This is a genomic window from Rhizobium esperanzae (genome assembly GCF_002204185.1).
Taxonomy (GTDB): Bacteria; Pseudomonadota; Alphaproteobacteria; order Rhizobiales; family Rhizobiaceae; genus Rhizobium; species Rhizobium esperanzae.
On the sequence record NZ_MXPU01000010.1, the window covers coordinates 111,156 to 168,826 of the forward strand.

General features: G+C 61.5%; 43 protein-coding genes and 1 tRNA gene (2 of these 44 cut by a window edge). 31 read left to right on the forward strand and 13 right to left on the reverse strand.

Annotation, left to right across the window (positions count from 1 at the left end):
* From fliR to folD, 8 genes are all read left to right on the forward strand, one after another.
* Positions 1-282, forward strand: partial view of a flagellar biosynthetic protein FliR gene (gene fliR / locus B5E41_RS16535; protein WP_088395239.1) — the end only. It extends 471 nt beyond the left edge of the window; the window shows 282 of its 753 coding nt (coding positions 472-753); its start codon lies beyond the left edge, outside the window; its stop codon occupies positions 280-282.
* 7 nt (positions 283-289) lie between these two features.
* Entirely contained in the window at positions 290-703 is a 414-nt protein-coding gene (locus B5E41_RS16540) for a hypothetical protein (RefSeq protein ID WP_064800702.1), read from the forward strand.
* Between the two features lie 31 nt (positions 704-734).
* Positions 735-1,298: a rod-binding protein gene (locus tag B5E41_RS16545; protein ID WP_088395240.1), complete on the forward strand. Its 564-nt coding sequence runs from the start codon at positions 735-737 to the stop codon at positions 1,296-1,298.
* A gap of 122 nt (positions 1,299-1,420) precedes the next feature.
* Positions 1,421-1,786, forward strand: coding sequence for a hypothetical protein (locus B5E41_RS16550; protein ID WP_003556590.1), 366 nt, complete (start codon positions 1,421-1,423; stop codon positions 1,784-1,786).
* The gene (locus B5E41_RS16555) at positions 1,786-2,325 is read left to right on the forward strand and encodes a hypothetical protein (RefSeq protein ID WP_088395241.1); all 540 of its coding nucleotides are present in this window, start codon (positions 1,786-1,788) and stop codon (positions 2,323-2,325) included. The genes B5E41_RS16550 and B5E41_RS16555 overlap by 1 nt, the downstream gene beginning before the upstream one ends.
* A gap of 291 nt (positions 2,326-2,616) precedes the next feature.
* Complete coding sequence (locus B5E41_RS16560) at positions 2,617-3,456, forward strand: WecB/TagA/CpsF family glycosyltransferase (RefSeq protein WP_085858097.1); 840 nt, start codon at positions 2,617-2,619, stop codon at positions 3,454-3,456.
* Positions 3,457-3,624: 168 nt separating this feature from the next.
* Complete coding sequence (locus tag B5E41_RS16565; protein WP_088395242.1) at positions 3,625-5,391, forward strand: GumC domain-containing protein; 1,767 nt, start codon at positions 3,625-3,627, stop codon at positions 5,389-5,391.
* A gap of 120 nt (positions 5,392-5,511) precedes the next feature.
* Positions 5,512-6,411, forward strand: coding sequence for a bifunctional methylenetetrahydrofolate dehydrogenase/methenyltetrahydrofolate cyclohydrolase FolD (gene folD / locus B5E41_RS16570; protein ID WP_064800707.1), 900 nt, complete (start codon positions 5,512-5,514; stop codon positions 6,409-6,411).
* On the opposite strand, the gene B5E41_RS16575 is transcribed toward folD, so the two are convergent.
* Positions 6,412-7,440 carry a LacI family DNA-binding transcriptional regulator gene (locus B5E41_RS16575; RefSeq protein ID WP_064800708.1) on the reverse strand — a complete coding sequence of 343 codons (1,029 nt, stop codon included), beginning with the start codon at positions 7,438-7,440 and terminating at the stop codon, positions 6,412-6,414.
* A 298-nt stretch (positions 7,441-7,738) separates the two neighbouring features.
* Here B5E41_RS16575 and B5E41_RS16580 point away from each other — a divergent pair, with 298 nt between their 5' ends.
* From B5E41_RS16580 to B5E41_RS16605, 6 genes are all read left to right on the forward strand, one after another.
* Positions 7,739-9,100: an ABC transporter substrate-binding protein gene (locus B5E41_RS16580; protein ID WP_064800709.1), complete on the forward strand. Its 1,362-nt coding sequence runs from the start codon at positions 7,739-7,741 to the stop codon at positions 9,098-9,100.
* Between the two features lie 175 nt (positions 9,101-9,275).
* On the forward strand, positions 9,276-10,289 hold the full coding sequence (locus B5E41_RS16585; protein ID WP_088395243.1) for a carbohydrate ABC transporter permease: 1,014 nt from the start codon (positions 9,276-9,278) through the stop codon (positions 10,287-10,289).
* A gap of 1 nt (position 10,290) precedes the next feature.
* Entirely contained in the window at positions 10,291-11,454 is a 1,164-nt protein-coding gene (locus B5E41_RS16590) for a carbohydrate ABC transporter permease (RefSeq protein WP_064800711.1), read from the forward strand.
* 33 nt (positions 11,455-11,487) lie between these two features.
* Positions 11,488-13,140: a beta-galactosidase BglA gene (gene bglA, locus B5E41_RS16595; protein WP_088395244.1), complete on the forward strand. Its 1,653-nt coding sequence runs from the start codon at positions 11,488-11,490 to the stop codon at positions 13,138-13,140.
* Positions 13,141-13,161: 21 nt separating this feature from the next.
* The gene (locus tag B5E41_RS16600) at positions 13,162-14,250 is read left to right on the forward strand and encodes an ABC transporter ATP-binding protein (RefSeq protein ID WP_088395245.1); all 1,089 of its coding nucleotides are present in this window, start codon (positions 13,162-13,164) and stop codon (positions 14,248-14,250) included.
* A 176-nt stretch (positions 14,251-14,426) separates the two neighbouring features.
* On the forward strand, positions 14,427-14,780 hold the full coding sequence (locus tag B5E41_RS16605; protein WP_009996042.1) for a hypothetical protein: 354 nt from the start codon (positions 14,427-14,429) through the stop codon (positions 14,778-14,780).
* Between the two features lie 84 nt (positions 14,781-14,864).
* On the opposite strand, the gene edd is transcribed toward B5E41_RS16605, so the two are convergent.
* The 5 genes from edd to B5E41_RS16630 all read right to left on the reverse strand — a co-directional run bounded on the left by edd (position 14,865) and on the right by B5E41_RS16630 (position 21,824).
* On the reverse strand, positions 14,865-16,685 hold the full coding sequence (gene edd, locus B5E41_RS16610; RefSeq protein WP_088395246.1) for a phosphogluconate dehydratase: 1,821 nt from the start codon (positions 16,683-16,685) through the stop codon (positions 14,865-14,867).
* Positions 16,686-16,764: 79 nt separating this feature from the next.
* Positions 16,765-17,463 carry a 6-phosphogluconolactonase gene (gene pgl / locus B5E41_RS16615; protein WP_088395247.1) on the reverse strand — a complete coding sequence of 233 codons (699 nt, stop codon included), beginning with the start codon at positions 17,461-17,463 and terminating at the stop codon, positions 16,765-16,767.
* A gap of 10 nt (positions 17,464-17,473) precedes the next feature.
* On the reverse strand, positions 17,474-18,949 hold the full coding sequence (gene zwf, locus B5E41_RS16620; RefSeq protein WP_064800716.1) for a glucose-6-phosphate dehydrogenase: 1,476 nt from the start codon (positions 18,947-18,949) through the stop codon (positions 17,474-17,476).
* A gap of 134 nt (positions 18,950-19,083) precedes the next feature.
* On the reverse strand, positions 19,084-20,379 hold the full coding sequence (locus B5E41_RS16625) for an NAD(P)/FAD-dependent oxidoreductase (protein ID WP_088395325.1): 1,296 nt from the start codon (positions 20,377-20,379) through the stop codon (positions 19,084-19,086).
* 8 nt (positions 20,380-20,387) lie between these two features.
* Complete coding sequence (locus B5E41_RS16630; protein WP_088395248.1) at positions 20,388-21,824, reverse strand: glutamine synthetase family protein; 1,437 nt, start codon at positions 21,822-21,824, stop codon at positions 20,388-20,390.
* A 125-nt stretch (positions 21,825-21,949) separates the two neighbouring features.
* On the opposite strand from B5E41_RS16630, the gene B5E41_RS16635 reads away from it, so the two are divergent.
* The 4 genes from B5E41_RS16635 (at position 21,950) to B5E41_RS16645 (ending at position 28,340) form a co-directional block, all read left to right on the forward strand.
* Positions 21,950-23,131 (forward strand): BaiN/RdsA family NAD(P)/FAD-dependent oxidoreductase, encoded by a 1,182-nt coding sequence (locus tag B5E41_RS16635; protein ID WP_176439415.1) that lies wholly within the window; start codon positions 21,950-21,952, stop codon positions 23,129-23,131.
* 145 nt (positions 23,132-23,276) lie between these two features.
* Complete coding sequence (locus B5E41_RS31740; RefSeq protein ID WP_176439416.1) at positions 23,277-23,420, forward strand: hypothetical protein; 144 nt, start codon at positions 23,277-23,279, stop codon at positions 23,418-23,420.
* A 310-nt stretch (positions 23,421-23,730) separates the two neighbouring features.
* A complete protein-coding gene (locus tag B5E41_RS16640; protein ID WP_088395250.1) occupies positions 23,731-26,262 on the forward strand; it encodes a methyl-accepting chemotaxis protein in 2,532 nt (843 codons plus the stop codon).
* A gap of 230 nt (positions 26,263-26,492) precedes the next feature.
* The gene (locus B5E41_RS16645; RefSeq protein WP_088395326.1) at positions 26,493-28,340 is read left to right on the forward strand and encodes a methyl-accepting chemotaxis protein; all 1,848 of its coding nucleotides are present in this window, start codon (positions 26,493-26,495) and stop codon (positions 28,338-28,340) included.
* Here the strand turns inward: B5E41_RS16645 and B5E41_RS16650 are convergent.
* Positions 28,313-28,567, reverse strand: coding sequence for a hypothetical protein (locus tag B5E41_RS16650; protein WP_176439418.1), 255 nt, complete (start codon positions 28,565-28,567; stop codon positions 28,313-28,315). The two genes, B5E41_RS16645 and B5E41_RS16650, sit on opposite strands and share 28 nt — an antisense overlap.
* An 87-nt stretch (positions 28,568-28,654) precedes the next feature.
* Between B5E41_RS16650 and B5E41_RS16655 the strand changes: the two genes are divergently transcribed.
* Positions 28,655-29,524: a LysR family transcriptional regulator gene (locus tag B5E41_RS16655; protein ID WP_088395252.1), complete on the forward strand. Its 870-nt coding sequence runs from the start codon at positions 28,655-28,657 to the stop codon at positions 29,522-29,524.
* Between the two features lie 87 nt (positions 29,525-29,611).
* Here B5E41_RS16655 and B5E41_RS16660 read toward each other — a convergent pair whose 3' ends face one another.
* Complete coding sequence (locus tag B5E41_RS16660; protein ID WP_088395253.1) at positions 29,612-29,848, reverse strand: SMc00767 family acetate metabolism repressor; 237 nt, start codon at positions 29,846-29,848, stop codon at positions 29,612-29,614.
* 20 nt (positions 29,849-29,868) lie between these two features.
* Complete coding sequence (gene aceA / locus B5E41_RS16665) at positions 29,869-31,158, reverse strand: isocitrate lyase (protein ID WP_088395254.1); 1,290 nt, start codon at positions 31,156-31,158, stop codon at positions 29,869-29,871.
* A gap of 192 nt (positions 31,159-31,350) precedes the next feature.
* Here aceA and B5E41_RS16670 point away from each other — a divergent pair, with 192 nt between their 5' ends.
* From B5E41_RS16670 to B5E41_RS16690, 5 genes are all read left to right on the forward strand, one after another.
* Entirely contained in the window at positions 31,351-32,760 is a 1,410-nt protein-coding gene (locus tag B5E41_RS16670; RefSeq protein WP_088395255.1) for a helix-turn-helix domain-containing protein, read from the forward strand.
* Between the two features lie 125 nt (positions 32,761-32,885).
* Complete coding sequence (locus tag B5E41_RS16675; protein WP_088395256.1) at positions 32,886-33,983, forward strand: polyamine ABC transporter substrate-binding protein; 1,098 nt, start codon at positions 32,886-32,888, stop codon at positions 33,981-33,983.
* Positions 33,984-34,175: 192 nt separating this feature from the next.
* A complete protein-coding gene (locus tag B5E41_RS16680; RefSeq protein WP_088395257.1) occupies positions 34,176-35,318 on the forward strand; it encodes an ABC transporter ATP-binding protein in 1,143 nt (380 codons plus the stop codon).
* Between the two features lie 4 nt (positions 35,319-35,322).
* On the forward strand, positions 35,323-36,234 hold the full coding sequence (locus B5E41_RS16685) for an ABC transporter permease subunit (protein ID WP_088395258.1): 912 nt from the start codon (positions 35,323-35,325) through the stop codon (positions 36,232-36,234).
* Between the two features lie 3 nt (positions 36,235-36,237).
* Positions 36,238-37,056, forward strand: a complete 819-nt coding sequence (locus tag B5E41_RS16690) for an ABC transporter permease (protein ID WP_088395259.1) — start codon at positions 36,238-36,240, stop codon at positions 37,054-37,056.
* 28 nt (positions 37,057-37,084) lie between these two features.
* Here B5E41_RS16690 and B5E41_RS16695 read toward each other — a convergent pair whose 3' ends face one another.
* The gene (locus B5E41_RS16695; RefSeq protein WP_088395260.1) at positions 37,085-38,977 is read right to left on the reverse strand and encodes an AsmA family protein; all 1,893 of its coding nucleotides are present in this window, start codon (positions 38,975-38,977) and stop codon (positions 37,085-37,087) included.
* A gap of 241 nt (positions 38,978-39,218) precedes the next feature.
* Between B5E41_RS16695 and B5E41_RS16700 the strand changes: the two genes are divergently transcribed.
* Positions 39,219-41,171 carry an acetoacetate--CoA ligase gene (locus B5E41_RS16700; protein ID WP_088395261.1) on the forward strand — a complete coding sequence of 651 codons (1,953 nt, stop codon included), beginning with the start codon at positions 39,219-39,221 and terminating at the stop codon, positions 41,169-41,171.
* Between the two features lie 256 nt (positions 41,172-41,427).
* On the opposite strand, the gene B5E41_RS16705 is transcribed toward B5E41_RS16700, so the two are convergent.
* Complete coding sequence (locus B5E41_RS16705; protein WP_088395262.1) at positions 41,428-45,213, reverse strand: ATP-binding protein; 3,786 nt, start codon at positions 45,211-45,213, stop codon at positions 41,428-41,430.
* Between the two features lie 213 nt (positions 45,214-45,426).
* Here B5E41_RS16705 and B5E41_RS16710 point away from each other — a divergent pair, with 213 nt between their 5' ends.
* From B5E41_RS16710 to B5E41_RS31745, 5 genes are all read left to right on the forward strand, one after another.
* Positions 45,427-45,876 (forward strand): phasin, encoded by a 450-nt coding sequence (locus B5E41_RS16710; protein WP_011424084.1) that lies wholly within the window; start codon positions 45,427-45,429, stop codon positions 45,874-45,876.
* A 130-nt stretch (positions 45,877-46,006) separates the two neighbouring features.
* Positions 46,007-46,083, forward strand: a tRNA-His gene (locus B5E41_RS16715).
* A gap of 745 nt (positions 46,084-46,828) precedes the next feature.
* Positions 46,829-54,694, forward strand: a complete 7,866-nt coding sequence (locus tag B5E41_RS16720) for a M10 family metallopeptidase (protein WP_088395263.1) — start codon at positions 46,829-46,831, stop codon at positions 54,692-54,694.
* 213 nt (positions 54,695-54,907) lie between these two features.
* A complete protein-coding gene (locus tag B5E41_RS16725) occupies positions 54,908-55,345 on the forward strand; it encodes a DUF4174 domain-containing protein (protein WP_088395264.1) in 438 nt (145 codons plus the stop codon).
* A gap of 37 nt (positions 55,346-55,382) precedes the next feature.
* Entirely contained in the window at positions 55,383-55,550 is a 168-nt protein-coding gene (locus B5E41_RS31745; protein ID WP_088395265.1) for a hypothetical protein, read from the forward strand.
* Here B5E41_RS31745 and B5E41_RS16735 read toward each other — a convergent pair.
* Both B5E41_RS16735 and B5E41_RS16740 read right to left on the reverse strand, forming a co-directional pair.
* On the reverse strand, positions 55,547-56,428 hold the full coding sequence (locus B5E41_RS16735; protein ID WP_088395266.1) for a LysR family transcriptional regulator: 882 nt from the start codon (positions 56,426-56,428) through the stop codon (positions 55,547-55,549). The genes B5E41_RS31745 and B5E41_RS16735 overlap by 4 nt on opposite strands.
* On the reverse strand, positions 56,428-56,739 hold the full coding sequence (locus tag B5E41_RS16740) for a putative quinol monooxygenase (protein WP_088395267.1): 312 nt from the start codon (positions 56,737-56,739) through the stop codon (positions 56,428-56,430). Before B5E41_RS16740 ends, B5E41_RS16735 begins: the two co-directional genes overlap by 1 nt.
* 164 nt (positions 56,740-56,903) lie before the next feature.
* Between B5E41_RS16740 and B5E41_RS16745 the strand changes: the two genes are divergently transcribed.
* Positions 56,904-57,671: the 5' portion of a CoA-acylating methylmalonate-semialdehyde dehydrogenase gene (locus B5E41_RS16745; protein WP_088395268.1), read on the forward strand. 729 nt of this gene lie beyond the right edge of the window; only the first 768 of its 1,497 coding nucleotides appear in the window; its start codon is at positions 56,904-56,906; its stop codon lies beyond the right edge, outside the window.

Sequence of the window (57,671 nt, forward strand, 5' to 3'; positions counted from 1 at the left end):
TTCGGCGGCGTGGTGCAGATGCGCGCGACGCTGATTTCCTTCACCGACACGCTCGAGCAGACGACCTACATCATGCTGCGGCTGTCGAGCCCCTTTCTGATCTACGGCATGATCTTTAACGTCTCGATCGGCTTCATCAACAAGCTGGCGCCGCAGATCCCGGTCTATTTCATTTCCACGCCCTATCTCCTGATGGGCGGGCTCTTCCTGCTTTACATCTCGATTGCGGCGCTGATCAGCCAGTTCGGCCAGGCCTTCAGTTCGATCTACATCGGGCGATGAGGCTGTCATGATCGAGAAGAGCCGTTCCCAGAAGCTCAAGCGCCTCCTATCGGTGCAGCGGCATATCGAAAGGATGGCGGAAAACGATCTCGCCGAAACCAGCCGTCAACGCATCGAGGTCAATGCAGCGATGGACGACGTCATCGTCGCACTCGGCTCGATGGATCCCGTCCACCACGCTTTCTCACAGAATTATGCCGATCGATTCGGCAGGCTCACTATCAAGGATCAGCAGCTGACCGGCATGCAGCAGATCCACGAGATGCGGCTGTCGCGCGAACGCGCCAAGGCCGATCGGCTGGAAGAGGGCATGAAAGAGGCCTTGGACGCCGAGCGCCGCGAGGCCGACGACAATGCCGTTTACGATGTGATCGATCAGCAATTCGCAACGCCAGCCTCCAGCAAGCTTCAAAAACCATAATCGTTGCGATCTTAATTCAGAGGATTGTAACGTGGCTATTTCGCCTCCCAGTGATCTGGTCCTGGACGTGGTCAAAGCTGCCGACCCCATGGAGGTTCAGGCAGCCCAGGAAAAATTGAAGGCAAATCGTGCGGCCTTTGCCGCGACGAGCCTCGCCGAGAACGGCAAGGGCTTCTCCAATACGGTCGACGTTCTCGATCATGTCGGCCAGAAGAGCGGCCTCTCCAACATCCAGAACCGCACCAAGACCGAGGAGGTTCCGGAAAGCTACCGGAAGTTCGAGGCCATGGTGCTGCAGAACTTCGTCAAGTCGATGCTGCCGAGCGAGAGCGAGGACGTCTACGGCAAGGGCGCGACCGGCGATATCTGGAAGGGCATGATGGCCGAGCAGCTCGGCAACACCATGGCCAAGGGCGACGGCATCGGCATCGCCAAGCAGATGTACAGCGAGCAGCTGCGCCGCCAGGAAGGCAAGATCGTCAATGCCGCGCCCGATGATCGCGACCGCAACACTGCGCTCAGCATGATCGATGACTTCCAGCGCAGGACTTTCGGCACGCCGACCGCCGACTCCAAGACCGATAGAACAGGATGATTTGGGCCTGTTGGCCTGAAATCTGAATCCTGTTCTCAATTATTAGTTAGAGCATGATGTCGCCCGAAAGCCGCGCACGCTTTTCGGCATCATGCTCTAAGCGACACATAACCGAGGGCACAATGGAAATAGTTTCGAACGAATACAGGATCAAATCCGTTCTCGGACGCCTCGAGATGATCATCGACAATGAGAACACCCGGATCGGCAACGATCCGCAGTTCGACCTCAAGGTCTCCAACGCCCATAAGAGCCGTTGCCTCTACGAGCTGTCGATGCTTTTCCGCGATACCGATCCGGCCGAGCTTGCCGCTGCCCATCTCGATCAGCTGCATGGCCTGAAAAAGAAGCTGGTTCTGAACGCCCGGCGTGTCGAGGCGCATCTCGAAGCGGTTCGTGCCGTGGCCGACCTCCTGAAGAATGCGGTTCAGGACGCCGACGCCGACGGCACCTATTCCCAGGAACAATTCGCCGCGCGTGGAAACTGATGGTCAAGCTCGTCCTCACCGGTATCTGGGTTTGCGCCATCACCTTGGCATCGGTCTATTTTTCGGTGTACGTGGCGACGGCGCCGGCACCCGCGGCAACGGATTCCAAGCAGAACGGGCTCGAACTGGTGAAGGGCGAAACGGTCACTGTGCCGGTCATCGGCGACGGTGCGATCACCGGTTATTTTCTCGGCCGCATTTCCTTCATGATGAACAAGGACATGCTGAAGGGCGTGACCTTGCCGCTGACCGAGATGACGACCGACGAACTTTTCAGCCTGCTCGTAGGCAACAAGATGGTCGATCTTGCCCACATCAAATCTTTCGACCCGAAAGCCTTTCGCGAGGAGATCAGGAAGGGCATGAACGAGCGCCTCGGCGGCGAGTATGTCGCCGACGTAATGCTGGAGCAGCTCGATTATCTCTCCAAGGAAGAGGTCAAGGAAAACTCTGCCGGTCAACCGAAGAAGCTCGGCGCACCGGTCAAGATCATCGAAGGCGCACCAGCCGAGGGAGCACCGGCCTCGGCCGCCCATTGAAACAACGGATTATCGATGCAGCAACGGCGCCTTCGGGCGCCGTTTGTCGTTGGGCCGCCTTTGGTTAATAAACTACTTATACGAGCATCAAAATCCAAAGAATTTTCCTAAGGGTTGTTTGAAACCGTCCTGTTATATCAGGTGGCACAGCTTGGCATGCGTCGTATCCGCGATCGGGCGACGTTGTTCCATGCGTGACGCGACCGGTTCTTTCGAGACCTCCGGGGTGCGGAATATGGGCTTGTTTTCCGGGATGTCGGGCACATGGCGCACCCTCGGCAGGAGGTAGGAATGAATTTGATTGCAAATTTCGCGGTGCTTGCGTCGCGGCGGACGATCTTCGATCTGCCGGTCTGCGACCTCGGCTGGGACGATGCCCTCGTTTTCATCAACGAGCTCGCCTCCATTCCCGTCGGTCAGACCGTGGTTTGCTTCGTCAACGCCCATAACATGCTGACGGCGCTGCGAGACGATGAATATTACCGGATCATGTCGCACAATCTGGTGCTGCCTGATGGCATCGGCCTCAACATCGCTTCAAAAATCGCCCATGGCGCGCCGTTTCCCGCCAACTTGAACGGCACGGATTTCGTCCCGGCCTTCCTCACGTTCATGGAGGCCCCACGCCGCATCGGCCTGATCGGCGGCAAGCGCTCGGTCATCGAGGCGGCTGCGGAAAATTTCCGCAAGCATACGCCGTGGCATGAATTTGTCGTTATTTCCGACGGCTTTTTCGACAAGGTCGACTCCACTGATGTCATCTTGGAGGTCGAGCGCCAGAAACTCGACATTCTGATCGTCGGCATGGGAACGCCGCTGCAGGAGAAATGGGTTCACGACAATATCCGTGCCGACCATGCGCGCCTGGTGCTGACGGTGGGCGCTCTCTTCGACTTCGTTTCCGGCGCCGTGCCGCGAGCGCCGAAGACCGTGCGGATGATGCGTCTGGAATGGGCCTATCGCCTGATACAGGAGCCCGCACGCCTCTGGCGGCGCTACATCGTCGGCATTCCGGTCTTCCTATTTCATGTCCTGCGCTACCGCTTCCGCCGGCGCGAAAGAATTCTCGGCCAGCCGGAAGAGCCCCGCAGCGTCGTGCAGCCGCCGGTCGACCGCAGGAAGGCGAGTTGAGCCTGCAGCGTCCGCGGTCGGCGCATAAGCAGCCTATCGAGGAACGGGCCGCAATTCTTGCCGGCGGCGGTTAACCATTTCTTTGCCATGAAAATTTAGAGTGGCTTAATCATCTGCATCGCGTGCGGATGAGCGAACTCGGCCATCATGTGCATGAGATGTGGCGCAATGTACAATAGCAGGGCCAGAAGCAGTTTTCTTGATCGGGTAGCCGCAAGGCCGCGCGCCGATGACGATCCCTATCGGCAGTCCCGATTGAACGGACCGCATATCGGCCCGTCCGAAGCCGACCTGCTGCGCGCCATCGGCCGTGTGCTGGAAGAGCAGCGCATGAAGGCGGTGCCCGAGGCGCCGCTCGTCGACCGCATCGAAACCATTCTCGGCAACCGCCTCCGGGCTGCCAATGATGTCGGTCACCGTCTTCCGCCGGAACCAGCACGTTATGAGGAGCCGGTGGCTTCCGACGGCGGCCCGGCGATTTCGGTCGAACCGCTCACCGCAATTCATCAGGAACCGCTCGAGACCCGACCGGCAGAGCCGGAACGCCGCGCGGGAAAGGCCGGCTTTGCGGCAACGGTCGCTGCCGCAACAATCCTGGGCTCCGGTCTGCCGATGCTGATGCCGGCTGCGCCCGCCCTCTACCGCGCCGAAACGACGCTTGCCGTGAAAACGGATGCCGCAAGCCGCGCCGCTTTCACGCAGGCTGCGGCCAAGGGACTGCTGTCGGCGCGCGTGGTAACGTCGACGGTCGCCACCCTGAAGCTCGATCACGATCCTGAATTCGTCGGGAGGGGGGCCAATGCGCTCGGCGTTGCATTCGATCTCCTCTCTGGCACCGGTGCCGCCGCCGATCCGGCCTCGCGCGCCGAGGCGGCGCTGAAACATGCAGTCGAGATCGTGCCCGATGCCGCCGCCGGCACGATTCTCGTCAGGGTGACGACCGCAGACAGCGGCAAATCCATGCGCATCGCCGCGCGGCTTGCCGAAACCGGTTCCACAGGTAGCGGCCAAGGCCGGAGCGTTGAGACTGACGCCACCCTGCGCAAGGCCTATGACGAGGCTCAGGCGGAGCTTGCCGCCTTCACGGCAAAGAGCGGCGAAGGCAACGTCAAGGTGGCAATCGAACTTCGCCGCCAGATCGACCGGCTCGATGCCGATCTGAAAGAGGCCGAGGAGAGCATCCTTGCCGCCAAGGCGAAGGCCGACCAGCTCAAGGCCGCAAAACTTGCCGATGTGCTCGATGGTTCGCTCTCCTCCGACATGATTTCGCCGGCGTTGCAGGACTGGCGCGACAAATATGCCCTCGCTAGGACGGCGCTTGCCCAGCTTTCCGCCGAACTCGGGCCCCGCCATCCGCGCCTGCTGCAGCAGCAGGCCGAAACCGACGGCCTCAAGGAGAATATGGGCAAGGAGCTTGCCCAGCTCGCTCAGGCTGCCAATGCCGCCGCCAAGGCCGCGGTCGATGCGCGCAAGGGCCTGAACGATCGCCGCAACACTCTGATCGCCCAAAGCCGGGATACCGGCGTCGATCTGTCGCGGCTGACCGAGCTGCGCGAGAAGGCGAATGCTGCGCGCTCGCGGCTGGAAGAGGCGGCGTCCGCATCGGGGGCAGCCGACGACGGCCATATGACCATGCTCAAGCCGCCGCTGGCGTCGGCGATATCGGCAACGGACGGCCTGACCGGCCGCGCGCTTGCCGGCGCCGCCACAGGCCTGGCAATCGGTCTTGCCCTGGCTTTCCTGCTGTCTTTGCGCAAATCCGTCGCGTCTCCGGCAACGGAATTGCCGGCGTCTCCGCCCGTTGCTTCTCCGCCGCCATCGCCCGTGCCGGCCCCGGCGGCGGTCGACGAGATCGAGCTGCTGCGCTCCGAAATCTCGGGCCTGCGCGATCGGCTTCGTGTTCACGTGATGGAAACGCGGCAACCGCGGCGCTGAACGAACATTTCCTTGCAAATTTGATATTGCCTTGCCGCTTTCCGACAGGATAGGGCGTTAGCGGGCATTTGACGCTCGTCAACTATCCATAGATTGACGCGAAACAGGGCGGAGAGACGCGTGGCGACAGTAATCGACGGGAAGAACGTAGCTGCATCGGTAATTCAGACGGTCAAGAGTGCGACGGCAGCGCTGGAAAAGGCGAGCGGCGTCACGACCGGCCTTGCGGTCATCATCGTCGGCGACGATCCGGCAAGCCACGCCTATGTCGGCTCAAAGAGCCGGATGGCCAAGGAATGCGGTTTCAAATCCGTGCAGCACACGCTGCCGGCCGAGACGACGCAGGAGGAACTGGCAGGCCTCGTCGCCACCCTCAACGCCGATCCGTCGATCCACGGAATCCTGGTGCAATTGCCCTTGCCGAAGCCGCTCGACAGCGAACCGATCATCCAGTCGATCCTGCCGGAAAAGGATGTCGACGGCCTCAGCGTCGTCAATGCCGGCAAGCTCGCCACCGGCGACCTGAAGACCGGTCTGGTCTCCTGCACGCCGGCCGGCGCCATGGTCTTCGTCCGCCGCACCCATGGCGAGGATCTCTCCGGCCTCAACGCCGTCGTCATCGGCCGTTCCAACCTGTTCGGCAAGCCGATGGCGCAATTGCTGCTCAATGCCAATGCGACGGTGACGATGGCTCACTCCAGAACCAAGAACCTCGCCGAGGTCTGCCGCAATGCCGATATTCTGGTCGCCGCCGTCGGCCGGCCGGAGATGGTCAAGGCCGATTGGGTGAAGCCAGGGGCGACGGTCATCGACGTCGGCATCAATCGTGTGCCGGCTCCTGAGAAGGGCGAGGGCAAGACCCGGCTGGTCGGCGACGTCGCCTTCCGCGAAGTCTCCGAGATCGCCAGCACCATTACCCCCGTTCCCGGCGGCGTCGGTCCGATGACCATCGCCATGCTGATGGCCAACACCGTCATCGCCGCTCATCGCGCTGCAGGGCAAACGCCGCCGCAGTTCTGATTATGATTGCTGCGGGGCAGGCCCGGTCGAGGCCCTAACGATCAGTTCGGTTTTCCAAAGCTCCTGTTCGGGGAAGGGGCCGGCCTGCTTCACCGTGCCGATCAGCCGCTGGGCGATGCGCACACCCGCCGCCCGCAGCGAGGAGCGTGTCGTCGTCAGCGGCACCGAGAAGTTTTCCGGCTTCAAGAGCGGCAGCACGTCGTCATGGGCGATCAGCGAAATATCCTCCCCGAGCCGCAATCCAGCCTGGTTAACCGCGCGGATCGCCCCGAGCGCCATCACCGTGCTGGAGCAGAGGATCGCCGTCGGCCGTTCCGGCAGTTGCAGGAACCGTTCCATCGCCAGCAGGCCCTGTTCGTCTGTCATCAGCGCGTGGCTCATGCAGTCCTCCTCGAGCGTGAGGCCGCGTTCGGCAAGGGCTGAGATGACGCCGTTCCTTCTGCGGATGGCGAAATCGAGATGCATCGGCCCGTTCATCAAGGCAAAACGCGTATGGCCGAGCTGCAGCAAGAGCCGCGTCGCGTCGTAGAAGGCCCCTTCATTGTCGATGTCAAGATAGGGATAATCCGGCTCCGCGCCGAAGGAGCGGCCGTGCACGACATAGGGCATGGAGAGCGATTTCAGCATGGCGAGCCGCGGGTCGTGACCGCGCATATAGGCGATGAACAGCGCGTCGACATTGCCGCTGATCGCCAGCCGCCGGAGCGCCGCCACCTCGTCATCCGGATCGGAAGGCATGATGACGAAATGGAAATCGTGGCGCACGGCCTCCTCGCCGAGTCCGGCCAGAAATTCGCCGAAATGCACATCGGATTGATGGCCAGGCGCCGTCGGCATGACGAGGCCGATCGAGCCTGCCTTGCCGGTCGCAAGCCGCTGGGCAGCCTTGTTCGGCCGGTACCCGGTTTCTTTGACGGCCTGAAGCACGCGCTCCCGGGTCGCTTCGTTGACCTCGGGATAGCCGTTGAGTGCCCGGCTTACCGTCGTCTGCGAAAGCCCAAGCAATTCCGATAGCTGTTTGAGATTCACCTGCTATGCTTCCTCCCGGCCCGCCCGTCAGCCGCTCTAAAAGGCCTCCTGCCTCCAAATGGCGTCCAAAGCGCTTTTAATTATGTATCATCTCGCGCGCTTGACTCAAGAAAAATCGCTCCATATTTCCCCGGTAGGCGCCGTCGCGCCGCGATATTCCCCCAGCTCACAGGGGATATTCGTGAAATGACTTGACTCCGTTCCACTGAAAGTGAAATGAGTTGGGTGTCAAAGCGCTTTGAAATTTCTGTTTGCGAGGAATTCGGCGCGGTTGGGATTGTGATGGGAGGTTGATCACATGAAAAAGTCATTTTTGATGGGCGTTGCCGTTGCGGCGCTGTTTGCCGGTGCTGCGTCCGCGGCCGACCTGAAATTTGCCCCGGGACAGGATTCCAAGTTCAACTGGAAGAGCTATGACGAATTCAAGGCCGCGCACGCGGATCTGAAGGGTCAGCCGCTGACGATCTTCGGGCCGTGGCGCGGCGAGGACGAGGCGTTCTTCAGGAGCGTTCTCGCCTATTTCACCGAAGCGACCGGCATCGACGCGAAATACTCCTCTTCGGAAAACTACGAACAGCAGATTGTCATCGACACGCAGGCGGGCTCGCCGCCGAACATCGCCGTTCTGCCGCAGCCGGGCCTTCTGGCCGATCTCGCCGGCAAGGGCTTCCTGACGCCGCTCGGCGACGACAATTCCAAGTGGATCAAGGACAATTACGGCGCCGGCGACAGCTGGGTCGGTTACGGCACCTACAAGGGCAAGGATGGCAAGGAAGCCTTCTACGCCTTCCCTTATAAGGCCGACGTCAAGTCGCTCGTCTGGTACGTGCCGGAGAATTTCGAGGAAGCCGGCTACAAGATCCCGACGACCATGGAAGAGTTGCATGCCCTGACCGATCAGATCGTCAAGGACGGCGGCGTTCCCTGGTGCATTGGTCTCGGTTCCGGCGGCGCCACCGGCTGGCCGGCGACCGACTGGGTCGAAGACATCATGCTGCGTACCCAGCCGCCGGAAGCCTACGACAAGTGGACGACCAACGAGCTGAAGTTCACCGATCCGGCCGTCGTTGCCGCGATCGACGAGTTCGGCAAGTTCGCCAAGAACGAGAAATATGTCGATGGCGGCGTCGCGGCCGTGGCTTCGACCGATTTCCGCGACAGCCCGAAGGGCCTCTTCGCCGTTCCGCCGAAGTGCTACATGCACCATCAGGCCTCGTTCATCCCGTCCTTCTTCCCCGAAGGCACGAAGCTCGGCCAGGATGCCGACTTCTTCTATATGCCGACCTACGCCTCGCATGCCGACCTCGGCAAGCCGGTTCTCGGCGCCGGCACGCTCGTCTCGATCACCAAGGATTCGAAGGCGGCCCGTGCCTTCATCGACTTCCTGAAGACCCCGATCGCGCATGAGGTCTGGATGGCGCAGTCGAGCTTCCTGACGCCGTACAAGGGCGTCAGCACCGACGCCTATGCCAATCCGCAGATGAAGAAGGAAGGCGAGATCCTGACCTCCGCCACCACCTTCCGCTTTGACGGTTCCGACCTGATGCCGGGCAAAATCGGCGCCGGCGCCTTCTGGACGGGCATGGTCGATTTCGTCGGCGGCAAGTCCGCAGAAGAAGCTGCCGGCGAAATCCAGAGCGCCTGGGACGGCATCAAGTAAGCGTTCAGATATGCCGCCGGTTTGCCGGCGGCATGGCCTGCATGACTGGCCGGGTTCGCAAAGAGCCCGGCCATCGCGGGTATATTGTGACTAAGCATATTGCCGGTGACCGGCCTTGACCCGTCAGAATGAAAACCGGCCGGAATAAGATCAGGGGAAGCAGGGGAGGGACGTAATGCTGTTGCAGATAGTGTCCGCTTTGGGCGTCGTGGTCGCCGCCGTTGTCGCGTGCTCGGCCTATTTCTATTTTTCGAACAAGATCCTGGACTTCGCTCTGCCGGTCAAGGATGGCGACATCCGCGCCGCCTCGCGCAATCTCAACCGGCGCGCGGTCATCCGGCCATGGCTTTTTCTCGGCCCGGCGCTCTTCCTGCTTTTCGTCTATCTCGTCTATCCCGTCGTCGCGACCTTCATCCTCTCCTTCTACGACCGCACCGGCCAGCAATTCGTCGGGGTGGCCAATTACAAATGGGCGATCGGTGACCGCGAATTCCGCCAGTCGATCTTCAACAACATCCTCTGGCTCGCCGTCGTACCGGCCGCCTGCACCTTCTTCGGCCTGGTCATCGCCGTGATGACCGATCGCATCTGGTGGGGCAATATTGCCAAGAGCATCGTCTTCATGCCGATGGCGATCTCTTTCGTCGGCGCCTCGGTCATCTGGAAATTCATCTATGAATATCGCGGCGGTAACGACGTCCAGATCGGCCTGTTGAACGCAATCGACCAGTTGTTCGGCGGCACGCCCGAAGTCTGGATTTCGGTACCCTTCTGGAACAACTTCTTCTTGATGATCATCCTGATCTGGATCCAGACCGGTTTTGCCATGGTTATCCTGTCGGCGGCGCTACGCGGCATCCCCGAGGAGACGATCGAGGCCGCCGTCATCGACGGCGCCAATGGCTGGCAGATCTTCTGGCGCATCATGGTGCCGCAGGTCTGGGGCACCATCGCCGTTGTCTGGACGACGATCACCATCCTCGTCCTCAAGGTCTTCGACATCGTGCTGACCATGACCAACGGCCAGTGGCAGACGATGGTGCTGGCGAACCTGATGTTCAACTGGCTGTTCCGCGGCGGCGGCGATTCCGGCCGAAGCGCCGTCATCGCCATCATCATCATGCTCGCCGTCACGCCGATCATGATCTGGAACGTGCGCCGCGCCAACCGCGAACTGAAGGGCCATTGAGATGACCGCTGTCGGAAGCTACTTCAAGATCGGCCCCGCCCGCCTCTTCGTTCACCTTGCCGTTCTGCTGATCGTCATCATCTGGCTGATCCCGACGCTCGGCATCTTCGTCAGCGCCCTGCGCGACAAGGACCAGATCGTCGTCTCCGGCTGGTGGACGGCCTTTGCCGGCTCGACCCAGACCATCGCCGTCCGCCTGGGCACGCCGGATCAGCAACAGCAGGAAGGCGCCACTTACGTCATTTCAGGCAATGTACTGGAAGGGCAGACCGGCCGCTCGGTAAAAGCCTTCGGCAACCGCGTGCAGCAGCCGGCCGCTTTTGAAGCCGGCGAGACCGCCGATCTCGGCGACGGCGAGAGCCTGCAGATCAACAGCGACGGCAGCTATCGCTACATGAAGAACACGGCCTTTTCGCCTGACGAGCGGCCGCGGCGCATGTACGTGTCCGTCTCCGCGCCACCGGAGTTCACGCTGCAGAACTACAAGACGGTTCTGACCGGCGAAGGCATCGGTCAGTCCTTCATCAATTCGCTGACGGTGACGATCCCGGCAACGATCATCCCGATCCTGATTGCCGCTTTTGCCGCCTATGCCTTGAGCTGGATGGAGTTTCCCGGCCGCGGGCTGCTGATTGCGCTCGTCGTCGGCCTCATCGTCGTGCCGCTGCAGATGTCCCTGATTCCGCTGCTGCGCCTCTACAACGAGATCGGCAATATGCTCGGCCAGCCGTCGAAGACCTATCCCGGTATCTGGTTTGCGCACACCGCCTTCGGCATGCCGCTGGCCATTTTTCTTCTGCGGGCCTATATCGCCGGCCTGCCGAAGGAGATCATCGAGTCCGCCCGCGTCGACGGCGCAAGCGACTTCGAGATCTTCGTTCGTATCGTTTTGCCCTTGTCCTTCCCGGCACTTGCCTCCTTCGCCATTTTCCAGTTCCTGTGGGTATGGAACGACCTGCTCGTCGCCATGGTTTTCCTCGGCACCGACCAGGATCACCTCGTGCTGACCGGCAGGCTGAACGCGCTGCTCGGCTCGCGCGGCGGCAATTGGGAGATTTTGACGGCGTCGGCCTTCGTCACTATCGTCGTGCCGCTGCTCGTTTTCTTCGGACTGCAGCGTTATCTGGTGCGTGGTCTGCTGGCGGGTTCGGTCAAGGGCGGCTGACAATCCCCCAAAATGTGACGAACAGGATATCTCATGAACGTGGCTTCCCAATCGATCTTGACCGCCGACAAGGACTGGTGGCGCGGCGCGGTGATCTATCAGATCTATCCGCGCTCCTACCAGGATTCGAACGGCGACGGCATCGGCGACCTCAAGGGCATCACCGCCCGCCTGCCGCATGTGGCAAGCCTCGGCGTCGATGCGATCTGGATCTCGCCGTTCTTCACCTCGCCGATGCGCGATTTCGGTTACGACGTTTCCGATTACGAGAATGTCGATTCGATCTTCGGCACGCTGGTGGATTTCGATACGATGATCGCTGAGGCCCATCGCCTCGGCGTCCGCGTGATGATCGACCTCGTCATCTCCCACAGCTCCGACCAGCACCCCTGGTTCGTGCAGAGCCGTTCCAGTAAGACCAATGCCAAGGCTGATTGGTATGTCTGGGCCGACGCCAAACCCGACGGCTCGCCGCCGAACAATTGGCTGTCGATCTTCGGTGGTTCCGCATGGGCGTGGGATCCGACGCGCATGCAATATTACCTGCACAATTTCCTGACCTCGCAGCCGGATATGAACCTGCATAATCCGGAAGTGCAGGATCGCCTGCTCGATGTCGTGCGCTTCTGGCTCAATCGCGGCGTCGACGGCTTCCGTCTCGACACCATCAATTTCTATTTCCACGACCCGCTCTTGCGCGACAATCCGGCGCTCGCTCCCGAGCGGCGCAACGCATCGACCGCGCCTGCGGTCAATCCCTATAATTTCCAGGAGCATATCTACGACAAGAACCGGCCGGAGAACCTTGCCTTCCTGAAGCGCTTTCGTGCGGTGCTTGAGGAATTCCCGGCGATCGCCGCCGTCGGCGAGGTGGGCGACAGCCAGCGCGGCCTCGAAATCGTCGGCGAATATACCTCCGGCAACGACAAGATGCATATGTGTTATGCCTTCGAATTCCTGGCGCCAGATCCGCTGACGCCGGAGCGCGTCGAGGAGGTGATGGAGGATTTCGAAGCTGCCGCCCCCGATGGCTGGGCCTGCTGGGCCTTCTCCAATCACGACGTCATGCGTCACGTCAGCCGTTGGGGTGGGCTGGTCGCCGATCACGACGCCTTCGCCAAGCTCTATGCCTCGCTGCTCTTGACGCTACGCGGTTCCGTCTGCCTCTATCAAGGCGAGGAACTGGCCCTGACGGAAGCCGATCTTGCCTATCAGGATCTGCAGGATCCCTATGGCATTCAGTTCTGGCCTGAATTCAAGGGCCGCGACGGCTGCCGCACGCCAATGGTCTGGGACAGCCACGTCGCCCAAGGCGGCTTTTCGACAGTCAAGCCGTGGTTGCCGGTGCCGGTCGAACATATCCTGCGCGCCGTCAACGTCCAGCAGGGCGACGAGACTTCGGTGCTCGAGCACTATCGCCGCTTCATCGCCTTCCGCAAGCTGCACCCGGCCTTTGCCAAGGGCGAGATCGAATTCGAGGAAACCGAGGGCGATGTCCTGGTCTTCACCCGCGAGTATAGTGACGAGAAGCTGCTCTGCATTTTCAACATGAGCCCCGCCGAGGCTAGCGTCACCCTGCCTGCGGGAGAATGGCAGGCGTTGACGGGGCACGGCTTTATCAGCAACAACTATGGCGACAAGATCGATATTCCGGCTTGGGGGGCGTATTTCGCCCGTCTCGCTTAAGGATCAGGAGGGGAGTGACAAATGACTGGACTGACGCTGAAGGATATCCGCAAATCCTACGGTTCCGTGGACGTTCTCCACGGGATCGACCTCGATATCAAGCAGGGCGAATTCATCGTCTTCGTCGGTCCGTCCGGCTGCGGCAAGTCCACGCTTCTGCGTATGATCGCCGGTCTCGAGGCGATTACCGGCGGCGAGATGTATATTGACGGCCAGCTCGTCAATGACGTGCCGCCCTCGAAGCGCGGCATTGCCATGGTCTTCCAGTCCTACGCGCTCTATCCCCATATGACCGTCTACGACAACATGGCCTTCGGCATGAAGATCGCCGGCGAAAGCAAGCAGGAGATCGACCGCCGCGTGCGGGCGGCGGCCGAAAGCCTGCAGTTGACCAAATATCTCGACCGCCTGCCGAAGGCGCTCTCCGGCGGCCAGCGCCAGCGCGTGGCGATCGGGCGCGCCATCTGCCGCGATCCCAAGGTCTTCTTGTTCGACGAGCCGCTGTCCAACCTCGATGCCGCGCTGCGCGTCGCCACGCGTATTGAAATTGCCCGTCTCAACGAGCAGATGGCCGATACGACGATGATCTACGTCACCCACGATCAGGTCGAGGCGATGACACTCGCCGACCGCATCGTCGTCCTGTCGGCCGGCAATATCGAGCAGGTCGGCGCGCCGCTGGAGCTCTACGAACGCCCGGCCAACCTCTTCGTTGCGAAATTCATCGGCTCGCCCGCCATGAACATCATTCCCGCGACGATCGCCGGGACCGGCAGCCAGACGACCGTGACGCTGACCGGCGGCATGTCGGTCACGCTCGATGTGGCGACCGACGCATCCGAGAAGGGCAAGCAGGCGAGCTTCGGCGTCCGTCCCGAAGATCTGAGGATCGCCGACGGCGCCGACTATGTTTTCGAGGGTGAAGTGTCGATCGTCGAAGCGCTCGGCGAAGTGACGCTGCTTTATATCGAAGGTCTGGTGCCCGGCGAGCCGATCGTCGTCAAGCTGCCGGGCATTTACGATGTCCATAAGGGCCAGAAGATGCGCTTTGCCGCCGATCGGCAGAGGCTGCATCTCTTCGACGCGAGCGGCCACACCTACCGGAAATGAGGCGGCCATTTTTGGGGGAATAAACCTTGGAATTGTGCGGAGGCAGCCGAATTCTCACTTTCTGTTAAAGATCGGCTGCTACCTTTTCCTCGTCAATTTATGAGGGGGATAAGCAAGTGGCCGCTTCCAATCCGTCACAGCCAAGATCTCATTTCCTGAGCAAGGAAGAATCCTTCATGTATGACCGCGAGGCGCGGTTCAAAATGGAGGACACAATGAACGCCGCGCGCATCGAATATACGGAAAAGGGCGTCATGCACGCGGCTTCGCGCCGCTGCGATATTGTCCGCATCTCGATGAGCAGCGCGACGCTTGCGATCCTGACCCAGTTCAACCTGCCGAAGCAGTTCTATCTGGATATTCCGGATGCCCGCATCACCAAGGTCGGATGCCTGCTGATGAAGGTCAACGCCAACAATACGATCGAGGTTCGCTTCCTGCGCCTGCTGACGCAGAAGGAGCTGAACAAGATCTTCGTTTACAGCACGCACCCCGCGCACAAGGATTACGTCCTCGATATCCGCGCCTGACGGATAGTCTCGGACCGGTCATAGAAAAACCCGCGGGACGCTTCAGGCGCCCCGCGGGTTTTGTTTATTCAAACTGATTTGCGCTCAGTGGAAGAGCACGCTGGCGCCCTGATCGGAAGCGCCGACGGCGCGGCGGAAAGGTGCAAAGAGTTCACGGCCCATGCCGAATTCATTGTCGGAGAGATCGATGCTCACCGGCTCACGCTCGGCCATGTCGGCTGCGTCGACCAGCACTTCGAGCGTGCCCTTGATCGCGTCGAGGCGAATGATGTCGCCGTCCCGGATGCGGGCGATCGGGCCGCCATCGACCGCTTCCGGCGTGACGTGGATAGCCGCCGGCACCTTGCCGGATGCGCCGGACATGCGCCCGTCGGTCAGGAGCGCCACGCGGAAGCCGCGGTCCTGCAGCACGCCGAGCGGCGGCGTCAGCTTGTGCAGCTCCGGCATGCCGTTCGCCTTCGGCCCCTGGAAGCGCACGACAGCGACGAAATCGCGGTTGAGCTTGCCTTCCTTGAAGGCGTCCTGCAGTTCCTGCTGGCTGTGGAAGACGATTGCCGGCGCCTCGATGATGTGGCGCTCCGGCTTGACGGCGGAGATCTTGATGACTGCCTTGCCGAGATTGCCGCGCAGCATCTTCAACCCCCCATTTGCCTGGAACGGCGTTTCGATGCTGGAGAGCACCTTTGGATCATGGCTCTTTTCCGGCGACGGCTCGCGCAACACGCCGCGGTTTTCGCCGAGCCGGGCATCGACCGTATAGGCCTGGAGGCCCTGGCCGAAGACGGTGCGCACGTCGTCATGCACCAGGCCGTGTTTCAGGAGTTCCTTGATCAGGAAACCCATGCCGCCGGCCGCCTGGAAATGGTTCACGTCGGCAAGGCCGTTCGGGTAGACGCGGGCCAGCAGCGGCACGATTTCCGAAAGCTCGGCAATGTCCTGCCAGGTGAGCTGAATGCCGGCTGCCCGCGCCATGGCGACGAGGTGCAGCGTGTGGTTGGTCGAACCGCCGGTCGCATGCAGGCCGACGACGCCATTGACGACCGAGCGCTCATCGATCATCTCGCCGGCCGGCGTGAATTCGTTGCCGAGTGCGGTGATCGCAAGCGCCCGCTTGGCGGCTTCGCGCGTCAGCGCTTCGCGCAGCGGCGTGCCGGGATTGATGAAGGAGGAGCCCGGCATATGGAATCCCATGATCTCCATCAACATCTGGTTGGAGTTGGCCGTGCCGTAGAAGGTGCAGGTGCCGGGACCATGGTAGGATTTCGATTCCGCCTCCAGCAGTTCGGCGCGTCCGACCTTGCCCTCGGCAAAGAGCTGGCGAACGCGCGACTTCTCGTCGTTCGGCAGGCCTGTCGTCATCGGACCGGCGGGAACGAAGATCGACGGCAGATGTCCGAAGGATAGTGCGGCGATGACGAGGCCCGGCACGATCTTGTCGCAGACGCCGAGGAAGAGGGCGGCATCGAACATATTGTGCGACAGGCCGACGCCTGCGGCCATGGCGATCAGGTCGCGCGAGAAGAGCGACAGCTCCATGCCCGGCTGTCCCTGGGTGACGCCGTCGCACATCGCCGGCACGCCGCCGGCCACCTGGGCGACGCCGCCGGCCTCGGTGGCCGCCTCACGGATGATCGCCGGATAGGTCTCGAACGGCTGGTGGGCCGAGAGCATGTCGTTATACGCGGTGATGATGCCGAGATTGGGGATGCGATCGCCGGCGAGCGCGTCTTTATCGGCGGGGGAACAGATCGCGAAGCCGTGGGCGAGGTTGGCACAGCCGAGCACCGAACGCTGCACACCCTTGGAAGCCGCGGCGCGCAGCCGTTCCAGGTAGCGCTCGCGGGTCGGCTTCGAGCGTTCGACGATGCGATCGGTGATCGCAGAAATGCGTGCGTGAGCGGACATGGAAAATCCCTGCCTTGTTCGTTGTCTCTATCTCTTTCGGCGGCTCCGGCCTGAAATCCGGATCCGGGTCTGGGGCCGATCAGGGAGCCCAGTAGATCTCGACCGGGGAAGTGGCCCGGCGCAGAACGGCGCGGATCGGCATTTCTGCCTCGTCACCGCTGCCTTCCGCCTTGGCGAGAACGTCTTTTTTGCCTTCGCCCTCGATATGGAGAACCAGCAGTCCGGCATCCTGAAGACTGGAGAAGGTGAAAGTCAGGCGCGGCTCGCCGGCTCCTTCTGCCTCCATGGTGATGACGCCGCGCGGCGTCGAGGCATCGAGCGCCTCGGCAAGATTGCTGCCGCCGGGAAAGAACGAGGCCGTGTGGCCGTCGCCGCCCATGCCGAGGATGACGACGTCGAAGGGGATGCCGATCTCGGCGCTCTTTTCCGTCGCCAGCCTTGCGGCCTCCTCGACCGAGGCTGCCGGCTGGTAAAGCGGCACGAACCGCGCCGCCTTTGCCTTGTTCTGCAAGAGATTGGCATCGACCAGCAGATGGTTCGAGCGGGTATTGTCGGCCGGCACGAAGCGTTCGTCAACCAGGGTGATCGTCACCTTGTCCCAGGCGATGTCGCGCGTCGACAGCGCCTGGAAGAAGGCCTTTGGCGTCGAGCCGCCGGAAACGGCGATGGAGGCGGCGCCGCGGGCGGCGATTGCTGCCGAAAGCCTATCGGCGACCGTGTCGGCGAGGCTGCCGGCGAGTTCAGCGGCACTGGCGAAAGAATGCAGGGTCGATGCCATCGATATCGTCCTAGATGTCGTCATGCCAGGTGCGGCCGTCGCGCTCGATCAGCGCGATGGCCTGGCTCGGGCCCCAGGTGCCGGCCGTATAGCCCTGCACCTGCTGGCCGGTCGTTTCCCAACCTTTCAGGATCGGGTCGACCCATTTCCATGCCGCTTCGACCTCGTCTCGGCGCATGAACAATGTCTGGTTGGAGCGGATCACGTCCATCAGCAGACGCTCGTAGGCGTCGGGATTGCGGACATTGAAGGCCTGGGCGAAGCTCATGTCGAGCGAGACATTGCGCAGCCGCATACCGCCCGGACCCGGATCCTTGATCATCAGCGACTGCTTGACGCCCTCATCCGGCTGCAGGCGGATGATCAGCTGGTTGGCGACGATGCGTCCGGCCGCCTGGTCGAAGATTGCATGCGGGATCGGCTTGAAGGTGATGACGATCTCGGACATGCGTCCGGTAAGCCGCTTTCCGGTTCTGATATAGAAGGGAACGCCCGCCCAGCGCCAGTTATTGATCTCGGCCTTGATGGCGACGAAAGTCTCGGTGTTCGAGACGCCGCCTTCCAGCTCTTCGAGATAACCCTTGACCGGGCCGCTGCCCGAAGCGCCGGCGCGATACTGGCCGCGCACCGTCGCCTGCTCGACATTGGAGGCATCGAGCGGCTTCAGGGCGCGCAGCACCTTCAGCTTCTCGTCGCGAACGGCTTCGGAATCCATCGACGAGGGTACTTCCATCGCCGTCAGGCAGAGCAGCTGCAGAATGTGGTTCTGCACCATATCGCGCAGCGCGCCGGCCGTATCGTAATAGCCGGCGCGACCTTCGAGGCCGACCGATTCCGCCACGGTGATCTGCACATGATCGATATAGTTGGCGTTCCACAGCGGCTCGTAAAGCGCATTGGCGAAACGCAGCGCCATCAGGTTCTGCACCGTCTCCTTGCCGAGATAGTGGTCGATGCGGAAGATCTGCTCTTCCTTGAAGGCGCGGCCGATCGTGTCGTTGAGCTGCAGCGCCGAGGCGAGGTCGCGGCCGATCGGCTTTTCGACGACGATGCGGGTCGACCTGGTGATCAGCTTGTGATCGTGGATCTTTTGCGAAATGTCGCCGAAGATACCGGGTGCTACCGCCAGATAGAAGGCGCGCACCCGGTCCTTGCTTTCGTCGAGCAGTTTCTTCAGCTGATCCCAGCCCGTGTCCGTGCGGGCGTCGACCGAAACGTAGTAAAGGCGGGCACAGAACTTCTCGACTTCCGAGTCGTCGTATTCGCCTTTCTTCAGGTGTTCCTTCAACGCGTCCTTGGCGAACTTGCGATATTCCTCATGCGAAAGCGGGCTGCGCGAGGCGCCGATAATACGGGTCGGTTCCGTGAACTGACCCTCGATCTGGCGATGATAGAGCGCAGGCAAAAGCTTCCGCTCGGCAAGGTCGCCGCTGCCGCCGAAGACGACATAATCAAAAGGCTCAACGGGAATGATCTGGCTGCTCATGAGCTTGTCTCTCAATCAGGCTGGTTGGTGGCCCTTTTAATCTAATCGATTTAAAAAAGCCAGTGTGCAGTGCAATGAATCTGTCAGGCACCGGTTTTAGAGCGAATTCCCGGAAGAGGAAATCCGCAATCGGACTAAAACTTGTCGCGAAGCGCAAACCACGACAAGGCGAGGAAAAGCAACGGCGCCCGCATCCTGGCTCCGCCGGGAAAGGCGGGAATATCGAGCGATTTGAACAGATCGAGATCGCCGGTTTTGCCAAGCACCGTTTCCGCATAGAGCTTGCCACAGTAGTTTGACAGCATGACGCCATGGCCGGAATAACCGCCGATCGAGGTGACGCCGGGCATCACCTCGCGCACGAAAAGCTGGCGCGGCATGGTGATGCCGACGCTGCCGCCCCAGGCATGGGTGATCTCGATGTCCTTCAGGTCGGGATAGATTTCGCCGATCTGCCGGCGGATATGCTGCGAAATGTCCCGCGGATTGTCCGCGGTATAGGCCTCGCGCCCACCGAACAGCAGGCGGCTTTCAAATTTACGGAAATAGCGCACGACGAAGCGCGAATCGGCGACGGCCTCGCCGCCCGGCAGCACATCTGGATAGCCGTCGAGCGGAACGGTGGCGCCGATGAAGGAGCGGATCGGCATGACATGGCTTGCCGTCACCGGCTCCAGATTGCCGATATGGCCGTTGCAGGCGATCAGCGCCCGGTCGGCGGTGATCGTGCCCTTTTCGGTTTCGATCGTCACCTTGCCGCCGCTTTGGCGGATCGCCTTTGCCGGTGTCATCTCGAAGATGGAAGCGCCGGCATTGGCGGTCACCCGCGCCAGCCCGATGAGCAGCTTCAGCGGATGAATATGGCCGGTGCCGACATCGCGCACGCCGCAGCGGAAACGCTTCGAGCCGAGCCGCTCCTGTGTTTCCTTCTCATCCATGAAGCTCAAATGCGGATAGTCGTAACGCTCAGCGGCGATTTCGGCATTCTCACGATAGTCGCGTTCGTAGCTTGCCTTGTGCGCGACGTTGAGCTGGCCGGGCACATAATCGATCTCGATTTGATGTTCCCGGGCGAAATCGAGAAGATGGCGCTTGGCCGCCTCGGCGACATCGAACAGCGCCTTCGAGCGTTCGTAGCCGATCTTTTCCTCAAGCTCTTCCGGCCACCATCGCTGGCCGGTGCCGAGCTGGCCGCCATTGCGCCCCGACGCTCCGTCTCCGAAGCGCCAGGCTTCGATCAGCACGACGGAAACGCCTGATTTGGCGAGATTATAGGCGGCCTGCAGGCCGGTATAGCCACCGCCGACAATGGCGACGTCACATGTCCTCGAGCCGTCGAGAGCGGCGTAGGTCGGCCGCTCCCCGACGCTTGCCTGATACCAGGATAGCCCGGGCGCAATCGGGCTCTGCCACATCGCCTGCGATGCCATGATATCGCTCACACGTTGAGCAGAAGAAACTCCCGCTCCCAGGGACTGATCACCTGCATGAAGGTCTCGAACTCACCGCGCTTGACGCCGGCGTAAAGGCCGATGAACTGCTTGCCGAACACCTCTTCGAAGGCGGGCTCGTCCTCCATCAGCGCCACGGCTTCGAGCAGGCCGCGCGGCAGGTCGATCGAGCCCTCATTGGCCGAATCCTCTGTCGGCGCCGTCGGCTCGATCTCCCTCATGATGCCGAGCAGGCCGGAAGCGAGCGAGGCGGCGAGCGCCAGATAGGGATTGGCATCCGAACTCGGCAGCCGGTTTTCCACCCGCCGCGCCTGCGGATCGGAAACCGGGACGCGGAAGGCGGTCGTCCGGTTGTCATAGCCCCAGGCGTTGTTGACCGGGCAGGACATGTCGGGTTGCAGGCGCCGGTAGGAATTCACATAGGGCGCCAGCATCGCCATCGCGCTCGGCACGAATTTCTGCATGCCGCCGATGAAATGGAAGAATTCCTTCGACGCCGATCCGTCCGCATTGGAGAAGACATTTCTGCCGGTCTCGACATTGACCACCGACTGGTGGATATGCATTGCCGACCCCGGCTGGCCCTGCATCGGCTTGGCCATAAAGGTCGCATAGATGTCATGCTTCAACGCCGCCTCGCGGATCGTGCGCTTGAACAGGAACACCTGGTCGGCAAGCTCGATCGGATTGCCGTGGCGCAGGTTGATCTCGAGTTGTGCCGGTCCCTCTTCGTGGATCAGCGTGTCGATCTCCAGCCCCTGCTTTTCGGAAAAATGGTAGATGTCGTCGATCAGCTCGTCGAATTCGTTGATGCCGGCGATCGAATAGCCTTGGCCGCCGAGGATCGAGCGGCCGGAGCGGCCTTTCGGCGGATGCAGCGGATAGTCGGGGTCGTCATTCTTGGCGACGAGATAGAACTCGATCTCCGGCGCCACGATGGGCTTCCAGCCGCGGTCGTGATAGAGGCTCATGATCCGCTTCAAGACGTTGCGTGGCGTATAGGGCACTTCACCCCCGTCCGAATCGACGATGTCGCAGATCACCTGCGCCGTCGGGTCGGTTTCCCAGGGCACGACCGAGAGCGTCGACAGATCCGGCATCAGCTTCAGGTCGCTGTCGCGAGGCTCGTATCGGAAACTTTCCGTCTCCTCCGGATACTCGCCCGAAATCGTATGCCGGTAGATCGCCGAAGGCAGCGCCAGCGAAGTGTTGGAAGTGAATTTCGAGCTCGGCATCATCTTGCCGCGCGGCACGCCGGCAAGGTCGGGCGTGATGCATTCGATGTCTTCGATGCCCCTGGCTCTCAGCCATTGCGCCGCTTCCTTCCAGTTGGCAACACCGCGCAGCGATCCGGGGTCCGGGGGAGTTTTGGTCGAGGCGGGTACGGTTCTGGCAGGCTTCAGCGTCGTCTTTTTTGGGGACATGACACACCGGTTTGGTTGATCTTGGCGCCATCATAGCCGGACTTTGCCAATTGGCGAGGGGTTGAGAATGTTGACTTTCGCCCTTTGATGGAAAAGAAGACGCCGGTTGGATCGGGGAAAAGAGTTTGCAGCACAAGAGCGACGTCATCGTCATCGGCGCCGGAGCCGCCGGCATGATGGCGGCCATTCGCGCGGGCAAACGCGGCCGCTCGGTCGTGGTCCTCGACCATGCGAAGGCGCCTGGCGAGAAGATCCGCATATCGGGCGGCGGCCGCTGCAATTTCACCAATATCCATGCCGAACCGAAGAATTTCCTGTCCGCCAATCCGCATTTCTGCAAGTCGGCGCTCGCCCGTTTCACGCCCGCCGACTTCATCGCCATGGTCGACCGGCACGGCATTGCCTGGCACGAAAAGACGCTCGGCCAGCTTTTCTGTGACGACAGCGCCAAGGACGTCATCCGCATGCTGCTCGATGAGATGCGCGCGGCCGGCGCGGCGCTGCATCTCAACACCGAAATATCCGGCGTCGAACGGAGGGAGGCGGACTTCCGCGTCTCCACGGGCGAAGGCGTCTTCGAGGCATCCTCTCTCATCGTGGCAACCGGCGGCAAATCGATCCCGAAGATGGGCGCCACCGGCTTTGCCTATCGTCTCGCCGAGCAGTTCGGCCTGGCCGTGCTCGAAACCCGTCCCGGCCTCGTGCCGCTGACGCTCGATCCCGGCCTGCTCGCAAGCATTGCACCGCTTGCCGGCATTTCGGCTCCGGCCGAAATCCGCCATGGCCGCACCGCCTTCCGCGAAGCGCTGCTGTTTACCCATCGGGGTTTGAGCGGCCCCGCCATCCTGCAGATCTCCTCCTACTGGCGGGAGGGCGATGAAATCGTCGTTGCGATCGAGCCGGATATCGACATATCAGCGCATTTGAAGGCGGCAAAGCAGCTGAATGGCCGCCAGTCGGCCCACACAGCTCTCGGCGATATCCTGCCGAAGCGGCTGGCCCAGTTTCTCGTCGAGCGGGAAAAGATCGCCGGCAATATGGCCGATCTGCCCGACAAGGCGCTGCAGCGGCTGGCCGCCAGCGCCCAGACCTGGATCGTCAAACCGTCCGGCTCAGAAGGTTATCGCACCGCCGAAGTGACGCTCGGCGGTATCGATACGGCAGCGCTCGATTCCCGCAGCATGGAAACAAAGTCCGTTCCCGGCCTTTATTTCGTCGGTGAATGCGTCGACGTCACCGGCTGGCTCGGCGGCTATAATTTCCAATGGGCCTGGGCCTCCGGTTTTGCCGCTGGCGAATGCGCATAGAGATATCCGGTATAAGGATTCAAGACTTCTTAAGAGAGGTGCGCCATCCTGTCTCAATTGCCGGCTCACAAAGCTTTTCCCAAATTAAGCTTTACCGGCAGGCCTTTTTGTTGGACTGTTGTGTCATAAGAGTGAGGTTTCGAGCATGAATAGAAACGCACGACGCGCCCGCGCCATCGCAATCGCCCAGGCAAAACCCGACGCCCGCACGGCCAGCCTACGATACCTGATGCTTGCAGCCGGCGCGACTGCCGCCAGCCTGGCGCTGCTGCTCGCTCACCTCATCTGATCCGGCCCGCGCGTCTGAAAGCAAACTTGCCGGCCCCCGATCGCGACACTGCGGCCGCGCCGCGCATAATTTGCAATTGTTTCACCGCCTTGGCTTTACGTCCACCGCTTATCTGAAAATTAATATCTAATCTGACACTATTGCCCGCGATTATTTGGGCGTTTCCAACTCTGTTTGGACATGAACCGGCAATGACTGCCGCCTGGCCTCCAGGTTCCCTGATGGAAATAGAATAGTTTCGATGTGCACTCGGCTGGCGCGCCTTATGGCTGCCCGCGGGAGGAGTAGTGTATGAAAGGCCCGGAACGCCATGTTGATTGACAAGATTCTTTCCCGTTTCAGGATCAAGACCAAGGTTTTGATCTTCGTTCTGCCCTTTGTCGTCACCATTTCGGCGGTGGGCTTGACCGGCCTTTATGCATCCGGGCTTCTCCAGGGCCGCATGGAAATATCCAACAGCGTGCTGCAGTCGCTGAGCGGGTTCAAGGATCTCTACGGTTCGATGGACGATTTCCTGCGCATCACGAGCCCGCAGGCGCGCGACAAGCTGCTGTCGGATCTGAAAACCCAGCAGGGCGTGCTCGACCAGACGCTGGATCAGGTCGGGGAAGAGGCCGCCGGCCGCGACAGTCTTGCCGAGGCATCGAGTCGCACCAAGGGTATTTCGGGCGTCGTCGACAAGCTCTGGGGGCTGCACGAGCAGGAGCAGAAGCTGCACGATCAGATCGACGCGGCTCAGAAGAGCCTGATCAGCACCCGCTTCACGGTCTCCTATCAGGCCGATGAACTGCAGACCGCGCTTCAACGCGACGAAGGCGCCGCAACCATCACGCTGCGTACTGCCGACCGCCTGCTGAAGGGCGGCGATTTCCTCGGCAGCGTCGCCAGCGGTTACGGCAAGCCGCAGACGCCTGAGGAAAAGATCGCCTACATCAAGGAACAGCTGCCGGAGATCATGAAGTCTCAGCGACTGATCGCCATCTCGGTTCCGACCAACCAGAAGAATGTCATCGACTCGCTGGCTGCGACGATCGACAGCATCAAGACGATCGCTGAGATGCCCAGCCCGACGGAGGAAAACATCACCGAGCTCGGTCGTCTCGTGTCCCGCTTCCGCCAGACCTCGACCTATACGCAGCTGACCGCGACGCAGAAGATGCGTGAGGCGACACAGCGTTTCGCCGAACTCGAAGGCCGCATCGCCCAGACCAATTCCGTCCTTCAGGATACGCGGCGTCTCGAAAATTCCGTCTATGCGCTGCAGATCGTCCTTTCCGATTTCCTCGCCAATTCAAGCAAGGAAAATCTCGTCCGTCTGCAGCAGCAGACCGGCACGCTCGGCAAGGACATGGAGGTGCTGACCACCAGCGCCAAGGGTATGGGCTTTGCCGAAGGCATATCGGACGCGATCAAGCCGGCGCTCGATGCCATCTCCGGCGGCGGTTCGAAGATCGTCGATACGATCGGCGAGCGCGTGACCGCCTATGCCGCGGCGCGACAGGAACTCGATGGGATCTGGAAGAAGCTCACCGATTTCGCCGAACTGCAGAAGCAGACGGCTGGCACCGAGCGCACCCAGGCAAACAGCATCTCCGTCATGACCACCGGCCTCGGCATCCTTCTGTCGATCCTCGGCGGCATCGCCCTGGTACTGACGCTGCAGCGGCCGATCAGTCAGATCACCGGCGCCATGCGCCGCATCGCCGAAGGCGCGCTGGATACCAGCATAACAGGCGAGCAGCGCCACGACGAAATCGGCGACATGGCCCGGGCGCTCGGCATCTTCAAGGAAAATGCCATCTCGAAGATCCGCATCGAGGAACAGAGCGATGAAGAGCGCGCTGCCGCCGAACATGAGCGCCAGCGCAACGATGCCGAAAAGCGCGAGATGGACCGCCAGATCGAATTCGCGGTCAACGCGCTTGCGGCCGGCCTCGAGCGTATGTCGCAGGGCGATATCTCGACGACGATCGAAACGCCCTTCATCGGCCGTCTCGAACAGCTGCGTCAGGATTTCAACGGGTCCATGCTGCGCCTGCAGGCGACGATGAGCCAGATCCGCGACAACGTCGAATTGATCCAAGGCAACGGCAACCAGATGGCCCGGTCGGCCGAGGATCTTTCCAAGCGCACGGAACAGCAGGCCGCTTCGCTCGAAGAGACCGCGGCTGCCGTCGATCAGATCACCGTCACCGTCCGCTCGTCGGCCGAACGCGCCAAGGATGCCGACCAGATCGTCCGCCAGGCCAAGCGCAGCGCCGACGACTCCGCCGTCGTCGTCAGCAATGCGATCGACGCCATGGGCCGCATCGAGGAAGCCTCGCGTCAGATCGAGCAGATCATCGGCGTCATCGACGAGATTGCCTTCCAGACCAATTTGCTGGCGCTCAACGCCGGCATCGAAGCGGCGCGCGCCGGCGAGGCCGGCAAGGGCTTCGCGGTCGTCGCCATGGAAGTCCGCGAACTTGCCCAGCGCTCCGCCGCCGCCGCGCAGGAGATCAAGGGTCTGATCAACAAGTCGACCAACGAGGTCAGCTCCGGCTCGCAATTCGTCCAGGAAACCGGCACGGTGCTTGCGAAGATCAGCGCCCAGATCGTCACGATCAGCCAGCATGTCGAGATGATCGCCCGCGCCAGCCACGATCAGTCCAACGCGCTGCAGAGCGTCAACTCGACAGTCAATCAGATGGACCAGATGACGCAGAAGAACGCCGCCATGGTCGAGGAGACCACTGCCGCCAGCCGCGAACTGGCCGACGAGGCCGACGCGCTGCGCCGTCTCATCCAGCAGTTCAAGATTGATGGCGGGGTGGGCGAAACGCAGGTCTACCGCGCCGCCTGATCAGGCACGATCTATCCATTGGAACGGCCCCGACTATCCGGGGCCGTTTGCATTTCCCTCAAGCCCCGATAGGCCGCATTGGCAGGCTCTAAGACTTCGAGACACTCGCGCTAGGCCGATTCGAAACACCGGGAAACCGGGGAGATGAATATCTCGGCCACCCCAGATTTACGGAAAATTTTCCTTAACGCTTTTCCTCTAATTTAGCCTCGTTGCCGCCGGGGGTTTCGATGCTGCGCTTTTTCTCTACATCTATCATCCGTCAGATCGTTGCGATCACGCTGTTTTTGCTGGCGATCAGCACGGCCGCCATCGTCGGCGTGACTTATTACAATCTGAGCCGGCATGTGATGGACGGGGCCGTCTCCGACGCCAGGGACGCGACCCGGGCGATGGCTGTCCTCTACGGTGCTGCCGATCAGGCGGCAAAGATCGAGCTGAAGAACAATCAGCTTGGAGCCGTCACGGAAGACGCCATTCCGGCCCTTGCCGACCATTCGCTGGTCGACCGTACGGCGCAATCGATTGCAGGCGTAGCGACGATCTTCCAGAAGCAGGGCGGCGACTATGTCCGCATCTCGACCAATCTCAAGAAGGAAAACGGTGAGCGCGCGGTCGGCACCAAGCTCGCCGCCGATCATCCCGCCCAGCCGGTTCTCGCCAAGGGCGAGGCCTATTATGGTCCGGCGCAACTTTTCGGCCGCAGCTTCATGACCGGTTATTTCCCCATCAAGAGCGCAGCGAACGCCAATGTCGGCCTTCTCTTCATCGGCATCCCGATGGAAGTCTACTACGAACGCCTGAATGAACTGCAGATGCTGGTTCTGGGCGTCGGCCTCATTGTCATGCTGCTCGTCGGTGTTCTCGCCTATTATACGATCCGCCTGTCGGTGCGGCCTCTGCAGGCGCTGACCGCGAGCGTCCACTCGATCTCCTCGGGTAATCTCGAGGGAGATATTCCATGCGCCGAGAAGAAGAATGAGTTCGGTGAAATCGGCCGGGCCCTGGCGCTCTTCCGAGACAGCGCTCGCGCCAGGCGAGATCTGGAAACGCAGGCGGCCGAACAGCGTGCCTTGAGTGATGCCGAACGCGCCCGCAACGATGCCGACAAGCGCTCGCTCGACAGCCAGATCGATTTTGCCGTCAGCCAGCTTGCCGCCGGTCTCGGGCGCCTGTCCCAGGGTGATGTCTCGCAAACGATCGGCACGCCCTTTATCGGCCGGCTGGAACAACTGCGCGTCGATTTCAACGCATCTCTGCTGCGGCTCCAGGATACGCTCTCCGGCATCCGCGACAGCGCCTCGACGATTCAACGCAACAGCAGCGCCGTTTCGGCCTCCGCCGGCGAGCTTTCCAAGCGCACCGAGGCGCAGGCGGCAAGCCTCGAGGAGACCGCCGCTGCGGTGGAGGAGATTACCGTCACAGTCCGCTCCTCCGCCGAGCGCGCCCGTGAAGCCAACGATGTCGTGGCCGCAACCAAGAAGACGGCCGACAATTCCGGCACCGTGGTCGGCGATGCCGTCGCCGCCATGGAGCGTATCGAAGGAGCCTCGCAGCGTATCGAGCAAATCATCGAGGTGATCGACGACATCGCCTTCCAGACCAATCTTCTGGCGCTCAATGCCGGCATCGAGGCGGCGCGGGCCGGCGAGGCCGGCAAGGGTTTTGCCGTCGTCGCCCAGGAAGTCCGCGAGCTCGCCCAGCGCTCGGCCGATGCGGCGCGCGAGATCAAGTCGCTGATCGAGACGTCGAGCCGTGAGGTGACGGTCGGATCGGAACTCGTTCAGAAGACCGGCAGCGTTCTTGCCTCGATCAGCCAGGAGATCATCGCGATCAGCGGCCATGTCGAGACCATCGCCACCGCGAGCCGTGATCAGTCGGCCGCGCTGCAGGAGGTTAACGGTTCAGTGAACGCCATGGACCAGATGACCCAGAAGAACGCGTCGATGGTTGCCGAGACGACGCAGGCAAGCCGGCTGCTTGCCGGCGAGGCCGATATACTGATGGCGCTGATCGAACGCTTCCGCATTGGCGGCGAGCCCGCGCCCGCTCACCTCGGCGCAAGGAAAGTCGCTTGAGGAACCCGGCCACGACTGCCGCAGGATTGCGCCGTAACATTGCGGCGCCTTCCTTTTGACACTGCCCGCTTGAGCATGAGGTCGAGCGAGGTCAGCCAAGCCGCGAAGCCAACGATGCTGCACTCTCCGAACTCGGCATAGAACCGCTCTTCATCCGCCTTGGAGCCGCTTGGCTTGCAGGAGTGCCGGTATCCGTGGACGCCGGCGATGGTGATCATGTCGAACATGGCGATGTCCTTTCTGTTAGACATCACTTCATTTAGGCGTCAAAATTCTCTTCATAAACAGAGAAAATCCAGCTATGTTTTTCATTAATGAAAAACGCGAATTGGGATTCCTATCAGCTTTTCCTGCAGGTCGCCCGGCTCGGCGGCTTGACGGGAGCGAGTGCTGCCAGCGGGCTCAGTCCCGCGACGGTCGGCCGGCGCATGCTCGATCTCGAGCAGGAGGTCGGCCGCGCCCTGTTTTCGCGCAGCCAGACCGGTTACCGGCTGACTGGGGATGGCCAGGCGCTGCTCGACCATCTTCAGGAAATGGAAGCCGCTGCCCGCAAGGTGGAGGCCTGGCGGCAATCCGGTGAGGGCGGCACGACCGTCAGGATCACCACCGGCACCTGGCTCGCCTGGCTGCTGACCGAAAATTTCGCCGCAATCCGCATGCCGGGCGATGGCTTCGCCATTGCGCTCTCCATTGGCGAGGCGCGGGCGAGCCTTGCCTATCGTGAGAGCGATATCGGCATTCGTGCTTTCGAGCCGGAGGAGGCCAATCTGGCCGCACGCCAGCTCGGGGAGGTGGCCTATGCTGTCTATGCCAGACGCAACGCCGCCGAGACCGACGAGCGCTGGATCGCCGTCGGCGAGGAGGAGGCGATATCAGCCTATCTGCGCTGGCCGCACGCCCATGCCGCTGCTAACATCGTCGCCACCGTCAACCGGCCGCGTTCGCTGCCGGACCTGGTGCGCGCCGGCGCCGGCAAGACCGTGCTTCCCTGTTTCGTCGGCGATCTTCATCCGGAATTGCAGCGCCAGGGCGGCGAACTGCCGGAACTGCGTCACCGCCAATGGATCGTCATGAATGCCGAGGACCGTCATCGCCCCGAAATCCGTACCGTCGCCGACCGAATGACCAAGCTCATCCGAAGCTATGCCGATCTCTTCGCCGGAAAACGGCCGAGCCGCGGTTGAAGTTTACGATGAAGCGCCCGCGCATCTCCGAGACACGCGGGCGTTTCGATGAAGGGCGGCGACCCGAGGTCGCCCAGGCTATGCTTGTCAATGCCGGTTAGTGACGACGACCGGGATCAACAGGTCGCCCCAATTGCCGTCGCCGCCGTGATGACGGGCCGAGCGCACCAGTTCGACCGAAACGCCGGCATCGACGGCTTTCATGACCGACTGGTTCAGCCGATGCAGGTCGTTGGCGAGCATGCGGATCGTCGTCTGCTGATCCTCGCTCATGCTGGTGGTCTGCTCTTCGGCCCGTTCCCGGACGCGTGAAATGGATGCCATGGTCTTGTCCTCCTCTTCGCCTATTCCGCAGCCGGTTTGAACTGCGCATGTTCGGTTGAATCGTGCATTGCCGTGGTCGACGACCGGCCGCCGGTGATGGCGAGCGACACGGCGTCGAAATAGCCGGTGCCGACCTCGCGTTGATGCTTGGTGGCGGTATAGCCGTTCGCCTCTGCGGCGAATTCGGCCTGCTGCAGCTCGGAATAGGCCGACATCTGCCGTTGCTTGTAGCCGCGCGCCAGCTCGTACATGCCGTAATTCAGCTGATGGAAGCCGGCGAGCGTGATGAACTGGAACTTGTAGCCCATCGCCCCGAGTTCGCGCTGGAACTTCGCGATCGTCGCCTCGTCGAGGTTCTTCTTCCAATTGAAGGAAGGCGAGCAATTATAGGCAAGCAGCTTGCCGGGATGGGCCTTGTGCACACCCTCGGCAAAACGCCGCGCCTGCTCGAGATCCGGCTTGGAGGTCTCGCACCAGATGAGATCGCAATGCGGCGCGTAGGCTACGGCCCTGGCGATGCAGGGCTCGATGCCGTTTCTGACCTGATAGAAGCCTTCGACCGTGCGCCCGGCATCGTAATCGACGAAGGGGCGGTCGCGCTCGTCGATGTCTGAAGTCAAGAGCTTTGCCGCTTCCGCATCGGTGCGGGCGATCACCAGCGTCGCCACGCCCATGACGTCGGCGGCAAGCCGTGCGGCGTCGAGATTGCGGATATGGGCGGCCGTCGGGATCAGCACCTTGCCGCCGAGATGGCCGCATTTCTTCTCCGAAGCGAGCTGGTCCTCGAAATGCACCCCGGCAGCACCCGCCTCGATATAGGCCTTCATGATCTCGAAGGCGTTGAGCGGTCCTCCGAAACCGGCTTCCGCATCGGCAACGATCGGCGCAAACCAGGTTTCGACGGAAAGCCCGTTGCCTTCCGATGTCTCGATCTGATCGGCGCGCTGGAGCGTGCGGTTGATGCGTTTGGCAAGCTCCGGCCCGGCATTGGCGGGATAAAGCGACTGGTCGGGATACATTGCCGATGCCGTATTCGCGTCGGCCGCCACCTGCCAGCCGGAGAGGTAGATCGCCTTCAGCCCGGCCCGGACCATCTGCATGGCCTGATTGCCGGAGAGCGCGCCGAGCGCATTGACGAAGTCTTCCTGGTGAATGAGCTGCCACAACCGACCCGCTCCCATTTCGGCGAGCGTATGGGTGAGCGCCACCGAGCCCCTGAGCCGCTGCACGTCGGCGGCCGAATAGGGCCTTTCGATGCCGTCGAAGCGGCCTGCTGGTGCGTTTCGGACAAGGTTGTAAAAATCGGTCATGCTGATCTCCTCACTAAAAACTGACGTCAGGGGTGTTGATGACAAGATTGACAATATCGCGCGGAATTGCCAGAAAAAGCTTTGATTTCCTGGGCAGAAACAGGTTAAGATGACGAGGATTGACAGAGTGGCGCTGTGAATTTGTAAAATTTTGTAAACGTTGGCGCCGCTTGCCTGTCAAAGGGTGTGACAATGGCGGAACGGAAGATATTCGCAGGCCCGAAATTGCGGCGCATCCGCAATGCGTTGGCGCTGACGCAGACCGCCATGGCCGAGGCGCTCGAAATATCGCCCTCTTACCTCAATCTGATCGAGCGCAACCAGCGGCCGTTGACGGTGCAGCTGCTGCTGAAGCTCGCGGCCGTCTACAGGGTCGATCTGGAGGAGTTGCGCGGACAGACCGGGGGCAGCCTCAGTCAGCTCAAGGAGGTCTTCGCCGACCCGTTGCTGTCAGGAGAGTTGCCCGGCGATCAGGAACTGGTCGAGGTGGCCGAGGCCGCACCCAATGCCGCAAGCGGCATGATCAAGCTCTATCGCGCCTATCGCGAACAGGCCGCCCGGCTGTCCGATCTGACGGCGCTGATGGCAGCCGAGGGACATGCACCTGTTGCCGCCGGCCGACTGCCGCTGGACGAGCTGCGCGAGACGCTGGAGCGCCGATCCGGCTATTTCGGACGGATCGAGACCGCAGCGGAAGCCTTTGCTGCGACGTTGCCCGGCGGCCTCGATCTGGCGGCGGGGCTGAAGGACTGGCTGCGCGCCGAGCGCGGCATTGCGGTGCGTGTCCTGCCGGTGCACGTCATGCCGGATCTGCGCCGCCGTTTCGATCGTCATTCGATGCGGCTTTTCATTTCGGAACGGCTGTCGCCGGCCGATCGTGCGCACGAAATCTCAGTCGAGGTCGCGAGCCTTGCCTTGCTGCCGGCCATCGATGCCGAGCTCGACGATCTCTCGCTTTCTTCCGCCGAGGCGCGCCGCATCGCCCGCTTCGAACTTGCCCGCATTGCGGCCCTGGCGCTGGCAATGCCCTACGAGGCGTTCCTGTCGGCGGCCAAAGCGACGCGTTACGACATTGATATTCTTCGCGCGCGTTTCGGCGTCTCCTTCGGCCATGCGGCAACGCGTCTGACAATGCTGCAGCGACCCGGGGCGGCAGCCATCCCCTTCTTCCTCATCGAGATCGATGCGGCCGGCCACCGGCTGCGGCGAGCCGGCGCGCAGGGCTTTCCGCAGGCCCGTTTCGGCGGCGGCTGCCCGAAGCTCAATATCCACGCCGCCTTCCTGCAGCCGGGCCAGATTCTCGCCGAGACGGTGGTCATGCCGGATGGCGCATCTTTCCTGACGGTCGCCCGCACGCTCGAGGGGCCGAGCGTCGAATTCGGCGAAAGGATTAGACGCACCGCGATTCTGGTCGGCTGCGACGCCGCTCTTGCAGACGGCGTGGTCTACGGGCAGGCGGCGGCGCTCGATCCGGTTGCGATCGGCCCGGCCTGTCGTCTTTGCGAGCGGCGCGGCTGCCTTTCCCGCGCCGAGCCGCCGATAACGCGGCCGCTGGGGCTCGACGAGATGGTGGCGGGCCTCAGCGCCTTCGACTTCCAGTGATCGTGAAATGATTGAAGGCGCATTTTTTTGCGCTTGTAGGGTTAGAAATTCCTTCTTAGTCTGCGGGCAAACCAGAGGGAAAAGATGTCCGCGCATGCGGGCTCTTCGAACAAACAGGAGAAGTCATGAGGTCAACCATCGCAACCGTGACGGCCGCAGCCATCGCCGCGCTCCTTGCCGCCGCGCCGGCCGTTGCGCAGGAGCGCGTCGTCAACGTCTACAACTGGTCGGATTATATCGACGACAGCATTCTTGCCGATTTCACCAAGGAAACCGGCATCAAGGTCGTCTACGACACATTCGATTCGAACGAGACGGTAGAAACCAAGCTGCTTGCCGGCGGCACCGGCTATGACGTGGTCGTTCCCACCGCCGACTTCCTGCAGCGCCAGATCCAGGCCGGCGTCTTCCAGAAGCTCGACAAGTCTAAGCTGCCGAACCTCTCCAACATGTGGGACGTGATCCAGCAGCGCACCGCCGCATACGATCCGGGCAATGAATATGCGGTCGATTACATGTGGGGCACCGACGGCATCGGCTACAATGTCAAGAAGGTCGCTGAAATCCTCGGACCCGATGCCAAGCCCGGTCTCGAAGTGATCTTCGACCCGAAGGTCGCCGAAAAGTTCAAGGACTGCGGCATCTACGTGCTCGACACGCCGAAGGACGTCATGACCACGGCGTTGCGTTATCTCGGCCTCGATCCGAACTCCACCAAGGCCGAGGATTTCAAGAAGGTCGAGGAATTGCTGACCGCGGTGCGCCCCTATATCCGCAAGTTCCACTCCTCCGAATATATCAACGCCCTTGCCAACGGCGATATCTGCATCGCCTTCGGATATTCCGGCGACATGCTGCAGGCCCGCGACCGTGCGGCCGAAGCCAAGAACGGTGTCGAGGTCAACTATTCGATCCCCGTGCAGGGCGCTCAGATGTGGTTCGACATGATGGCGATCCCCGCCGATGCCAAGCATGTGGCCGAAGCGCATGAATTCCTGAATTACCTGATGAAGCCCGAGGTCATCGCCAAGGCGAGCGACCACACCTTCTATGCCAACGGCAACAAGGCCTCGCAGCAGTTCGTCAGCAAGGAAGTGCTGGAAGATCCGGCCGTCTATCCGACGGACGAGGTGATGAAGAACCTCTTCACCGTAAAGCCGTGGGACCGGAAGACGCAGCGCACCGCGACGCGGATCTGGACGAAGGTGGTCACCGGCCAGTAAGTCGATGCCAGGCCCGGACGGAAACGTCCGGGCCTTTCAATTACCGGCCTAGAACAGGATGATTTTAGGCCCGGTCGGCCTAAAACCTGAATCTTGAAGAGTTAGAGCATGACGTCGCCCGAAAACCGCTCACACTTTCGGCATCATGCTCTAGGTGGAGGCCGGCTGAAACTTATATTCTCGGGGAATATTATGAAATCTTTGGGCAATATCCGCCGCGCCTTCGCACCCTGGGCCGATCCGTCTGCAAAACCTTTCATAGCCTTCAAGAATGTCACCAAGCGCTTCGGCAATTTCACCGCCGTCGATGATTTGTCGCTGAACATTTATCATCGTGAATTCTTCGCGCTGCTCGGCGCATCCGGCTGCGGAAAATCGACGCTTCTGCGCATGCTCGCCGGCTTCGAGCAGCCGACCTCGGGCGAAATCGTCCTCGATGGCACCGATCTCGCCGGCACGCCGCCCTACAAGCGGCCGGTCAATATGATGTTTCAGTCTTACGCGCTTTTCCCGCATATGACCGTTGAGAAGAATATCGCCTTCGGCCTCAAGCAGGACGGCATGCCGAAGGACGAAATGACTGAGCGCGTGACGCAGATGTTGAAGCTCGTAAAGCTCGAGCAGTTTGCCTCACGCAAACCGAACCAGCTCTCCGGCGGCCAGCGCCAGCGCGTTGCGCTCGCCCGCTCGCTCGCCAAACGCCCGAAAGTGCTGCTGCTCGATGAACCGCTCGGCGCGCTCGACAAGAAGCTGCGCGAGGAAACCCAGTTCGAGCTGATGGACCTGCAACAGAACCTCGGCCTCACCTTCGTCGTCGTCACCCACGACCAGGAAGAGGCGATGACCATGGCCGACCGCATCGCCGTCATGAGCCACGGCAAGGTCGTGCAGGTCGCTACGCCCGCCGAAATTTATGAGGCGCCGAATTGCCGCTTCGTCGCCGATTTCATCGGTGACGTGAACATCTTCGACGGCAAGGTGACGACGTCGGGAAATGGCGCCGTCGAGATTGCTGTCGACAGCGGTTTCACCATCCGCATTGCCGCCCCCGACACTCCGGCAATCGGCAGCACGGCCGGTTTTGCCATCCGTCCGGAAAAGATCCGTGTCAGCCGCGCGGCACCGGCGAACACCCCCGTCAATGCGGCCAAGGGCGAGATCTGGGATATCGGCTATCTCGGCGACATGACGATCTTCCACATAAAGCTGGCGAGCGGCCAGTTCGTCAGAGCCTCTTCCCTCAATGCGCAGCGTTCCGTCGAAGACCCCTTCACCTATGATCAGGATGTCTGGGTTTCTTTCGATCAGGATGCGGGTGTGCTGCTGAAGGATTGAAATCATGGGCAAGCTGGCATCACGCTTCTATAACCGCCTCGTCATTGTCATTCCCTATGCCTGGCTGCTGCTCTTCTTTCTGGCGCCGTTCTTCATCGTCTTCCGCATCTCACTGTCGACGACGGCGATCGCCATACCGCCCTATGAGCCTGTCTTCTCCTTTGCCGACGGCTGGAGCGGTTTCTGGAGCAAGGTCGCGAGTTTCTCCTTCGACAATTACGGCTATCTCACCGACGATCCGCTCTATTTCAACGCCTACCTGTCGAGCGTCATCATCGCGGCGGTCTCGACTTTGCTGATGCTGCTGATCGCTTATCCGATCGCCTATGGCATGGCGCAGGCGCCGCGCACCATCCGCCCGACGCTGCTGATGCTCGTCATCCTGCCGTTCTGGACGAGCTTCCTGATCCGCGTCTATGCCTGGATTGCCATCCTGAAACCCGAGGGACTGCTGAACCAGCTCCTGCTGTCGCTGCATATCATCGACACCCCGCTGATCATTCTCAACACGCCGACGGCGGTCTATATCGGTATCGTCTATTCCTACCTGCCCTTCATGGTGCTGCCGCTCTATTCGGCGCTCGAAAAGATGGACGGCACGCTGATCGAGGCGGCGCAGGATCTCGGCTGCACGCCGGTCCAGGCCTTCTGGCGCGTCACCTTCCCGCTGTCTATCCCCGGCGTGGTTGCCGGCTGCATGCTGGTCTTCATCCCTGCCGTTGGCGAGTTCGTCATTCCCGATCTTCTCGGCGGTTCACAGACGCTGATGATCGGCAAGACGCTCTGGAACGAATTCAACGCGAACAGAGACTGGCCGGTCTCCTCGGCGGTCGCAACCATCCTGCTGATGATCCTGGTGATCCCGATCGTCTTCTTCCAGAATGCGCAGGCCAATGCCGAAGAGCGGGGGAAGTAAGTCATGCTGAGATGGACCCGTTTCAACATCATCTCCGTCGTGCTCGGCTTTGCCTTCCTCTACCTGCCGATCGTGCTGCTGGTGGTCTTTTCCTTCAACGAATCGAAGCTCGTGACCGTCTGGGGCGGCTTCTCCACCAAGTGGTATGTCTCGCTGCTCTCGAACCAGGCCCTGCTCGATGCCGCCTGGGTGACGATCCGTGTCGGTCTGCTGTCGGCCACCTTCGCGACCATGCTCGGAACGATGGCGGCGCTGACGCTGGTGCGCTACACGCGCTTCCGCGGCCGCATGCTCTTCTCAGGCATGGTCTATGCGCCGCTCGTCATGCCCGAAGTCATCACCGGTCTGTCGCTGCTGCTGCTCTTCGTGGCGATCGGCCTCGACCGCGGCTTCTGGACGATTACGCTGGCGCATACGACGCTGACCATGTGCTTCGTCGCCGTCGTCGTGCAATCACGGCTCTTGAGCTTCGATCAGTCGATCGAGGAAGCCGCGCAGGATCTGGGCGCGCCGCCGGTGCGAACCTTTTTCGAGATCACGCTGCCGATCATCTCGCCGGCGGTGTTTTCGGGCTGGATCCTGGCTTTCACGCTGTCGCTCGACGACCTCGTGATTGCAAGCTTTACCTCCGGCCCCGGCGCAACCACGCTGCCGATGAAGATCTATAGCCAGGTGCGCCTTGGGGTGACGCCCGAGATCAATGCGATCTGCACGATCCTGATCGCCATCGTCGCGGTCGGCGTTATCTGTGCATCCGTCATCACCAAGCGGCGCGAAGTGCAGCGCGAGCGCGACGAGCGGGTGGCCGCCGCCGGCGCCTGAGCCTCTGTCCTATCGGGCGCAAGGCTCTTTATTGCGCGTGGGGCGTGCCGCCGAAAAGCGGAACCGGCGAGATCACCGGGTTCGGCCATGAGCCGCCGACGAAGAACGGCAGAAGCGGCAACTCTGCCGCCTTGGCCGGGTTGGTTGCCTCCAGCGAACCGGAAAGCGCCAGCCCGTTCGACTGATAGGTGATCACGCCGGAAAGCGCCAGCGTCTGCGTCGGCCCGACGACATGGGCGTCATGGATTTCGGCAGAGCCGTTGGCGAAATCGGCTTGAAGGTCCATTTGGTTGAAGGCGAAGGCGCCGCCTGCTGCGGCACTCAGCGGAAAGAACGGTTTTTCGGCGGCCTGCATCCTGAGCGCGCCGGTGTCAACGCCGGGAATCGTGCCTTCCCTCGTCCAGAAATGCAGTTTGCCGGTGACGTCGGCAAGACCGGCCGTCCAGATCGCCTTCGACGACTGCAGGTCGAGATCGAGCGATCCCGTCGCAAGCGGCAGCGGTCCCTTGAGCTGCAGACGCTCGGCAAGGCCGGCGAAGTCGGCATCGCGGATCGACAGCTGCAGTTTGCCGCCGCCGTCGAAGTCGCGGCGCGTCGCCTCCAGATGCGCCGTCATTTCGCCGCCTTCGAAGCCGCTGTCACCGATATCGAACTTCGCCTCGCCGCCGGTGACGATCATGCTGGCGCCGACATCGGAAAGCTCGAAGCGGCCCATCTCAGCGCGCCGCGCCGAAAGCCTGACGTCGACGTCGAGCAACTGCAGCGGTTCGCTGATGCCGGCGGAGATGTCATCCGCCTCACCGGCCGCCAATCTCAGGGCAAAGGCGTCGAGGAACGGCTTCAGGTTCATCTGGTCGAAGGCGAGCGTGCCGCCGATCTTCGGCCGTCTGCCGGCCCTGGTCGAAAGGTCCATCACGCCAGTGGCGCTCGCCTCGTTCAGCGACAGGCTGAGATCGTTGAAACGCAGCCCGCTGCCCGACGACATGATGTCGGATTCCAGCGAGGCGCTCTTCAGCGTGCCGACGCCGGGGAGCGATCTGCCCGACCATGTCAGAAACGCCGGCACATCGGGAATGCTGACGGCGATGTTGCCGGACAGCGCCGAAAGGCTGGCGATGCTGGCGATCCCCTGAAAACGGGCCGTCAGCAGGTTTGACGTCAGCGATGTCCGCGTCTCGGCGCTCTTGCCGGCAAAGGCGAGCAGCGGCTGGCGCGAGGCGAAATCCACCTTCAGGTCCACGCCGTTGATACGGGCGATCACGACAGCCGAGATCGCGCCGGAGAGCCGTGGCCAGCCAATGTCGGCTGTGACGCTGTCGAAATTGTAAGTCTTGGCGCTCTTGATATCGGTGACGGCAAGCGTCCCGTCCTCGACGGTCACCGCACCGATCTCGGCATCGAGCGCGGGATCGAGTATCTCGGCCCCGTTTTCGTAGCGCACGCCGCTAATCGCGCGCGCAAGCAGGCCGGCGTAACTCCAGTCTATCAGGCCATTCTCGTCACGCGTCAGCGCCAGGTTGGGCCGAAGCAGATGGAATTCGTGGAAACTCGTCCGGCCTCTCAGCGCATCGATGAGGCTGAAATCCGCCGACAGGCTTTCAATGCTGCCGAGCAGCTTGTCGCCGCTTTCGCGGGGCTGGCGGATGGTGACCTGGTTCAGCGTGATGCGCGGCGTCGGCCAGAATTCGAGAACCGGAGTGCCCTTAATCTCGGCATGGTAGCCCGTCCATTTCGACAGCGCATCCTCGATGCCGGAGCGCACGAAACCGGTCGTGATGAGATAGGGCGCTGCGACCCTGAGGGCCACGAACAGTGCAAGCGCAATGAGCAGAAGCAGTGTCGACATGCGGGCAAAGGCCGGAAGCCAGCGCGAAACGGGCCCGATCTTCCTGCGCCACCTGCGATGTCTAGACGTACCCATGATCTCCGCCGGTTACCGGTTATGCGCTGATTTCGCCCGATATATGAAATATCCGGCCTATGCAAATCCAATGCATGTCGCCCGGAAGCGTGCAGCGGTTCCAGGACAATGACATCATAAAACGAAGAGCCGACCGCGTCGCATGAATCCGGTTTATGCCAGCGGTTTTAGGTTTGGGATCGCGCCGTCTTTATAATGCAATGCAGCATGATATAAAGACGGCATTGGGGAGGAGGAATGAATGCAGGATAATAAGCCACTTTGGGTGCCCTCGGCCGAGGCGGTCGCAAGAAGCCCGATCCATGCCTTCATCGAGCGCTGCAACGGCGAGTTCGGGCTTTCGCTTTCCGGCTTCGACGATCTGCATGCATGGTCGGTCGCCGAGCGGGAGAAATTCTGGTCGACCGTCTGGGATTTCTGCGGCGTGAAGGGAGAGCGCGGCGCAGAGGTGCTCGTCGACGGTGACAGCATGCTCGGCGCCCGCTTCTTTCCCGACGCGACGCTGAATTTCGCCGAAAATCTGCTGCCTGGCCGCGGCGAGGCCGACGCCATCATCTTCCGCGGCGAGGACAAGGCCGAAGACCGTTGGTCGTGGGATCGGCTGCGCGCGCTGGTCTCCAAGCTGCAGCAGGCCTTCGCGGCACGCGGCATCGGCAAGGGCGACCGCATCGCCGCCATGATGCCGAACATGCCGGAGACCGTCGCCGCCATGCTCGCCGCAGCCTCCGTCGGCGCCATCTGGTCATCCTGCTCTCCCGATTTCGGCGAGCAGGGTGTGCTCGATCGTTTCGGCCAGATCGGTCCCAGGCTTTTCATCGCCTGCGACGCATATTGGTATTCCGGCAAGCTGCAGGATGTCGGCTCCAAGGTTGCGGCGGTGGCGAAAAGCCTCGGTGTCCCCACGATCGTCGTTCACTATGCCGGCGATGCCGAGGCGGTGGCGGGCAAGACATCAGGGGCTTCGACACTGGAAGCCTTCATTGCGCCCTATGAGGCCGGGGAGATCGCATTCACGCCGCTTGCCTTTGGCCATCCGCTCTACATCCTCTTTTCCTCGGGCACGACCGGTGTGCCCAAATGCATCGTGCACTCGGCCGGCGGCACACTGCTGCAGCATCTGAAGGAGCACCGTCTGCATTGCGGCCTGCAGGCGGGTGAGAAGCTCTTCTACTTCACCACCTGCGGCTGGATGATGTGGAACTGGCTGGTCAGCGGGCTCGCCAGCGGCGCCACGCTCTGCCTTTTCGACGGCTCGCCCTTTGCACCTGATGGCAATGTGTTGTTCGACTATGCCGAGGCCGAAAAATTCGCGATTTTCGGCACCTCGGCAAAATATATCGATGCGGTGCGCAAGGGCGGGCTGACACCGCGCAAAAGCCACGATCTCTCAAGCCTCCGGCTGATGACCTCCACCGGTTCGCCGCTGTCGCCCGAGGGTTTCACCTTCGTTTATGAGAGCATCAAGCAGGACGTTCAGCTCGCCTCGATCTCCGGCGGCACCGATATCGTTTCCTGTTTCGTGCTCGGCAATCCGCTGCAACCGGTCTGGCGCGGCGAGATCCAGGGCCCCGGTCTCGGCCTTGCGGTCGACGTCTGGGACGATAATGGCAAGCCGGCGCGCGGCGAGAAGGGCGAACTCGTCTGTACCAAGGCCTTTCCCTCCATGCCTGTCATGTTCTGGAACGACCCTGATGGCGCCAAATATCGCGCCGCCTATTTCGAGCGGTTCGACAATGTCTGGTGCCATGGCGATTTTGCCGAATGGACGGAGCATGGCGGCCTCGTCATCCACGGCCGCTCGGATGCGACGCTCAACCCCGGCGGGGTGCGCATCGGCACGGCCGAGATCTACAACCAGGTGGAACAGATGGACGAGGTGGCCGAGGCGCTGTGCATCGGCCAGGAGTGGGATGACGACGTGCGTGTCATCCTCTTCGTCCGCCTTGCGTCAGGTGTGACGCTGACCGAGGATCTCATCAAGGCGATCAAGACGCGTATTCGCACCGGCGCGTCGCCGCGGCACGTGCCGGCAAAGATCATCGCGGTTGCCGATATTCCCCGCACCAAATCCGGCAAGATCGTCGAGCTTGCGGTGCGCGAGGTCGTTCACGGCAGGCCGGTGAAAAACCAGGAGGCGCTCGCCAACCCCGAAGCGCTGCGGCTCTTCGCTGATTTGAGCGAACTGAGGGACTGATAAGCAATCGTAAACCACAAGCTTTCACCATTCAGCAATGCCTTGTGCTGGAAACCTTTCGTTAAGAAACCTTTGTCAAAGGTGAAACAACTTGGGGGCCGCACATGAACGAGGCGGCCTGAAGCCTCCGGGCTTACGAAACATGACGTTGATCGACTGAGCTCTTGTTGAACAGCACCCATTTGAAGGCAGCCTCTGGCTGCCTTTTTTTTGCCTGCCGTCCAGCCTTCAGGCGGCTCCGCCCCGTCGATAGGGATCAGCCTGCCAGCACGCGCTGCGACGGGAAGGTGATCTCGACGAGCGTGCCTTCGTTCGGCGCCGAATTGATCGAGAATGTCGCCCGATTGGCATCCACCATCGCCTTGGTCAGCGGCAGGCCGAGCCCGGTGCCATCGCCGCGATGGCGTGACTGGGTTGAGGAGACCTGGCGGAACGGCTTCATCGCATGGTCGAGTTCGGCGCGCGTCATGCCGATGCCGGTATCGCGGACCCTCAACACCACGCTGCCATTCGCCTCATAGGAGGTGGATACGACGATCTGTCCGCCAGACGGGGTAAAGCGGATGGCGTTCGATAGGATGTTGAGCGCGATCTGCTTGATCGAGCGCAGATCGGCTACAACCTCGGGCACCGAATGCGACAGCGCCGTGCGGATGATGACGCGCTGGCCGTTCGCCTGCGGCTGGACGAGCGCGACGGCCTCCGAGACCGCCTCGTTGAGGCCGACGGCGGCGAAGTCAAGATCCATCTCGCCCGCCTCGATCTTCGAAATGTCCAGGAGATCGTTGACGATATCCAGCACGTGCCGGCCGGAGCGGCCGATATCGTTGGCATATTCGATGTAACGGGGATGGCCGATCGGACCGAAGCGCTCACCCGCCATCATGTCGGAAAAGCCGATGATTGCGTTGAGCGGCGTGCGGATCTCGTGGCTGACGCGCGCGAGGAAATCGGTCTTGTGGGCGTTGGCGGTTTCGGCCGCGCCCTTGGCGTTGCGCAACTCGTCCTCGGTGCGTTTCCACTGGGTGATATCGCGGATGACGGCACAATAGCCGTTCGAGGAGGTAAGCCGGCCCATCGTCATGAACAGCGGCACGAAGCCGCCGCCGGCTTCGCGGCCGATCACTTCGCGCCCGTCGTTCAGCACGCTTGCCACGCCGTGGCCGGCAAGGCCGTTCAGATAGTCAAGGACCGCTTTCTGGCTCTCATGGGCAAACAGCATGACGAAGGGTTTACCGCGCGTCTCCTGCTCGTCGTAATTGAACAGCGCGCTCGCCGACCGGTTCATCGAACGGATATCGCCCTCGGTGCCGATGACGACGACGCCATCGGTCGCCGTTTCCAGGATCGAGCGCAATTCCTCCACTTCGACCTGAAGCTTGGCGACCTTCTCGACCATCCGTTCCGGACGCGCTTCCGACCGGCCGGTTTCGGCGCGGGCGTCTTCCTTGCGTTCCACCGGCATCAGCGCCAGCATCAGGGCGTTGGCATCTTCCCAGCGCACCGATTGCAGCCGCGCAGTCACCGGTATCAGCGTGTCGTCGGCCTTGACGAGCATCATGGTGCCGGAACCGGCTGCCTTTTCCTCAAGTTCGCGGCGCTGCAGCAGGGCTTCGATACCGCCGACCTCACGCAGCGCGTCGAGCGAGTGGTAGCCCGTCAGCCGCATGAATTCGGGATTGGCATGGAGCAGCGCATCGCCGACATGGATAAGCACCGCGACGGGCAATTGGTCGACCGTTCCGGCCGAAAGCCCGTCAATCATCTTCACGCGCGGCGGGATGAAGCTTGTGAGAACCTCGATCTGGCTGACCGTCTCCTCGAGCCCTTCCGTCGCCTCGTCCTCGCCGATGGCGTCGGGTTTTTCAGCGGCGTCTTCGCGCAGCGGGTCGACCGCGTTCTCGAAGATTGCCTCCTGCGGCGCCGTCTCCTCGACCGAAGCTGCGTCGGCCGTATCGACGGCGGGCGTTTCGCCGGTGATGGATTCGGGCGCCGCTCCTTCTTCGAAGGACGGCGCTTCCGTGGCGGTAGTGCCCGTCGGCGGCGCGTCGGGCTCTTCCCTGCGGGCGCCGAAGGCTTCCAGGCGCTTGGCGATTTCGCGGAAGTTCGCCTGTTCGGCGGCCGTCAATGCGGCGCCTGTGCTGTGAAGCTGCACGACCTTGTCGGTGGAACGGCGATTGGGCGTTTCCACGATGCGAAGCGCCGGGGGCTCGTCTGCGGCATCGGCCGCCGGCGCTTCACCGGTGCTCTCCTGCATCTCTTCGGCGGCCCTCTCCCGGGCGGGCGGCTCGAAGCCGGCCTCTTCTCCGGTCGCTTTGAAAGGCGTCTCTTCGGTCTGCGGATGGTCCTCGATCGCGTCCGCCGGGACCGCTTCGGGCGCGGCGTCAATGTCGTGTGCCGGTTCGCTGACAGCGTCGGCCGTCGGGCCGAGGCCTGCCGCATCATGGCCAACGCCGTTCGGGCCGAGCGTCAGGCCGAGCGCCAGCGGATCTTCCTGCGCGTCGGAAAGCCTGACGACGCCGAAGCCGCGGAAGCCGTCGAAGTCGCGGTTGCGGGTATAGGTCGGCAGTGCGGCGAGATCGACCGGAACGACGAGGCTGGTGCCTTCGACCGGCCAGAGGATCGTCTTGCCCGACCATGTGTCGCGGCGCGCGAGGGCCTCGGAAATCTTGCCGTCGGGGTCGAGATTGAAGAGAGCGGCGATATCGCTGAAGGCGGAGCCGATGATGGCGGATGCATGCGGACCGACGGCCTCGGCAAATTCATGGCTGACCTCGTTGAACCGGCCTTCCGCATCGATCTTCCAGACGAAGCGGGTGGCGCGGCTGTTCGGCCTGAAGACGAAACCGGGCTCGGGCGCAAGCGACGGGGCAGTAGGCGCGTCGGAAGCTGCAGTTGCTGCGACGGCCGGCTCTTCGCGCACGGCGTCCGGCGCCTCATCGAACGGCATTTGGCCGGTCTCGGCGGGTGTCTCCGCCATCGCGGTCGCTTCCGCCGTCTCGTCGGCGGAATGGCTCGCGGCCTCATCGGAGGGCACCGCGGGCTCGTCGGCCTCATCCATGCGGCTCTCGGTCGCGCCGTCGTCGTTTTCTGGGGCTTCGTCTGCGGCCAGGTTCTCGTCGGCAACCGCCGCCTCTGCGGATGTGAGAGCCGCCTCTGCCGGATGTTCCCGGTCGTCGGCGATCTCCTCCAGCGTCTCCTCGACCTCTTCGATCCCCGAGACCGCATCGACGATCTCGCCGAAGCCGGTCGCCGCCGCCTCTTCCGGAGGAAGTTCGGACTGCGACGTGCCTTCTTCCCCCGCGGGCGCGTCAGCCGCCTGCGGCGGCGCATCGACTTCGTCGAGCACGGGCGCATCGATCGGATCGAGATGACCGATCGCGGTTTCCACGGCAAAAAGCAGATTGAGCGCCGGCTCGTCGTTGAGCCTGCCGACTGCGGCCGGGAGATAACCCCTGCCGGTGGCGACCGGGCGCTTTACCAGGCGGTCAGGATGTGCGCCTGCAAGATTGATCAAGGCCTTTGCGGTCTCGCCTGATATGGCGAGCGAGGCAAAGCCCGGCGAGGCGGCGATGACCTCGCCATTGGCGCCGATGACAGCCATATGCGTGTCGGGATCATCAAGGCCCTGCAGCATCTGGGCCGCCGCAGCGCCTGCCGTCAGCGGCCTTGCCGACACCGGCACGGAAAACAGAATGGCCTTCTCGCCCGATGAAAGCCGGATCAGTTCGGCGGCCGCCTGCACCTGCGCGCGCTGAAAGCCCTTGGCGACGCGGATCATCAGGCTTCTGTTGTCGCCGACATGGGCGAGCTGACGCGCCGCCGTTTCCAGCTGCCGAAAGGTGATGTCGGTGCGATCGACGCCCTGATCGAGCAGGTCGTAGACCGCTGAATGGCTGAAAAGCTCCGCACCTGCGCCGTTTGCCCAGAGCAGGCGGGCAAGATCGGCTGAAAAAAGCACCATGGCTTCGCCGCGCGAAAAGCGTTCCCGCACCCGCGCATGCACGGCGATATCGATGAACGGATATTGGACTGCGGGCATGATCGAACCTTGTCGCTGTCGGCCTTCTAAATTAACGGCTTATTAATAACTGCAGGTCGCATGCCGGTCCAGAACAGCGGGGTGCTTTCAACCGAAAGGGTTAACGACTTGTGCGTCGCACAATTTATGTTGCAATGCACAATGGAATGCCCTATATAGACATCATTCGATGATCCCAGGCAGCAACTGCCTTAGCCCAAAGGAATGCGACCCATGGCTACCATAAAGACCGATGACGTTTTTTCAATCGCTTCTTTCGACCCGTCCAAGCTGGCTGAATCCTTCCGCGAATTCGCTGAAAAGGGTGCCCAGCAGTCGAAAGACGCCTATGCCAAGCTGAAGACCGCTGGCGAAGAAGCCGGCAAGACGCTCGAGGCCACCGTTCAGACGGCGCAGGCCGGCACCGTCGAGATCGGCCTGAAGGCGATCGACGTCCTTCGCGTCAACGCCGAAACCTCGCTCTCGCACATGGAAGCACTGCTCGGCGTCAAGTCCGTCGCCGAATTCATCGAGCTGCAGACCTCGTTCCTGCGCAAGCAGGCCGAGCTTGCCGTCGATCAGGCGAAGTCGATGCAGGAAACCACCAAGCAGGTTGCCGAAAAGCTCGCAAAGCCCTCCAAGGAAGCCGCCGAAAAGGCCATGGCGTCCTTCAAGGTCGCCTGATCGGTCGATGCCGATCGGAAACAGAAGGCTGGACCTCGCGTCCAGCCTTTTTGTATATTGACGAGGAATGGGACTTGAATTCATCCTCAAGTCCTCGTATGTGACCCCCGTCGCGTCAAACGTGATTCATGCGGTTGTAGCTCAGTTGGTTAGAGCGCAGGTTTGTGGCACCTGAGGTCGGAGGTTCGAGACCCCCCAACCGTACCATCTCCCCACTTCAGTTTCCCATCAGATCGATTTTTTTAGAATGATGTCATCTCGACCGGGATCGTCGGTCGAGATGTGTAACTGTTTCTGAAGTTGCACTGATGTTGTTCGTGTCCTGGCAAAAAGCGCCGGCTTTCACGCGTAGAACGGCAGACGAGGCGGCCCTATTATCAACTGGAACATGCTGACGGCTGATTAAACGACGCCCTAAAGAGAGCCTACGTCTCCTGAGGGGCGACTTTGCTGCTTATTTGCCACGCCAAATCGAACATTCAGAAGGTGCAACCCATCTTTATGGTGCCATGCCGCTGAGTGAGTTACACGTGCGCCACGCAGCAACTGCAGGTCCCAAATGGCAACAAACCGTACTCGCATGGCACGATCGGGCCACGCAAGCAAATTGCGGAGGATGCGAACCGCGAAGCCGACTCGCTGCAAGAGAGCCAGGCAACGTTGGGTGACGCCGAAGCAATCCGGATCTCGCTTCGTCGATAAGTCTGAAGGCTTACTAAATTTCAGCAGATAACCGTAACTTCAATTTAAGTGCCGTCATGCCAGCAATTGCGAAGGTTCGGACGGGCAGAGGGCGGGATCCTGGAATATGTCTTCTAGCCCTTGTTAATCGCATCATAACCGTAGTTGCGAAGACAAAAAATTTCTGGGTAGAAATGAAGCTTTTAGTTGAAGTTTCCCGAGGGAACTGGGATTAGGCAGCGGCCGGATGAAATAGGCAAACGGGGATTTTATGACGAACCTCATTACTTTTATTAAGTACGTCGACTCGACTGGGGATCAGAGAATTGACGGGCTTTTCAGCGGTACTGCGTGGGACGGAACGATAACCTATGCGTTTCCTACTCTCTCGACATCGTATTCCTATGATGGTGAGAAAGATTTCGATTTCTCTTCGATTTCCTCGCAACAACAGTCTGCAGCCTTGTTTTTGATGGAGCAATCCTATGGAAACGCGGCAAATGACGGCTTTTCGGTTGAGGGGTTTACGAACGCCAATTTTGAGGCGGGAAACGCCGATACCGCAACCGTGCGGTTCGCTCAGTCGTCTCTACCTCCGACGGCATGGACCTATTATCCGGGTAATAAAAGCTACAGCGGCGATGTCTGGTTCGGAACCGAATATGCCGGCACCGAAGATGACCTTCGCTTTCCGGAGTTCGGCAACTATGCGGGCCACACGGTGGCGCATGAGCTGGGTCACGCTCTCGGATTGAAGCATGCTCATGAACCGGATGATTTCAATCCGACAGTTGTTCCGAGTGCGTATGACTCGGTCGAATACACCATCATGACGTACCGCACATTTGTCGGAGACAGTTTGAGTGGGTACAAGTATGAGCATGATGGCGCGCCACAAACCTTCATGATGCTCGACATCGCCGCCCTGCAGGAAATGTATGGTGCAGACTACACCACGAACAGTGGCGATACCGTTTATAAGTGGAATCCCGACGAAGGCATCACCTATGTCAACGGAGTGGCGGCCATCACGCCCGATGCCAACCGGATCTTCGCGACAATCTGGGATGGCGGCGGGATCGACACCTATGATTTGAGCGCTTATACCACCGCCCTCAAGATCGATCTGCGAGCAGGCGGATACTCGGTCTTTTCCCAGGACCAGTTGGCCGATCTGTGGGGTGGTCCGAACAATGGCTACGCCCGCGGCAACATTTTCAACGCGCTTCTTTATCACGGCAACGTTGCGTCTTTGATCGAGAACGTTCAGGCCGGCTCCGGCAACGATAACATTACAGGTAACGAAGCGAACAATACGCTTTGGGGCAATGCCGGGAATGATTCGCTTTATGGTGGTGCCGGCGCTGATACATTGATTGGGGGAGTTGGTTCCGACTGGATGGTGGGCGGGGCGGGCAACGATCTCTATGTTGTCGACGATAGCTTCGATTTTGTTATCGAGAGCGCGAATCAGGGGACGGACGCAGTTCAGACGGCGCTTGTCAGCTATACGCTCCGCGACAACGTCGAGGCCTTGTTCTACACGGGATCCGCCGATTTCACCGGCACCGGCAATGCGCTCGCCAACGCGATCAGCGGCGGCGCCGGCAACGACACGCTGAATGGCGGGGCAGGTGCGGATACCCTGATCGGCGGTGCGGGCGACGACACTTACATTGTCGACAATGCTGCGGACGTCGTCACCGAAGCTGCCGACCAGGGAGCTGACACGGTTCGCGCGACATCGGCAAGCTATACGCTTGGGGCCAATCTCGAGAATCTCACCTATGTCGGAACGGCGGCCTTTGCCGGAACGGGCAATGATCTCGACAACACGATCCAGGGCGGGGCAGGTGCCGATACCCTGGATGGGAAGGCCGGTGCGGACAGCCTGATCGGCGGTGCGGGCAACGACACCTACATTGTCGATAATGTTGGCGACGTGGTCACCGAAGGGCTGAATGCAGGCACCGATCTGATCAAGACGGTGCTTTCGAGCTATACGCTCGGCACCAATGTCGAAAACCTGCAATATACGGGATCCGCCAGCTTCACCGGCACCGGCAATGGGCTCGTCAACACGATCACCGGCGGCGCCGGCAACGACACGCTTGACGGCGGCATCGGCAATGACACGCTTTCCGGCGGCGCCGGCAACGACACACTGATCGGCGGCGCCGGTTCCGACACGATGTCGGGCGGGAAGGACGACGACATCTATGTGGTCGATATTGCGACCGACGCGGTGATCGAGAATGTGAATGAAGGGACGGACACGGTCCAGACGGCGCTTGCCAGCTATACGCTCGGTAACAATGTCGAGAACCTGACCTACACCGGCTCCGCCGATTTCACCGGCACCGGCAATGCGCTCGCCAACGCGATCAGCGGCGGCGCCTTCAATGACACGCTGAATGGCGGGGCCGGTGCGGACAGCTTGTTCGGCGGTGAGGGCAACGACACCTACTTCGTCGACAATGCCGGCGACATCGTCACCGAAGCTGCCGACGAGGGAACCGACGCGGTTCGCACGACATTGGCAAGCTATACGCTTGGCAGCGATGTCGAGAACCTCACCTATACCGGCACGGTCGCCTTTGCCGGAACGGGCAATGATCTCGACAACACGATCCAGGGCGGGGCAGGTGCCGATACCCTGGACGGGAAGACCGGTGCGGATAGCTTGATCGGCGGTGCGGGCAACGACACCTATATTGTCGATAACGTTGGCGACGTGGTCACCGAAGGGCTGAATGCAGGCACCGATCTGATCAAGACGGTGCTTTCGAGCTATACGCTCGGCACCAATGGCGAGAACCTGCAATATACGGGATCGGCCAGCTTCACCGGCACCGGCAATGCGCTTGTCAACACGATCACCGGCGGCGCCGGCAATGACGCGCTTGACGGCGGCATCGGCAATGACACGCTTTCCGGCGGCGCCGGCAACGACACACTGATCGGCGGCGCCGGTTCCGACACGATGTCGGGCGGGAAGGACGACGACATCTATGTGGTCGATATTGCGACCGACGTGGTGATCGAGAATGTGAATGAAGGGACGGACACGGTCCAGACGGCGCTTGCCAGCTATACGCTCGGCAACAATGTCGAGAACCTGACCTACACGGGATCCGCCAGCTTCACCGGCACCGGCAATGCGCTCGCCAACACGATCACCGGCGGCGCCTTCAATGACACGCTGAATGGCGGGGCCGGTGCGGATACCCTAATCGGCGGTGAGGGCAACGACACCTACATCGTCGACCATGTCGGCGACCTCGTCACCGAAGCTGCCGACGAAGGAACCGACACGGTTCGCACGACATTGGCAAGCTACACGCTTGGCAGCGACGTCGAGAACCTCACCTATATCAACACGGTAGCCTTTGTCGGAACAGGCAATGATCTCGACAACATGATCACCGGTGGTGTTGCCGCCGATACGCTTTCCGGCGGCGTCGGCAACGATACGCTGAATGGCGGGGCTGGCGCCGACACTTTGATCGGCGGGATCGGCGATGACACCTATATCGTCGACAATGCTTTCGACGTCGTCACCGAAGCGTCTGGCGCGGGAACCGACACGGTTCGCACGACCCTGGCCGCCCACACACTGGCGGCCAATGTCGAGAATCTCACCTACATCGGAACGGCAGCCTTTACCGGTGCAGGGAATCTGCTCGACAACGTTATCACGGGTGGTGTCGCAGCCGACAAGCTCATGGGGGCTGCAGGCAACGACACACTGATCGGCGGGGCCGGTTCCGACACGATGTTGGGCGGGATTGGCGACGACGTCTATGTGGTCGACATCGCGACCGACGTAGTGATCGAGAATGTGAATGAAGGGACGGACACGGTCCGGACGGCGCTTGCCGGCTATACGCTCGGCAACAATGTCGAGAACCTGACCTATACCGGATCCGCCAACTTCAGCGGCGCCGGCAATGGTCTCGCCAACACGATCACCGGCGGCGCCGGCAATGATACACTGAACGGTGGGGCAGGTGCGGATACCCTGATCGGTGGTGAGGGCAACGACACCTACATCGTCGATGACGCCGGCGACATCGTCACCGAAGCCGCCGATGAGGGGACCGACACGGTTCGCACGAACCTGGCGAGCTATACGCTTACCGGCAATGTCGAGAACCTGAGCTTTACCGGCATAGGAACTTTCGCTGGTACCGGTAACAATCTCCACAACACGATCACGGGTGGCGCTGCCGGCGATACGCTTTCCGGCGACGCCGGCAATGACACGCTGAATGGTGGGGCCGGTACGGACAGCTTGATTGGCGGTGAGGGCGACGACACTTACATCGTCGACAATGCTGCCGACGTCATCACCGAAGCTGCCGACCAGGGAACTGACACGGTTCGCGCGACATCGGCAAGCTATACGCTTGGGGCCAATCTCGAGAATCTCACCTATGTCGGAACGGCGGCCTTTGCCGGAATAGGCAATGATCTCGCCAATACGATCCAGGGCGGGGCAGGTGCCGATACCCTGGACGGTAAGGCGGGTGCGGACAGTTTGATCGGCGGTGCGGGCAACGACACTTATATTGTCGATGACGTTGGCGACGTGGTCACCGAAGGACTGAATGCAGGAACCGATCTGATCAAGACGGTGCTTTCAAGCTATACGCTCGGCACCAATGTCGAGAACCTGCAATATACGGGATCCGCCAGCTTCACCGGCACCGGCAATGCGCTTGTCAACACGATCACCGGCGGCGCCGGCAACGACACGCTTGACGGCGGCATCGGCAATGACACGCTTTCCGGCGGCGCCGGCAACGACACATTGATCGGCGGGGCCGGTTCCGACACGATGTCGGGCGGGAAGGACGACGACATCTATGTGGTCGATATTGCGACCGACGTGGTGATCGAGAATGCGAATGAAGGGACGGACACGGTCCAGACGGCGCTTGCCGGCTATACGCTCGGCAACAATGTCGAGAACCTGACCTACACGGGATCCGCCAGCTTCACCGGCACCGGCAATGCGCTCGCCAACACGATCACCGGCGGCGCCTTCAATGACACGCTGAATGGCGGGGCCGGTGCGGATACCCTAATCGGCGGTGAGGGCAACGACACCTACATCGTCGACCATGTCGGCGACCTCGTCACCGAAGCTGCCGACGAAGGAACCGATACGGTTCGCACGACATTGGCAAGCTATACACTTGGCAGCGATGTCGAGAACCTCACCAATATCGGCACGGCAGCCTTCGTCGGGACAGGCAATACGCTGAACAATATTCTGACCGGGGGGGTGGGGGTCGACACGCTAACGGGCGCCGCGGGCGACGATACCTATGTCATCTCCACCGGTGACATCGTCATCGAGAATGTCGACGAGGGTACCGACACGGTGCAGACGGCCCTGACTGCCTATACGCTGGGGGTCAATGTCGAGAACCTCACCTACATCGGAACGGCCGCGTTTACTGGCACCGGCAATGCGCTCGATAACGTCCTCAAGGGCGGTGTTGCTGCCGACAAGCTCATGGGGGCTGCAGGCAACGACACACTGATCGGAGGCGGCGGTTCCGACACGATGTTGGGCGGAATTGGCGACGACGTTTACGTCGTCGATATTGCGACTGACATCGTGATCGAGAATGCGAACGAGGGGACGGATACGGTCCAGACGGCGCTTGTCGGCTACACGCTCGGCAACAATGTCGAGAACCTGAGCTACACCGGCTCCGCCAGCTTCATCGGCACCGGCAATGCGCTCGCCAACACGATCACCGGCGGCGCCGGCAATGATACACTGAATGGCGGCGCAGATGCGGATACCTTGATCGGTGGTGCGGGCAACGACACCTATATCGTCGACGATGCCGGCGACATCGTCACCGAAGCCGCCGACGCAGGGACCGATACGGTTCGCACGAACCTGGCGAGCTATACGCTTGCCGCCAATGTCGAGAACCTGAGCTTTGCCGGCACGGCAGCCTTTGCCGGAACAGGCAATGATCTCGACAACACGCTCACGGGCGGCGCTGCTGCCGATACGCTTTCCGGCGACGCCGGCAATGACACGCTGAATGGTGGGGCCGGTACGGACAGCTTGATTGGCGGTGAGGGTGACGACACCTACATCGTCGACAATGCCGGCGACATCGTCACCGAAAGCGCCGATGAGGGAGCCGACACGGTTCGCACGACACTGACGAGCTATACGCTTGGCAGCGACGTCGAGAACCTGAGCTTTGTCGGCACGGCAGCCTTTGCCGGGACGGGCAATAGCCTCGCCAATACGATCACCGGCGGCGCCGGCAATGATACGCTTGATGGCGCGGCTGGTGCAGATACCTTGATCGGTGGTGCGGGCAACGACACCTATATCATCGACAATGCCGGTGACATCGTCACCGAAGCGGCCGTCGTCGGTATCGACACGGTTCGCACGACGCTGGCCGCCTACACACTGGGGGCGAATGTCGAGAACCTGCTCTTTACGGGATCCGGCAGCTTCACCGGCACCGGCAATGCGCTCGCCAATACGATCACCGGCGGCGCCGGCAACGACACGCTGGACGGCGGCGCCGGCAACGACACGCTTGACGGTGGTGCCGGCAACGACATCTATGTGGTCGACAGTGCCAGCGACATGATCAAGGAGGCGGTCGGCGCCGGCACCGACGAAATCCGTACGGCGCTTGCAGCCTATTCGATAGCCGCATTGGTCAATGTTGAGAACCTGACCTATACGGGATCCGCCAACTTCACCGGCACCGGCAATGCGCTCGTCAACACAATCACCGGCGGCGCCGGCAACGATCTGCTGAATGGCGGGGGCGGTGCGGATACCCTGATCGGCGGTGAGGGCAACGACACCTATATCGTCGACGATGCCGGCGACCTCGTCACCGAAGCCGCCGACGCGGGGATCGACACGGTTCGCACGACACTGGCAAGCTATACGCTTGGCAGCGATGTCGAGAACCTCACCTACATCAACACGGTAGCCTTTGTCGGAACAGGCAATGATCTCGACAACACGATCACGGGTGGCGCTGCCGCCGATACGCTTTCCGGCGGTGTCGGCAACGATACGCTGAATGGTGGGGGCGGGGCCGATCGCTTGATCGGCGGGGCGGGCGACGACACCTATATCGTCGATCATGCCGGCGACATCGTCACCGAAGCCGCCAGCGCCGGGACCGACACGGTTCGCTCGACCCTGGCAAGCTATACGCTTGGCAGCGATGTCGAACATCTCACCTACATCGGCACGGCAGCCTTTGTCGGGATAGGCAATAGCCTCGACAACACGATCACAGGTGGCGCTGCCGCCGATACGCTTGCCGGCGGCGACGGCAATGATACGCTGAATGGTGGAGCCGGGGCCGATCGTTTGATCGGCGGGACAGGCGACGACACCTATATCGTCGACAATGCCGGCGACATGGTCACCGAAGCGGCCGACGCAGGGACCGACACGGTTCGCACGACACTGGCAGGCTATACGCTCGGCAACAATGTCGAGAACCTGACCTATACGGGATCGGCCAACTTCAGCGGCGCCGGCAATGGTCTCGCCAACACGATCACCGGCGGCGCCGGCAATGATACGCTGAATGGCGCGGCAGGGGCGGACACCTTGATCGGTGGTGCGGGCAACGACACCTACATCGTCGATAATGCCGGCGACGTCGTCACCGAAGCCGCCGACGCTGGGACCGACACGGTTCGCACGATACTGGCCGCCTACACGTTGGAGACCAATGTCGAGAACCTCACATTTATCGGAACGGGGCCCTTTGCCGGAACAGGGAATGCGCTGAACAACGTTATCGTCGGCGGCAGTGGTTCAAATACACTGACGGGTGGCGCCGGCAACGATACCCTCACTGGCGGGGCGGCAGCCGATGTCTTCGTTTATTCGTCGAACTGGGGCCACGATACGATCACCAACTTCGTGGCAACCGGCTCCGCACATGACGCAATCTCGATCGACCACAACATTTTCGTCGATTGGGAATCGCTTTTTGCGGCAAGCGAGCAGTCCGGGAATGATACAGTTATCACGGCCGATTCCGACAACACCATAACGTTGAGGAATGTCGCCCTTTCAAGCCTGCAGTCGTGGGACTTCTTGTTTGCTTGAGCGTTGCTCGGAGCTCGCGGCACATTTTTGCCGAACGTCGTTGCGGGCGTAGCCCTTTCGATCAACGGCAGGCACTGCTGCAAGGTTAGGGCACGTCGCGTAAAAGTGCGCGGCGTGCAATCTCTCAAGTGCAGGAACGAAAACCAGGATCCTGTCGATTAGATGGAACCCGTGCCATCTCGGACCGTTCTCCAAGCTGACGGGAGAATACGCATGTCGAAAACCCTGCTCTACGGCGCGACCAAGATCGACGAGACGAACGGCGCCTATTCGCCGATCGAAAGCCTGGCCGCATTCCAGTGGAAGAATCGCGTCTTCATTCTTTTCGCCGACAGGGACAATGCCCGCGCGGCGCGCCAGGAAAACCAGCTGCTGGCCGACCGCAGCGCGCTCGATGAGCGCGATATGGTGGTGCTGAAGGTTTCGGGCGGCAAGGTCCGGGCGCTTTTCGGCGCTGCCGATGGCCTCGACGGCGAAGCGATCCGCTGCGATCTCGATGCGCCGGAGACGGGTGAATTCGCCGCCTTCCTTGTCGGCAAGGACGGCACCGTCAAGCTCAAGGTCAGCGAGCCGATCAACAGTGGCGAGCTCTTCGTCATTATCGACAGTATGCCGCTGCGCGCTGCCGAGACGCTGAAGTCGGACAAATAGTCCCGACGAACATTGCAAACATAAAAGGGAGGCGGTCATGTCCGTGCCCAACGAACCCATTCCCGATCAGCCGCCGATGCCGGCACCCGGTTGGAAGCCGGTGCCGCCGATCACCGAGCCGGAGCCGGACCGGCTTCCGGACGAGGCGCCTGTTCCAAATCCGGATGAAAACGACGAGCCGGCCAAGCACGTTTCGGAGACTTAAAGGAAGATCTGCCGCTCGGCGCCGACGAGTTCCTGCAGGAAATCGACGACGCTTCTGACGCGAACGAGGTCACGCGCCGTTTCGTGATAGGTCGTCCAATAGGCGCGCCGGATCGAAATGTCAGGCAGGATGCGCTGCAATTCCGGGTACTGCCGGGCGATATAATCGTGCAAGATGCCGATGCCGGCGCCTGATCGCACCGCCTCCGTCTGGCCGATCGCCGTCGAGATTTCGAAGCCGGCGTCCCAGCTGCGCATTACCTCGCCGGAGAAATTCAACGAGGCGGTGAAGATCAGATCCTCGACATAGCCGATGCGCGGATGCGCCTTCAGCGCCTCGACGTCGCCGGGTCTGCCGTGTGAGGCGAGGTAGTCGCGCGAGGCATAGAGGCCGAGCGTATAGTCCGTCAGCTTGGAGGAGACGAGCCGGCCCTGTTCGGGACGTTCCAGCGTGATCGCGATATCGGCCTCACGCTGCGACAGCGAGAAGGAGCGCGGCACCGGCACGAGCTGGATCTTCAGCTCCGGGTGGCGTTCGATCAGCCTGCCCATGCGCGGCGCAAGAAAGGAGACGCCGAAACCGTCAGGTGCGCCGACGCGCACCGTCCCGGCGATCGCCGTGTCGGTGTGGCCGAGATTGGCCTGCGCCGCGAGCATTTCGGTTTCCATCCGCTCGGCGGCATTAAGGAAGATGCCACCTTCCGCCGTCAGCTCGCAGCCGTTCGTGCGACGGACGAAGAGCCGCGTCTTCAGTGCCGCTTCGAGCGACGTCAGCCGGCGCGAAAGCGTGGCGTGATTAAGCCCCAGGCGTTTCGAAGCGGCAAGGATCTGTCCGGTTCGGGCGACGGCCAGGAAAATGCGAACGTCATCCCAGTTCATCACTTGGCCCGCATTGCAATCGGGTCGACATCGATCAGCGTCAGCGACGTCACCATGCCGGCCGTCTCGCTTTTATATTTGAGGAAATGCGGTGTCCGCAGGTGCGCCTCATAGGCCTCCCGGTCGGCGTAGACTTCGAGAATACGAACGCGGCTTGGAGCTTCGCGGATGGAAACAGCGCTCAGCGAAAGGACGCCGTCTTCCAGCGCGACCGAAGCCTCGATTTCCTCCGCAAGCAATGCGCGATAGGCTTCAAGCCTCTCGGCGGCGATCTCCAGCTCCGCCATTCGCACGACCGGATTTCGGCTCATCGATGGGTCCTCCTGAGTTTGACTTGTCGGCATGCCGCGCCAAGTTTGGGAGCAGCAGCGCCTGCATCTGAACTATAAAACGTGCACAACGGTTGCTTATATCAACGCATTGATTTGTGCAAATTGAAGTGCGATTGTAGGCCATCCAAACAGGAGGAACATCCATGCGTGAGATCGGACATTTCATCGGCGGCAAGCAGGTCGCCGGCACCAGCGGCCGCGTCAGCAACGTCTACAATCCGGCGACCGGCGAAGTGCAGGCGACCGTCGCCCTCGCCAGCGTCGAGGAGCTTCGCGCCGCCGTCGAGAACGCCAAGGCCGCGCAGCCGAAATGGGCTGCCACCAACCCGCAGCGCCGCGCTCGCGTCTTCTTCAAGTTCGTCGAGCTCCTGAACAAGCATATGGACGAACTTGCCGAATTGATTTCGAAAGAACATGGCAAGACGATCGAGGACGCCAAGGGCGACGTCGTTCGAGGCCTCGAAGTCTGCGAATTCGTCTGCGGCATCCCGCATCTCGCCAAGGGCGAATTCACCGAGGGCGCGGGTCCGGCGATCGACATGTATTCGATCCGCCAGCCGGTCGGCATCGGCGCCGGCATCACGCCTTTCAATTTCCCCGGCATGATCCCGATGTGGATGTTCGCGCCGGCGATCGCCTGCGGCAATGCCTTCATCCTGAAGCCCTCCGAGCGTGATCCGTCCCTGCCGATCCGTCTCGCCGAACTGATGATCGAAGCCGGTCTTCCCGCCGGCATCCTCAATGTCGTCAACGGCGACAAGGGCGCCGTCGACGCCATCCTCACCGATCCGGATATCGGCGCCGTCTCCTTCGTCGGCTCGACGCCGATCGCCCGCTACGTCTACGGCACGGCGGCGATGAACGGCAAACGCGCCCAGTGCTTCGGCGGCGCGAAGAACCATATGATCATC

Bases quoted from the DNA above. Each gene is read 5' to 3' on its own strand.
- B5E41_RS16700 (WP_088395261.1), top strand. From the start codon at position 39,219: ATGCAGGATAATAAGCCACTTTGGGTGCCCTCGGCCGAGGCGGTCGCA.
- B5E41_RS16650 (WP_176439418.1), bottom strand. From the start codon at position 28,567: ATGTTCGACATGATCACCATCGCCGGCGTCCACGGATACCGGCACTCC.
- B5E41_RS16740 (WP_088395267.1), bottom strand. From the start codon at position 56,739: ATGAGCCGAAATCCGGTCGTGCGAATGGCGGAGCTGGAGATCGCCGCC.
- B5E41_RS16660 (WP_088395253.1), bottom strand. From the start codon at position 29,848: ATGGCATCCATTTCACGCGTCCGGGAACGGGCCGAAGAGCAGACCACC.
- aceA (WP_088395254.1), bottom strand. From the start codon at position 31,158: ATGACCGATTTTTACAACCTTGTCCGAAACGCACCAGCAGGCCGCTTC.
- edd (WP_088395246.1), bottom strand. From the start codon at position 16,685: ATGTCCGCTCACGCACGCATTTCTGCGATCACCGATCGCATCGTCGAA.
- B5E41_RS31740 (WP_176439416.1), top strand. From the start codon at position 23,277: ATGAATAGAAACGCACGACGCGCCCGCGCCATCGCAATCGCCCAGGCA.
- B5E41_RS16590 (WP_064800711.1), top strand. From the start codon at position 10,291: ATGACCGCTGTCGGAAGCTACTTCAAGATCGGCCCCGCCCGCCTCTTC.
- B5E41_RS16630 (WP_088395248.1), bottom strand. From the start codon at position 21,824: ATGTCCCCAAAAAAGACGACGCTGAAGCCTGCCAGAACCGTACCCGCC.
- B5E41_RS16585 (WP_088395243.1), top strand. From the start codon at position 9,276: ATGCTGTTGCAGATAGTGTCCGCTTTGGGCGTCGTGGTCGCCGCCGTT.
- B5E41_RS16695 (WP_088395260.1), bottom strand. From the start codon at position 38,977: ATGGGTACGTCTAGACATCGCAGGTGGCGCAGGAAGATCGGGCCCGTT.
- B5E41_RS16690 (WP_088395259.1), top strand. From the start codon at position 36,238: ATGCTGAGATGGACCCGTTTCAACATCATCTCCGTCGTGCTCGGCTTT.
- pgl (WP_088395247.1), bottom strand. From the start codon at position 17,463: ATGGCATCGACCCTGCATTCTTTCGCCAGTGCCGCTGAACTCGCCGGC.
- zwf (WP_064800716.1), bottom strand. From the start codon at position 18,949: ATGAGCAGCCAGATCATTCCCGTTGAGCCTTTTGATTATGTCGTCTTC.
- B5E41_RS31745 (WP_088395265.1), top strand. From the start codon at position 55,383: ATGTCCGTGCCCAACGAACCCATTCCCGATCAGCCGCCGATGCCGGCA.
- B5E41_RS16705 (WP_088395262.1), bottom strand. From the start codon at position 45,213: ATGCCCGCAGTCCAATATCCGTTCATCGATATCGCCGTGCATGCGCGG.
- B5E41_RS16540 (WP_064800702.1), top strand. From the start codon at position 290: ATGATCGAGAAGAGCCGTTCCCAGAAGCTCAAGCGCCTCCTATCGGTG.
- B5E41_RS16625 (WP_088395325.1), bottom strand. From the start codon at position 20,379: ATGGCATCGCAGGCGATGTGGCAGAGCCCGATTGCGCCCGGGCTATCC.
- B5E41_RS16675 (WP_088395256.1), top strand. From the start codon at position 32,886: ATGAGGTCAACCATCGCAACCGTGACGGCCGCAGCCATCGCCGCGCTC.
- B5E41_RS16720 (WP_088395263.1), top strand. From the start codon at position 46,829: ATGACGAACCTCATTACTTTTATTAAGTACGTCGACTCGACTGGGGAT.
- B5E41_RS16645 (WP_088395326.1), top strand. From the start codon at position 26,493: ATGCTGCGCTTTTTCTCTACATCTATCATCCGTCAGATCGTTGCGATC.
- B5E41_RS16555 (WP_088395241.1), top strand. From the start codon at position 1,786: ATGGTCAAGCTCGTCCTCACCGGTATCTGGGTTTGCGCCATCACCTTG.
- B5E41_RS16600 (WP_088395245.1), top strand. From the start codon at position 13,162: ATGACTGGACTGACGCTGAAGGATATCCGCAAATCCTACGGTTCCGTG.
- B5E41_RS16550 (WP_003556590.1), top strand. From the start codon at position 1,421: ATGGAAATAGTTTCGAACGAATACAGGATCAAATCCGTTCTCGGACGC.
- B5E41_RS16565 (WP_088395242.1), top strand. From the start codon at position 3,625: ATGTACAATAGCAGGGCCAGAAGCAGTTTTCTTGATCGGGTAGCCGCA.
- B5E41_RS16655 (WP_088395252.1), top strand. From the start codon at position 28,655: ATGAAAAACGCGAATTGGGATTCCTATCAGCTTTTCCTGCAGGTCGCC.
- B5E41_RS16605 (WP_009996042.1), top strand. From the start codon at position 14,427: ATGTATGACCGCGAGGCGCGGTTCAAAATGGAGGACACAATGAACGCC.
- B5E41_RS16640 (WP_088395250.1), top strand. From the start codon at position 23,731: ATGTTGATTGACAAGATTCTTTCCCGTTTCAGGATCAAGACCAAGGTT.
- B5E41_RS16735 (WP_088395266.1), bottom strand. From the start codon at position 56,428: ATGAACTGGGATGACGTTCGCATTTTCCTGGCCGTCGCCCGAACCGGA.
- B5E41_RS16685 (WP_088395258.1), top strand. From the start codon at position 35,323: ATGGGCAAGCTGGCATCACGCTTCTATAACCGCCTCGTCATTGTCATT.
- bglA (WP_088395244.1), top strand. From the start codon at position 11,488: ATGAACGTGGCTTCCCAATCGATCTTGACCGCCGACAAGGACTGGTGG.
- B5E41_RS16710 (WP_011424084.1), top strand. From the start codon at position 45,427: ATGGCTACCATAAAGACCGATGACGTTTTTTCAATCGCTTCTTTCGAC.
- B5E41_RS16725 (WP_088395264.1), top strand. From the start codon at position 54,908: ATGTCGAAAACCCTGCTCTACGGCGCGACCAAGATCGACGAGACGAAC.
- B5E41_RS16680 (WP_088395257.1), top strand. From the start codon at position 34,176: ATGAAATCTTTGGGCAATATCCGCCGCGCCTTCGCACCCTGGGCCGAT.
- B5E41_RS16670 (WP_088395255.1), top strand. From the start codon at position 31,351: ATGGCGGAACGGAAGATATTCGCAGGCCCGAAATTGCGGCGCATCCGC.
- B5E41_RS16580 (WP_064800709.1), top strand. From the start codon at position 7,739: ATGAAAAAGTCATTTTTGATGGGCGTTGCCGTTGCGGCGCTGTTTGCC.
- B5E41_RS16560 (WP_085858097.1), top strand. From the start codon at position 2,617: ATGAATTTGATTGCAAATTTCGCGGTGCTTGCGTCGCGGCGGACGATC.